This window comes from Nocardia sp. JCM 34519.1 (assembly GCF_020361265.1).
GTDB classification, from domain to species: domain Bacteria; phylum Actinomycetota; class Actinomycetes; order Mycobacteriales; family Mycobacteriaceae; genus Nocardia; species Nocardia arthritidis_A.
In genome coordinates this window covers 632,190-689,465 of the sequence record NZ_JAIRBR010000002.1, presented here as the reverse complement: position 1 = coordinate 689,465, position 57,276 = coordinate 632,190, and the positions used below count along the sequence as shown (strand labels likewise).

Annotated in this window: 58 protein-coding genes (2 of these 58 running past the window's edge); 19 read left to right on the top strand and 39 right to left on the bottom strand. The window is 66.5% G+C overall.

Annotated elements, in window-relative coordinates:
* The 3 genes from LGY53_RS09490 to LGY53_RS09480 form a co-directional block, all read left to right on the top strand.
* Window positions 1-471: the 3' portion of an AarF/ABC1/UbiB kinase family protein gene (locus LGY53_RS09490; RefSeq protein WP_225726247.1), read on the top strand. Its footprint begins 975 nt before the window's first position; the window shows 471 of its 1,446 coding nt (coding positions 976-1,446); its start codon lies off the left edge, out of view; it ends in the stop codon at window positions 469-471.
* Window positions 472-504: 33 nt separating this feature from the next.
* A complete protein-coding gene (locus LGY53_RS09485; RefSeq protein WP_225726246.1) occupies window positions 505-1,755 on the top strand; it encodes a trans-acting enoyl reductase family protein in 1,251 nt (416 codons plus the stop codon).
* A gap of 67 nt (window positions 1,756-1,822) precedes the next feature.
* A complete protein-coding gene (locus LGY53_RS09480) occupies window positions 1,823-2,455 on the top strand; it encodes a class I SAM-dependent methyltransferase (protein ID WP_225726245.1) in 633 nt (210 codons plus the stop codon).
* 54 nt (window positions 2,456-2,509) lie between these two features.
* Here the strand turns inward: LGY53_RS09480 and LGY53_RS09475 are convergent, their stop codons facing one another.
* The 6 genes from LGY53_RS09475 to LGY53_RS09450 all read right to left on the bottom strand — a co-directional run bounded on the left by LGY53_RS09475 (window position 2,510) and on the right by LGY53_RS09450 (window position 6,723).
* Entirely contained in the window at window positions 2,510-3,076 is a 567-nt protein-coding gene (locus LGY53_RS09475) for a vitamin K epoxide reductase family protein (RefSeq protein ID WP_225726244.1), read from the bottom strand.
* Between the two features lie 7 nt (window positions 3,077-3,083).
* Entirely contained in the window at window positions 3,084-3,857 is a 774-nt protein-coding gene (locus tag LGY53_RS09470) for a thioredoxin domain-containing protein (RefSeq protein ID WP_225726243.1), read from the bottom strand.
* 148 nt (window positions 3,858-4,005) lie between these two features.
* Window positions 4,006-4,851: a polyphosphate kinase 2 family protein gene (locus LGY53_RS09465; protein WP_225726287.1), complete on the bottom strand. Its 846-nt coding sequence runs from the start codon at window positions 4,849-4,851 to the stop codon at window positions 4,006-4,008.
* Window positions 4,852-4,892: 41 nt separating this feature from the next.
* Window positions 4,893-5,624, bottom strand: a complete 732-nt coding sequence (locus LGY53_RS09460; RefSeq protein WP_225726242.1) for an ESX secretion-associated protein EspG — start codon at window positions 5,622-5,624, stop codon at window positions 4,893-4,895.
* Window positions 5,621-6,295 carry a hypothetical protein gene (locus LGY53_RS09455; RefSeq protein WP_225726241.1) on the bottom strand — a complete coding sequence of 225 codons (675 nt, stop codon included), beginning with the start codon at window positions 6,293-6,295 and terminating at the stop codon, window positions 5,621-5,623. Before LGY53_RS09455 ends, LGY53_RS09460 begins: the two co-directional genes overlap by 4 nt.
* Window positions 6,296-6,336: 41 nt before the next feature.
* Complete coding sequence (locus tag LGY53_RS09450) at window positions 6,337-6,723, bottom strand: hypothetical protein (protein WP_225726240.1); 387 nt, start codon at window positions 6,721-6,723, stop codon at window positions 6,337-6,339.
* A gap of 143 nt (window positions 6,724-6,866) precedes the next feature.
* Here LGY53_RS09450 and LGY53_RS09445 point away from each other — a divergent pair, with 143 nt between their 5' ends.
* Entirely contained in the window at window positions 6,867-7,607 is a 741-nt protein-coding gene (locus LGY53_RS09445) for a GntR family transcriptional regulator (RefSeq protein ID WP_225726239.1), read from the top strand.
* Between the two features lie 175 nt (window positions 7,608-7,782).
* Here LGY53_RS09445 and LGY53_RS09440 read toward each other — a convergent pair whose 3' ends face one another.
* Window positions 7,783-8,913, bottom strand: a complete 1,131-nt coding sequence (locus LGY53_RS09440) for a S1C family serine protease (protein ID WP_225726238.1) — start codon at window positions 8,911-8,913, stop codon at window positions 7,783-7,785.
* Window positions 8,914-9,110: 197 nt separating this feature from the next.
* Here LGY53_RS09440 and LGY53_RS09435 point away from each other — a divergent pair, with 197 nt between their 5' ends.
* Window positions 9,111-10,163, top strand: a complete 1,053-nt coding sequence (locus LGY53_RS09435) for an NAD(P)-dependent alcohol dehydrogenase (protein WP_225726237.1) — start codon at window positions 9,111-9,113, stop codon at window positions 10,161-10,163.
* Between the two features lie 45 nt (window positions 10,164-10,208).
* Here LGY53_RS09435 and LGY53_RS09430 read toward each other — a convergent pair whose 3' ends face one another.
* Entirely contained in the window at window positions 10,209-11,516 is a 1,308-nt protein-coding gene (locus LGY53_RS09430; protein WP_225726236.1) for a hypothetical protein, read from the bottom strand.
* A gap of 126 nt (window positions 11,517-11,642) precedes the next feature.
* Here LGY53_RS09430 and LGY53_RS09425 point away from each other — a divergent pair, with 126 nt between their 5' ends.
* The gene (locus LGY53_RS09425; protein WP_225726235.1) at window positions 11,643-12,200 is read left to right on the top strand and encodes a TetR/AcrR family transcriptional regulator; all 558 of its coding nucleotides are present in this window, start codon (window positions 11,643-11,645) and stop codon (window positions 12,198-12,200) included.
* 3 nt (window positions 12,201-12,203) lie between these two features.
* Here the strand turns inward: LGY53_RS09425 and LGY53_RS09420 are convergent, their stop codons facing one another.
* The 5 genes from LGY53_RS09420 to aceA all read right to left on the bottom strand — a co-directional run bounded on the left by LGY53_RS09420 (window position 12,204) and on the right by aceA (window position 18,272).
* Complete coding sequence (locus tag LGY53_RS09420; RefSeq protein WP_225726234.1) at window positions 12,204-12,935, bottom strand: ZIP family metal transporter; 732 nt, start codon at window positions 12,933-12,935, stop codon at window positions 12,204-12,206.
* A 67-nt stretch (window positions 12,936-13,002) separates the two neighbouring features.
* Entirely contained in the window at window positions 13,003-13,434 is a 432-nt protein-coding gene (locus LGY53_RS09415; RefSeq protein ID WP_225726233.1) for a VOC family protein, read from the bottom strand.
* 90 nt (window positions 13,435-13,524) lie between these two features.
* On the bottom strand, window positions 13,525-15,825 hold the full coding sequence (gene metE, locus LGY53_RS09410) for a 5-methyltetrahydropteroyltriglutamate--homocysteine S-methyltransferase (protein ID WP_225726232.1): 2,301 nt from the start codon (window positions 15,823-15,825) through the stop codon (window positions 13,525-13,527).
* 75 nt (window positions 15,826-15,900) lie between these two features.
* The gene (locus tag LGY53_RS09405) at window positions 15,901-16,773 is read right to left on the bottom strand and encodes a 3-hydroxybutyryl-CoA dehydrogenase (RefSeq protein ID WP_167478269.1); all 873 of its coding nucleotides are present in this window, start codon (window positions 16,771-16,773) and stop codon (window positions 15,901-15,903) included.
* A gap of 212 nt (window positions 16,774-16,985) precedes the next feature.
* Window positions 16,986-18,272, bottom strand: coding sequence for an isocitrate lyase (gene aceA, locus LGY53_RS09400; RefSeq protein WP_167478270.1), 1,287 nt, complete (start codon window positions 18,270-18,272; stop codon window positions 16,986-16,988).
* A gap of 493 nt (window positions 18,273-18,765) precedes the next feature.
* Here aceA and LGY53_RS09395 point away from each other — a divergent pair, with 493 nt between their 5' ends.
* Window positions 18,766-19,911, top strand: coding sequence for a lipase family protein (locus LGY53_RS09395; protein ID WP_225726231.1), 1,146 nt, complete (start codon window positions 18,766-18,768; stop codon window positions 19,909-19,911).
* 9 nt (window positions 19,912-19,920) lie between these two features.
* On the opposite strand, the gene puuE is transcribed toward LGY53_RS09395, so the two are convergent.
* The 8 genes from puuE to uraH form a co-directional block, all read right to left on the bottom strand.
* Entirely contained in the window at window positions 19,921-20,844 is a 924-nt protein-coding gene (puuE, locus tag LGY53_RS09390) for an allantoinase PuuE (RefSeq protein ID WP_225726230.1), read from the bottom strand.
* Window positions 20,841-21,806, bottom strand: a complete 966-nt coding sequence (gene alc / locus LGY53_RS09385; RefSeq protein ID WP_225726229.1) for an allantoicase — start codon at window positions 21,804-21,806, stop codon at window positions 20,841-20,843. The genes puuE and alc overlap by 4 nt, the downstream gene beginning before the upstream one ends.
* Window positions 21,799-22,992, bottom strand: coding sequence for an aldolase/citrate lyase family protein (locus LGY53_RS09380; protein ID WP_255663742.1), 1,194 nt, complete (start codon window positions 22,990-22,992; stop codon window positions 21,799-21,801). Before LGY53_RS09380 ends, alc begins: the two co-directional genes overlap by 8 nt.
* Window positions 22,993-23,036: 44 nt before the next feature.
* Window positions 23,037-25,832: a molybdopterin cofactor-binding domain-containing protein gene (locus tag LGY53_RS09375; protein ID WP_225726227.1), complete on the bottom strand. Its 2,796-nt coding sequence runs from the start codon at window positions 25,830-25,832 to the stop codon at window positions 23,037-23,039.
* Window positions 25,829-26,686, bottom strand: coding sequence for a xanthine dehydrogenase family protein subunit M (locus LGY53_RS09370; protein ID WP_225726226.1), 858 nt, complete (start codon window positions 26,684-26,686; stop codon window positions 25,829-25,831). The genes LGY53_RS09375 and LGY53_RS09370 overlap by 4 nt, the downstream gene beginning before the upstream one ends.
* Before the next feature lie 312 nt (window positions 26,687-26,998).
* Window positions 26,999-28,369 (bottom strand): 8-oxoguanine deaminase, encoded by a 1,371-nt coding sequence (locus tag LGY53_RS09365; RefSeq protein ID WP_374111152.1) that lies wholly within the window; start codon window positions 28,367-28,369, stop codon window positions 26,999-27,001.
* Window positions 28,357-29,265 (bottom strand): factor-independent urate hydroxylase, encoded by a 909-nt coding sequence (pucL, locus tag LGY53_RS09360; RefSeq protein WP_225726224.1) that lies wholly within the window; start codon window positions 29,263-29,265, stop codon window positions 28,357-28,359. The genes LGY53_RS09365 and pucL overlap by 13 nt, the downstream gene beginning before the upstream one ends.
* Window position 29,266: 1 nt before the next feature.
* A complete protein-coding gene (uraH, locus tag LGY53_RS09355) occupies window positions 29,267-29,584 on the bottom strand; it encodes a hydroxyisourate hydrolase (protein WP_225726223.1) in 318 nt (105 codons plus the stop codon).
* 314 nt (window positions 29,585-29,898) lie between these two features.
* On the opposite strand from uraH, the gene LGY53_RS09350 reads away from it, so the two are divergent.
* Window positions 29,899-30,498, top strand: coding sequence for an NTP transferase domain-containing protein (locus LGY53_RS09350; protein ID WP_225726222.1), 600 nt, complete (start codon window positions 29,899-29,901; stop codon window positions 30,496-30,498).
* A gap of 15 nt (window positions 30,499-30,513) precedes the next feature.
* Entirely contained in the window at window positions 30,514-31,551 is a 1,038-nt protein-coding gene (locus LGY53_RS09345; protein WP_225726221.1) for an XdhC family protein, read from the top strand.
* Between the two features lie 12 nt (window positions 31,552-31,563).
* Here LGY53_RS09345 and LGY53_RS09340 read toward each other — a convergent pair whose 3' ends face one another.
* The 4 genes from LGY53_RS09340 to LGY53_RS09325 form a co-directional block, all read right to left on the bottom strand.
* Entirely contained in the window at window positions 31,564-32,652 is a 1,089-nt protein-coding gene (locus tag LGY53_RS09340) for an ABC transporter substrate-binding protein (RefSeq protein ID WP_225726220.1), read from the bottom strand.
* 95 nt (window positions 32,653-32,747) lie between these two features.
* Window positions 32,748-33,545 carry an ABC transporter permease gene (locus LGY53_RS09335; RefSeq protein WP_225726219.1) on the bottom strand — a complete coding sequence of 266 codons (798 nt, stop codon included), beginning with the start codon at window positions 33,543-33,545 and terminating at the stop codon, window positions 32,748-32,750.
* Entirely contained in the window at window positions 33,542-34,288 is a 747-nt protein-coding gene (locus tag LGY53_RS09330) for an ABC transporter permease (protein ID WP_225726218.1), read from the bottom strand. The genes LGY53_RS09335 and LGY53_RS09330 overlap by 4 nt, the downstream gene beginning before the upstream one ends.
* On the bottom strand, window positions 34,285-35,130 hold the full coding sequence (locus tag LGY53_RS09325; protein ID WP_225726217.1) for an ABC transporter ATP-binding protein: 846 nt from the start codon (window positions 35,128-35,130) through the stop codon (window positions 34,285-34,287). The genes LGY53_RS09330 and LGY53_RS09325 overlap by 4 nt, the downstream gene beginning before the upstream one ends.
* Window positions 35,131-35,269: 139 nt before the next feature.
* Here LGY53_RS09325 and pnuC point away from each other — a divergent pair, with 139 nt between their 5' ends.
* Complete coding sequence (gene pnuC / locus LGY53_RS09320; protein ID WP_167479876.1) at window positions 35,270-35,971, top strand: nicotinamide riboside transporter PnuC; 702 nt, start codon at window positions 35,270-35,272, stop codon at window positions 35,969-35,971.
* Between the two features lie 115 nt (window positions 35,972-36,086).
* Complete coding sequence (locus LGY53_RS09315) at window positions 36,087-36,653, top strand: hypothetical protein (RefSeq protein WP_225726216.1); 567 nt, start codon at window positions 36,087-36,089, stop codon at window positions 36,651-36,653.
* 33 nt (window positions 36,654-36,686) lie between these two features.
* Here the strand turns inward: LGY53_RS09315 and LGY53_RS09310 are convergent, their stop codons facing one another.
* From LGY53_RS09310 to LGY53_RS09275, 8 genes are all read right to left on the bottom strand, one after another.
* Window positions 36,687-37,451, bottom strand: a complete 765-nt coding sequence (locus LGY53_RS09310) for a TetR/AcrR family transcriptional regulator (protein WP_225726215.1) — start codon at window positions 37,449-37,451, stop codon at window positions 36,687-36,689.
* An 8-nt stretch (window positions 37,452-37,459) separates the two neighbouring features.
* Window positions 37,460-38,962 (bottom strand): cytochrome P450, encoded by a 1,503-nt coding sequence (locus LGY53_RS09305; protein WP_225726214.1) that lies wholly within the window; start codon window positions 38,960-38,962, stop codon window positions 37,460-37,462.
* Window positions 38,963-39,080: 118 nt separating this feature from the next.
* Complete coding sequence (locus tag LGY53_RS09300) at window positions 39,081-39,872, bottom strand: DeoR/GlpR family DNA-binding transcription regulator (RefSeq protein ID WP_167478286.1); 792 nt, start codon at window positions 39,870-39,872, stop codon at window positions 39,081-39,083.
* Between the two features lie 149 nt (window positions 39,873-40,021).
* Entirely contained in the window at window positions 40,022-41,644 is a 1,623-nt protein-coding gene (locus LGY53_RS09295) for an AMP-binding protein (protein WP_305082706.1), read from the bottom strand.
* A 144-nt stretch (window positions 41,645-41,788) separates the two neighbouring features.
* Window positions 41,789-42,442 (bottom strand): TetR/AcrR family transcriptional regulator, encoded by a 654-nt coding sequence (locus tag LGY53_RS09290; RefSeq protein WP_225726213.1) that lies wholly within the window; start codon window positions 42,440-42,442, stop codon window positions 41,789-41,791.
* Between the two features lie 353 nt (window positions 42,443-42,795).
* Window positions 42,796-43,701 (bottom strand): carbohydrate ABC transporter permease, encoded by a 906-nt coding sequence (locus LGY53_RS09285; protein ID WP_225726212.1) that lies wholly within the window; start codon window positions 43,699-43,701, stop codon window positions 42,796-42,798.
* Complete coding sequence (locus tag LGY53_RS09280; protein ID WP_225726211.1) at window positions 43,698-44,597, bottom strand: carbohydrate ABC transporter permease; 900 nt, start codon at window positions 44,595-44,597, stop codon at window positions 43,698-43,700. The genes LGY53_RS09285 and LGY53_RS09280 overlap by 4 nt, the downstream gene beginning before the upstream one ends.
* Window positions 44,584-45,834, bottom strand: a complete 1,251-nt coding sequence (locus LGY53_RS09275) for an extracellular solute-binding protein (RefSeq protein ID WP_225726210.1) — start codon at window positions 45,832-45,834, stop codon at window positions 44,584-44,586. Before LGY53_RS09275 ends, LGY53_RS09280 begins: the two co-directional genes overlap by 14 nt.
* A gap of 156 nt (window positions 45,835-45,990) precedes the next feature.
* Here LGY53_RS09275 and LGY53_RS09270 point away from each other — a divergent pair, with 156 nt between their 5' ends.
* The 5 genes from LGY53_RS09270 to LGY53_RS09250 all read left to right on the top strand — a co-directional run bounded on the left by LGY53_RS09270 (window position 45,991) and on the right by LGY53_RS09250 (window position 51,084).
* Entirely contained in the window at window positions 45,991-46,905 is a 915-nt protein-coding gene (locus LGY53_RS09270; protein WP_225726209.1) for an SIS domain-containing protein, read from the top strand.
* 74 nt (window positions 46,906-46,979) lie between these two features.
* On the top strand, window positions 46,980-47,924 hold the full coding sequence (locus LGY53_RS09265) for an ROK family protein (RefSeq protein ID WP_225726208.1): 945 nt from the start codon (window positions 46,980-46,982) through the stop codon (window positions 47,922-47,924).
* Between the two features lie 199 nt (window positions 47,925-48,123).
* Window positions 48,124-49,284 (top strand): N-acetylglucosamine-6-phosphate deacetylase, encoded by a 1,161-nt coding sequence (locus LGY53_RS09260; RefSeq protein ID WP_225726207.1) that lies wholly within the window; start codon window positions 48,124-48,126, stop codon window positions 49,282-49,284.
* Window positions 49,281-50,228 (top strand): 1-phosphofructokinase family hexose kinase, encoded by a 948-nt coding sequence (locus tag LGY53_RS09255; protein WP_225726206.1) that lies wholly within the window; start codon window positions 49,281-49,283, stop codon window positions 50,226-50,228. The genes LGY53_RS09260 and LGY53_RS09255 overlap by 4 nt, the downstream gene beginning before the upstream one ends.
* Before the next feature lie 28 nt (window positions 50,229-50,256).
* Window positions 50,257-51,084: a class II fructose-bisphosphate aldolase gene (locus LGY53_RS09250; protein ID WP_225726205.1), complete on the top strand. Its 828-nt coding sequence runs from the start codon at window positions 50,257-50,259 to the stop codon at window positions 51,082-51,084.
* A 341-nt stretch (window positions 51,085-51,425) separates the two neighbouring features.
* Here the strand turns inward: LGY53_RS09250 and LGY53_RS09245 are convergent, their stop codons facing one another.
* Window positions 51,426-52,244, bottom strand: coding sequence for a Scr1 family TA system antitoxin-like transcriptional regulator (locus LGY53_RS09245; protein ID WP_225726204.1), 819 nt, complete (start codon window positions 52,242-52,244; stop codon window positions 51,426-51,428).
* 235 nt (window positions 52,245-52,479) lie between these two features.
* Between LGY53_RS09245 and LGY53_RS09240 the strand changes: the two genes are divergently transcribed.
* From LGY53_RS09240 to LGY53_RS09230, 3 genes are all read left to right on the top strand, one after another.
* On the top strand, window positions 52,480-52,782 hold the full coding sequence (locus LGY53_RS09240) for a hypothetical protein (RefSeq protein WP_167478295.1): 303 nt from the start codon (window positions 52,480-52,482) through the stop codon (window positions 52,780-52,782).
* Window positions 52,783-53,051: 269 nt separating this feature from the next.
* Complete coding sequence (locus LGY53_RS09235; RefSeq protein ID WP_225726203.1) at window positions 53,052-53,483, top strand: DUF4254 domain-containing protein; 432 nt, start codon at window positions 53,052-53,054, stop codon at window positions 53,481-53,483.
* 185 nt (window positions 53,484-53,668) lie between these two features.
* A complete protein-coding gene (locus tag LGY53_RS09230; RefSeq protein ID WP_225726202.1) occupies window positions 53,669-54,418 on the top strand; it encodes a hypothetical protein in 750 nt (249 codons plus the stop codon).
* Here the strand turns inward: LGY53_RS09230 and LGY53_RS09225 are convergent.
* The 5 genes from LGY53_RS09225 to LGY53_RS09205 all read right to left on the bottom strand — a co-directional run.
* The gene (locus LGY53_RS09225; protein ID WP_225726201.1) at window positions 54,408-54,692 is read right to left on the bottom strand and encodes a DUF3349 domain-containing protein; all 285 of its coding nucleotides are present in this window, start codon (window positions 54,690-54,692) and stop codon (window positions 54,408-54,410) included. The genes LGY53_RS09230 and LGY53_RS09225 overlap by 11 nt on opposite strands.
* Window positions 54,693-54,705: 13 nt before the next feature.
* Window positions 54,706-55,041, bottom strand: coding sequence for a DUF3349 domain-containing protein (locus tag LGY53_RS09220; protein WP_225726200.1), 336 nt, complete (start codon window positions 55,039-55,041; stop codon window positions 54,706-54,708).
* Between the two features lie 4 nt (window positions 55,042-55,045).
* Window positions 55,046-55,321 carry a hypothetical protein gene (locus tag LGY53_RS09215; RefSeq protein ID WP_225726199.1) on the bottom strand — a complete coding sequence of 92 codons (276 nt, stop codon included), beginning with the start codon at window positions 55,319-55,321 and terminating at the stop codon, window positions 55,046-55,048.
* Between the two features lie 8 nt (window positions 55,322-55,329).
* Window positions 55,330-56,505: an inorganic phosphate transporter gene (locus LGY53_RS09210; protein WP_225726198.1), complete on the bottom strand. Its 1,176-nt coding sequence runs from the start codon at window positions 56,503-56,505 to the stop codon at window positions 55,330-55,332.
* Between the two features lie 89 nt (window positions 56,506-56,594).
* A protein-coding gene (locus tag LGY53_RS09205) for a lipase family protein (RefSeq protein ID WP_225726197.1) crosses the window boundary here: on the bottom strand, window positions 56,595-57,276 show its 3' portion. The gene runs 599 nt beyond the window's last position; the window shows 682 of its 1,281 coding nt (coding positions 600-1,281); its start codon lies off the right edge, out of view; its stop codon occupies window positions 56,595-56,597.

Sequence of the window (57,276 nt, the reverse complement as noted above, 5' to 3'; positions counted from 1 at the left end):
GCGGAGGACCGCGCGGAAGACCTACGCGAGTTGATGATTCAACGCGGCGTCATCGATTCGCCGGAGGAGATCGGCGCCGAGGAATGCCTCGAATACGTGCTCGCCGCCTCCGAATGGTGTTTGATCGACGAGGAATTGAAGATCACCCCGGAGCTGGCCAGCGGCGCGTTCCTGCTCGCGGTCGATCCGCGGGCCAGTGAATTCGCCGGTATGAAACAGCAGAATCTGCCGCCGGAGCATCTGTTCTCGCGGCGCGCCGACTTCCTGACCTTCGGCATGCTCGGTCAGCTGGACGCCACCGCGAACTGGCATGCGATCGCCCGCGAATGGCTGTACGGTGAGCCGCCGGTCACCGAGCTGGGCCGGATCCACCACGAATGGCTGGCACAGAACCCGCCGCCCGCGCCGAAGCCGGCGCGTGGCAGGCAGAACTCCAAGTCCAGGGCCAAATCAACGGCGCGCAAGGCCTGATCGCAGATACCAAATCGGAAGTAGATGAACGATATGGCGGATAGCCGCGAATTCGACATAATCCTTTTCGGCGCAACGGGTTTCGTTGGCAAGCTCACCGCGCGCTACCTGCTCGGCGCGGCGCCGGGCACCGCGCGAATCGGGCTGGCGGGTCGGTCGCTGGACAAATTGACCGCTGTCCGAACCGAATTGGGGCCGAAGGCCGCGAATTGGGGCCTGGTCGTTGCCGATTCGACCGATCAGGCGGCGTTGGACGCGCTCGCGGCGCGAACCAAGGTGGTGATCACCACGGTCGGGCCGTACCTGCGTTACGGGATGCCGCTGGTCGCCGCCTGCGCCAAGGCGGGCACCCATTACGCGGACCTCACCGGTGAGCCGCTGTTCATCCGGGACGCCATCGATCAGTACCACGATCAGGCCGTCGCGACCGGTGCGAAGATCGTGAATTCCTGTGGCTTCGACTCGATTCCGTCGGATCTGAGCGTGTACGAGCTGTATCGGCGCACGGTCGCCGACAACACCGGCGAGTTGGAGGACACCACGCTCATCGCATCCATGCGGGGCGGTGTCAGCGGCGGCACCATCGATTCGGGCCGGGCCATGATGGAGGCCATCGCGGCCGATCCGGCCAAGGGATCCATTCTCTCCCACCCTTATTCACTCAGCCCGGACCGCTCGATGGATCCGGATGTCGGCCGCCAGTCCGATCAGGCGCTGATGCGCGCGAGCACCATCGACCCCAGCCTGGACGGCTGGGTCGGCACCTTCATCATGGCCTCGCACAACACCAAGATCGTGCGCCGCACCAACGGGCTGCTCGGTTGGGTGTACGGCAAGAACTTCCGCTACCGCGAGGTGATGAGCGCCGGTAAATCGCCGGTCGCGCCGCTGGTGGCGGCGGGTGTCGCCGGCGGAATCGTGGCCACCATGGCGGCGGGCGCGGTGCTCTCCCGGGCGGCGGCCGGGCGCAAGCTGCTCGACCGAGTGCTGCCGAAGCCGGGCACCGGACCCGGCGAAAAGACCAGGGACAGCGGCTGGTTCAGCATGAAGACCTACGCGTACACCTCATCCGGCGCGAAATACGTTGCCACCTTTGCCGGTAAGGGCGATCCCGGCTACAAGGCGACCTCGGTGATGCTCGGCGAGAGCGGTCTGTGTCTGGCCTTCGACACCGACAAACAGCCGGAGCTCGCCGGAATCCTCACCCCGGCGGCGGCGATGGGCGACGTGCTCACCGAACGGCTGCGCGCGGCCGGGATGACCATCGAGGTGGAACGCGCCTGAATCATGCTGCGGCGGGCGATATTCCGGTATCGCCCGCTCTTTCGCATCCAGTAGCAAGGAGCCGACGTTGAACCTCGCCCGGCGCACCATGAACGAACCCGCTCTCGCCGCCGTCTACGAGCGGGCATGGCGCCCCGCGCTGTTCTATCTCGCCAGCGGGCGCACCACCTCGGCGGATCGCCGCGACGCGGTGCGCACGCTGCGACTCGGCGGCGATCAGAAGGTTCTCGACATCGCCTGCGGCCCAGGAAATTTCACCCGATACCTGAGCAATGCGCTCACCGGCGGCGGCTACGCCGTCGGCCTCGACTACTCCGAGCCGATGCTGGCCCGCGCCCGCATCGACAATTCCGGCCCCCGCGTCGGCTATCTCCGCGGCGACGCCCGGCGACTTCCCTTCCAGGACGCCGCCTTCGACGCGGTGTGCTGCTTCGGCGCGCTATATCTGATTCCGGATCCGCTCACCGCCACCCGCGAGATGATCCGCGTCCTCGCGCCCGGCGGCCGCATCGCCATCAGCACCAGTCACCGCTGGAATCCGCCGTTCAGCCAGGCGAGCAAGATCGCGGGCGGCTGGATCGGCCTGCGCGTCTTCGATACCGAAACCTTTCCGGCACTCTTCGCCGAGCACGGTCTCGTCGATATCGAGCAGCGGATCCACCGCTCCCTCCAGTACGTCAGCGCGACTCGACCGCGATGAATACGCAAGGGCCGCAGCGCATCCGATAACGCTGCGGCCCTTCGTATCACCGAATTACACCAGCGAGAGCCAGTAGTCCTGGAAGCGCAGGAAGACCAGCAGCAGCACCACCGCGTAGAACAGCGCGACGAACGTCCACCGCCACTCCGCGACAATCCGCAGCGGCCCTCTGGATCCGCCCCACAGCTGCTGGGTGCTCACCGTGAGCAGCGGGGTGATGATCGCCCACACCACCATGCAGTAGGGGCACAGCGCGTTGATCCGGTACAGGCTCTGGAAGATCAGCCAGCAGATGAAGCCGACACCGAGCACATTGCCCAACCACAGCCCGCCCCAGATCCAGCGCGGCATCGCGACACCCGCGACGGACAGCACGGCGAGCGTGACGACCACGGAGAATCCGACGACGCCGATGAGCGGATTCGGGAATCCGAACACCGCGGCCTGCTTGGTCACCATCACCGACCCGCAGGACAGGATCGGGTTGATGCTGCACGACGGGGTGTAGCCGGGATCGGTGAACAGTTTGAACCGTTCGATGGTCAGCGCGACCGCGGCCAGCCAACCCGCCAGCCCGCCGATCAGCAACAACCAGGAGGCCCGGACCGAGGTAGTACCCACTATCGGCTCACTTGGCCGCGTCGGCGATGACCGGCGCGAGTCCACCCTGCGCGAAGAGCACCTGGCTGGAATCGATCTGCTTGCCGTTGACGTACACCGTCGGCGTCGACTGGATACCGCTCTTCAGCACGTCGTTGGTGCGCGCCTGCACGTACTTGTTGTACTTGCGATCGGTAATGCACTGTGCCACCGAAGGATCGGTGTAACCGGCGTCCTTGGCGATCTGGATGATCTTGTCGTCGGTCAGGCCCGTACCGTTTTCCGGCGGCTGCTGGGCGTACATGGCCGCCACCCAGGCCTGGAATTTGGTCGGATCCGAACCGGCGACGCAGTATGCCGCGTTGGCGGACCGCGAGGAGTATTCGGTGCCGCCGGACATCCGGTCGAGGAATGCGATGATGTTGTATTCCACGGCGGCGGTGCCGTTCTTCACGGCGTCCTCCAACACCTGGGAGTTGGCCGCCTCGAAGCCCTTGCAGGCCGGGCACTGCAGGTCGGCGATGACCCGGACGGTCACCTTGGCGTCCGGCTTGCCGATCCGGATCGCGCCCTTATCGGTGATCGATGCGGCGAAGTTCGCGGTGTTCTGGGTGGCGGCGATGGTCGGCGTCGGACCCGGATCGTCTTTGCGCGCCTTCTTGATCGCGATCCCGACTCCGATGGCGGCCACCAGGCCGATCAGCACGACGGCCACCGCGACCTGAATGAAAATGGTGCGGTTGCGATCGGCGTTCTGCACCTTGGACAGCGCATTCGTCTTCCGACCCGGATTCTTGCTCACCGTGCGTTCACCACGCCTTTCGCTCTGCCGGCTGCCTGCCGTCACGATCGTAGTTCCGGAGCCCACCCCGGGCGCTACCGGCCACGAGGCACATCATGCTGGCCGAACCTGAGAGAACCCGAAATTTCCGGCATCACGGTATCTGGGGTCAGGCCCGCTCCAATAGTCGCAACTGTTCCGTCACGTCGAATTGGGCAGGCGGCCAATCCAATTTCAGCCGCTCCAGCGCGTCGATCAACAATTCGGTGACCGCGAGCCGGGAGTACCACTTGTGGTCGGCGGGCAGCACATACCAGGGCGCGTGCTCTGTCGAGGTCCGCTCCAGCATCACCTGGTAGGCCTCCTGATAGGCGGGCCAGTAGGCGCGCTCCTCGATATCGTTCGGATTGAACTTCCAGTACTTGTCCGAGCGTTCCAGGCGTTCGCGCAGCCGCCGTTTCTGCTCGTCCAGCGAGACGAACATGGCCACCTTCACCAGCGTGGTGCCCTCGTCGACCAATTCCCGCTCGAAGGCGTTGATTTCGTCGTAGCGCGGCTCCCACACCTTCGGCGGCACCAGGTTGTGCACCCGGACCACCAGCACGTCCTCGTAGTGCGAGCGATCGAAGACGCCGAGCTGTCCGCCGCGCGGCAGCTGTTTACGGATGCGCCACAGATAGTGGTGCCGCTTCTCCTCCAGCGTCGGAACGCCGAACGCGGCATGGTCGACACCCTGCGGATCCACCGATCCGATGACGTGCCGGACGATACCGCCCTTACCCGCGGTGTCCATACCCTGCAGCACCAGCAGCACGCTGCGACCGTCGCCGGAGCGACCGTTGGCGTACAGCTTCTCCTGCAGATCCGACAGCACCTGCGTGCGTTCGGCCAGCAGCTCCCGGCCGGCCTTCTTATCACCCTTGAAGCCGGGTGTGCCGGAGGTATCCAGATCCGCGATGCGCAGACCGGCGGCCCGCAACGCATCGGTCGCGGGACGCGCCCATTGTTTGGCCATCATTCAGAACTACCACGTGCGTGCGCACAAATCGCGCAGCATCAGCAGATATGCGCCATCCGAAGCAGTTCGGCGGCGAATTCCGGATCCGAGACCGGGGTGAGCACCATGTCCTGCGCCGTGGTCAGCAGGTACCGCCCGTCGCCGGTGAAATCCAGCCAGGTGCGGTGCCTGGTCGGCGGGGACATCGGATTCTCCGGTTCCACCGTCACCGTGATGAAGCCGCGGCCGTCCACCGGCTTGCACAGCATCTGCCGGAACCTGGCCGCACCGCGAGTTCCGTTGGCCGACGGCGGCTCCTGCGCGCCGAGCGGGGTGAGCACCGCGTCCTGCGGTTCGCGCAGCGGCCCCACCCGCCCGGCCCGCGCCGGCCCGATGATCTGCACCAGCAGCTGGCCGAGCGCGTTGATGTGACACATCCGCACGGTCACCCGCTCCGGCGTCGCGACCAGGATGCCCGCGTGTTTGTGCACCGCGGCGGCGAAGGCGAGAATCCGCTCGTCCTCGGGTCCGGAACCGTTGCGGGGCGGCCGGGTTCGGACACCGGAGACGGTGACGGTGGTGGCATCGGCTCTGGCACAGAGGGTGAGCGCCGCGGCCAGGTCCGCATCGGCCTGTTTGCCGAAGCGCTGCGCCAAACGCAGTGCGGCATATTCCTTTTCGGTGCGCACCGTATTGGCTCGAGCCAGGTTTATCGGGTAGGGGCGGCGATCGAGATTCGTTTCGTTCTCCCAGACGTGGGTGAATTCGTCCGGGGTGAGCACCCACTTCACGGCAAGGCGCTCCCGCTTCCGGAGGAGGGCACGGCGGGTGGGCCCGCGGCCGCGGTCCGGCCGTCGGGCGGGTCGGTGAAGCGGGGTACGCGATCGCCGGAGGCGGGCATGGTCGGCGTATATACGTAGGTCATCGTGTCCTGCGCATCGGCCTGGGCCGCGGCGGCCGCGATGTCGTATTCCATCCTGCGCCGACCGCCGAGTGCCGCCTCGGCGGCCGGGTCGGCGAGCGGTAGGTATGGCTGCGGGGCCGGTATCGCGGCCCGGATGGTTTGTGCGGCATCGCAATTCAGTTCCATCAGCTGCTGTATCGCGCGAGCGGTCTCGTGCGCGTCGATACCCGCCATGACGAATTCGCGGGTTGCCTGCCCGGCCGCGGCGGCGGTGCGCCCGGACCAATTCGCGAATTCGCGGTTGACGGTGTCGGAAAAGGCTTGGAACGCTTCGGCAACGGCGTCGGCGCCGGCCTGCCAGGCCTCGGCGACCCGGCCGAGGGCGGCCGGGTCGAGCGCCTCGTGGACCAGATCCCAGATCTCCTGGTGGGTGTAGCCGCCGAAGTGTTCCCGTTCCGGTGCGTACGCGGGATCCGTTCCACCGCTGTGGGATTCGGGCCTCGCCGCGAGGCGAGCCCGGATCCGGTCGGCGGCGGCGCGTGCCGTGGAGTCTGCCATCGGTCCCCCTCAGCGCCGCCGAGTGCGGCGGGCGGGGGCGGTCACGGTAGCTCCAGTTGATCGGCTGCCAGCTCCAACGCCACCCGGTTCGCCGCGTCCGCGGCGCAGAGCTGGTGCGCCGCCGCCAGATACGCGGCCTTGTAGAGCAGCGCGGTCTCCTGGAAGGCGGTCAGCAGCTCGAGGAACTGCCTGCCCTTGGCATTGAACCCGGCCGACAACCCATGTCCCGTCGGCAGATTCGCGAAGCCGCGCACATCGGTGACGAGATGCGCTGTGGCCTTTGCCCTTTGCAGATCACTGACCAGTTTGTCGCAGGCCGCCGCCAATTTCTCGGCGACGTCACCCGCCAACTCGAGGGGTTCGTTCCCGGTCGAATCGACGGCGGCGGCGTACAACTCGCGTGCCCTGCGCTGCCCGGTATCCGGCACCGCCAGCCACCCCCTTCCGTTCGGTCCACACCGTTTTCGGCGTGCACTCTACCGTCCGGTAAGGCCGCGCGTTACCCGCTTGACGCAGCCGTTGTTACACTGCCCGGAGGTTATCCGGCGATGTCGGCGGCGGAAGGCGTCCTGTGCCCGAATTCGATGCGGTGGTACCGAAATATCTCCAGATCGCCCAGGACATCCGGAACCGGATCGAGCGCGGCGAGCTCGCGCCGGGCGACGAGGTCGAGTCCGAGCGGGAATTGGCGGTGCGCTGGAAGGTCGCCAGGCCGACCGCGGCCAAGGCGCTGAACACCCTGCGGCAGCAGGGCATCGTGGAATCACGCCGCGGCTCGGGAACCTATGTGGCCGACCGCGGAATGCCGGCCGTCGATCGCGAACAGTACGGGCATACAAGGAGTTTCGGCGCACCCTATGCGGAGCACGCATCGGTGCGCATACTCCGGGTGGCGGCCGTCGACCCGCCGGAACACGTCGCGGAGGTATTGCGCCTGCCCGACGGACATGCCGCGATCATGCGGAAACGGTTGGCTACCAATGATTCCGGGCCAACAGAGCTGGCAACGTCATGGTACCCGGCAGCGTTCGCCGCCACCGCACCGAAACTGCTTGCCGCCGAACGGCTCTCCGGTGGCACGCTGGCCTATCTGGAGTCCGCCGGCGGCCGCCGGGCCGCACACGGCCGAGACCGGGTCAGCGCCCGGCTGGCCAGCGGCGAGGAGCGGGAACTGCTCGGACTACCCCGCCCCGCCGCGGTCCTGGTCTACGAGCTCACCCTGTACGCGACCGACAACACCGTCATCCAGTTCGACGAAGTGGTCTTCCCACCCGGCCGCCGATTACTCCAGCAGGAGTATTCCGCCAGGTAGCAGCCGGACTACCTCAACTTCATCTTCGAAAGCGGCGGCAACGAATTCGAATTCGCTTTAGCCCCAGAGGTCTTACGTCGAATGGTCGCGCTCAGCACCGCCCCGCCGCCCGGCGAGCACCCATCCGGCGACGCCGAGGTTTGATAGCCCATTCGTAATCCCCATGCGGCGCAACCTAATTGGGGGTGCCGAGGGCGAGGACGATCGGTACGGTGCGTTGGGAACCGTCGGGGGTGATGATTCCGACCTGGATGGTCTCGTCGGGTTTGCGGACGTTGATGGCCGCCCGCAACGCGCTCGCGGTGGTGATCGGGCGGCCGTCGATGGCGGTGATCACCTCGCCCTCGGTGAGTCCGGCGGACTGGGCGGGGAGTCCGTAGATGGCCACGTCGATGTGGGCGCCCGCCGTGGATTTGGCGTCGGAGACGACAACGCCGAGGGTCGCGGTCGGCCCGATGTGCACGGTGTCGGTCGGTGTGCCGGAACGGATTTGGCGCACGATGCGCATGGCCGTATCGATCGGGACGGCGTAACCGTTCGGCGGATGACCCACCGCCTTGCCGGAATCGCCCGATGCCGCGGCCACGACGCCGACCACCGCGCCGAGGCGGTCCGCGAGCGCACCCCCGGACTGTCCGGAGGTGACCGGCGCCGCCACCTCGAACATGCCGCTGAGCGACTTCTTGGTGAGATCGGCGGCATTGACCGCGACGATGGCGCTGTTCAGATCGGTGATCCGGCCGCCGACCGCGGTCGGTGTGCCGCCGACGCCGCCCGCATTGCCGATGGCCATCACCTCGTCGCGCAGGCGCACGTCGGCGGAACTGCCGATGCGGGCGGGCACCAGATCGTGTGCGCCGGCGAGCGCGAGCAGCGCGATATCGGCGGCCGCGTCGTAGCCGAGCACGGTGGCGTTGTAGACGACGCCGTTGCCGACATCGGTGACGGTGACGGTGTCGGCACCCTTCACCACGTGCTGGCTGGTGAGCACCTGGCCGTCGGTGGTGAGCACGATGCCGGAGCCGGCGGCGCCGAGCCCGAACGGTTTGGTTGACGCGCTGATGTTCACCAGCGCCGGATCGACGACCGATTTGACGTAATCCGGATCCAACGGCGGTACGGCGGCCAACGTGACCGGCGCGGTTTCGCCGTCGGACGGCGGCCATCCCGGCAATTCGCCACGAAAGCCGAGAAATGCGGTGACGGCCAGGACCGCCACGACAATGGTCGCCAGTACGCGGCCGCCACCCGCGCCGCGGCGCCGTGCCGCATCGTCCGGCGGTATTCGCGGGCCCTGCGTGGTCACGCTGCGCTACCTCCTCCGGGCCTGACGCTCATACCGCGGTCCATGGCTCTCCGCTTTCTGTCGACCAATTCCATTGTGGCCGCATATGCCCGTCCCGGATCGGAAAAACACCGTCCGCCCGGTCCATGCGGCCGGGTGAGCTGGCAAATTTCGTTAGCGAGTGGCAATTACATCCATGCGGCGGTAGGCATAGAAGCATGACCACAGCTGCCGCTTACGCCATCTCCGCACCCGACGGCGCATTCGAGAAGGTGACGATCGAGCGCCGTGAACTGGGTCCGCACGATGTGCTCATCGACATCAAATACGCGGGCATCTGCCATTCGGATATCCACACCGCCCGCAACGAATGGAAGGGCACCGCCTACCCGTGCGTGCCGGGGCACGAGATCGCCGGACTCGTCGCGGGCGTCGGCTCCGCCGTCACCAAATACCGGGTGGGCGACCGGGTCGGCGTCGGCTGCATGGTCGGCTCCTGTGGCCGGTGCGCGCCCTGTCTGGCCGACGAGGAGCAGTACTGCGCAAACGGCACCGTCTGGACCTACAACACCCCGGTCGACGCGTCGCAGCAGGCCGAGGGCTACACCATGGGCGGGTACTCGACCCAGATCGTGGTCACCGAGAGTTTCGTCGTCGGCATTCCGGAGGGCATCGGGCTCGATGTGGCCGCGCCGCTGCTGTGCGCGGGCGTCACCCTCTACTCGCCGCTGCGGCACTGGCAGGCGGGCCCCGGCAAGCGGGTCGCCATCATCGGCATGGGTGGGCTCGGGCACGTCGGGGTGAAGATCGCCGCCGCGATGGGCGCCGAGGTCACGGTGCTCAGCCAGTCGCTGCGCAAGCGCGAGGACGGCCTGCGCCTCGGCGCGACCGACTACTACGCGACCAGCGAGCGGGAGACCTTCCGCGAACTGCGCGGCCGCTTCGACCTGATTCTCAACACGGTCTCGAGCGACCTGCCGATCGACCAGTACCTGAAGCTGCTCACCCTCGACGGCACCATGGTGCTGCTCGGCCTGCCCGAAACCCCGATGACGGTGACGGCGCGCAACCTCACCGGCCTGCGCCGATCACTGGCCGGTTCGATGATCGGCGGTATCGCGCAGACCCAGGAAATGCTGAATTTCTGTGCGGCGCACGGCATCGGCGCGGAAATCGAACTCATCTCCGCCGACGAGATCGATTCCGCGTACGACCGCGTCGTCGCCAGCGATGTGCAATACCGGTTCGTCATCGACATTTCCACGCTGTGAGCCGAAAGGCCGCTCCGAAACGCTTGCCGGAGCGACCTTTTCGGATTACTCCACACCGACCACGCCGCGGGTGACGAGGCGAATCTGTTCGGCCGTCGCCCGGGTGAGCCTGCCCATCTGCGCGTGCGTGTGCTCGGCGGTGTCGTATTCGACCTGGATGATCAGGCGGGCGCCGACGGTGAAGACGGTCATCTTCGGCGGCATACCCGGCATCATGGCGAAGACGTCGTCGCGGATGACATGGATACCGGCGGGCAGCGAATGCGCGGGCAGCCGACCGACATTCGACAGTGCGAGCGTCGGCCCGGATGCGAAGGCGGCCGCGGTCAACTCGTCCAGTTCGCGATGGGTGGCCCGCATGAGCAGGGCGGCGAAGCGGGTGTCCAGCGCCAGCCGCATCCCGTCGGCGACCGCCCGCGCCAGCGCGATCGGGTCCGCGTCCTCGTCGGCGACGACCGGCGTCCCGACGCCGGAGGCACAGTTGAGCATGGTCGATGCGGACAGGCGCGGGACCAGTTCGTAGCGCAGGTCCACCGCGTGACCACACAGCAGCGGCAGCGGACCGGTGCCCGGCTCCAGCTGGGCGCGGACCGCGGCCATGGCGGCGCCGGACAGCAGGCTGTTCACCGAAAGACCATGTGCCCGGGCGGTATTCACCAAGGCTCCGGTCTCCTCCTCGGTCAGTTCGATCCGCTGAAGCGCCAGCCTGCCGCGCGGATCACCAATGCCGTCACCGTCTTTGGGCAGCCTGCGCGGCGCGTCCGCCGGATCCGCGGCGAGTACGGCGGCCCGGATCTCCGCCAGGAATTCGTCCACCTCGGCCTCGACGGTGACGGCGGCGAGCAGATTGTCGACGCCATCGAGCAGCACCGTCGAATTCACCTGCGGCAGTGGCGATCCGACAATATGGCCGGTGTAACGCTGCCACATCTCGTCCAGCAGGGCGAAGGCGGAGCGGCCGTCGGCGATGCCGTGATGGATGATCAGCACGATCCGGGTCAGGTCGCCGTCGCGCAGCAGCCGCGCCCGGAACAGCCCGGCACGCCAATCCTGTTGGGAATTCACTAATTCCAAGTATTCGGCCGCGCCGCCGTCGGCGATCTCCAGCACGGGCCGGTGGGTGTCGACGCACCGGAAGCTGAGCACCCCATCGGTTTCCACGACCGAGCTGCGCAAGAGCGAATGTCCGGCGGCGAGTTCGGCCAGCACGCGACGCAGGATTTCGGCGTCGATCCGGCCGCGGACGGTACTGCCGATGTAGAGCGGCATGCCGCCGATCGGCACGCTGCCGAGGCGGGTATCGGTGCTGAAGTAGTCGGTTTCGAAGGGGGAGAGCAGACGCTGAGCGGTCATATCCGTGAACTTTCGTGCGGTTGAGCCAACAGTTACGACCATACACACGTTTCAAACAATTGTCACAAACATTCGTTTGAAACAGCTGTCACAAACGCTCGTATGCCCCGCTGCTACCCTGGGTGGGTGGGAACCCGAGAAGATCTCCTCGCCGCGGCCAAACAGTGCCTGGCCGAGCGCGGCTACGCCCGCACCACCGTGCGCGATATCGTCGCCGCATCCGGCACCAATCTGGCCGCGATCAACTATCACTTCGGCACCCGCGACAAACTGCTCAACCAGGCCATGCTCGAATCGACCGCCGCGGCAGTGACGCAGCTGCTCGAATCGCTGCCCGACGCGCGGACCGGCGATCCGGCCGTGCGGCTGAATGCCTTCTGGCACAAGCTGGTCGACTCGTTCACCGCGGATCGCGCGCTCTGGTCTGCCAATGTCGAGAGCACCGCACAGGCACTGCATCTGCCCGAGGTACGCGCGGAAACCGCTGCGGCCCAACAGGCCGCCCGCGCCGGACTGTCCGAACAGCTCGGGCAATCCGATCAGCGGATCGGTGTCGCGCTGCAGACGCTGATCGGCGGCATGCTGATCCAATGGATGGTCGATCCGGAACACGCACCGTCGGCCGATGACCTCATCGACAGTATCCGGGCGCTGGCCGAACTGATGGATACCAAGACCGACTGACGGTCAATTATTAAGCGCCGCAACGAGAAACATCAGCGCGGCACCGGCGAGCGTATAAAACAGGACGGCACGCGACGGCCGCCCGGCATGTGCCTCGGGCAGGATATCGGCGGTCGCCAGGTACAGCAGGAATCCGGCGAAGTAGCCGAGGTACAGCCCGGCGAATTCCGCGGGCACGGTGAGCACGGTGCCGAGTACCGCACCGGCGACCGGCGCGAGCGCGTCGAGCAGCAGTATCAGCAGCGCCCGCCGCCGCGCGTTGCCGTACAGCGTCGGAATGGTGAAAGCGTTGAAACCATCGGCGAAGTCGTGACAGATCACGGCGATGGCGACCGCGATGCCCACCGAGGCGCCCGCCTGGAAGCCGATCCCGATGCCGAAACCGTCGAGCATGCTGTGGAATACCAGGCCTGCCGCGGCGAGCAGCCCCACCGATTCCAAATCATGTGTGTGCGAACCATATTCGCCCTCGTGCCCGCGATGGATCGCCATCTCGCGCTCGATGATGTGAATGGTGAAGAAGCCGACCACCGCGGCCAGCAGCGCGACCGGGACGCCGTGCACCGGCGCCCGGGTCTCGATAAGCGCCTCCGGCAGCAGGTCGAAGAACACCACCCCGAGCATTACGCCCGCGGCCAGACCGAGCACCAACCGCCTGCGCTCGCCGACGCGCATCGCGATCAGCCCGCCGAGCAGGGTCGAGCACATCGACACCAACGCCAGCACAATGGCCATCGGACCAGCATCGGACACCCACGCGGCGAATCGCGGTATCCGGTCCGGTATGTCGCCCGGCCCGGTACTACGCGGACCGGAACACCGGCTGCGGCAGCAGCAACACCTGCCAGCCGTCCGGATCCGCGAAGGCGAGCGCGCCGTGTTCGGGCCAGTACGAATTCTCCGGCGTCACCTCCGGTGCGCCGAATTCGCGCAGTCGCGCCGCGACCCGCTGCTGCTCCGCCGCGCCGTCGAAGTAGAGCACCAGTAGATGTTCCGCGCTCGGCGCATCGCCGGGACTGCCGTCGACATGCGAGGTGAATTCCAAATGGTATGTGGTGCCGGGTAGTCCGAGCATCACACCGCTGTAGCCCGCATGATTCTCGAAGCGGAACAGCTCGCGCAACCCCAAACCATCAACGTAGAACCGCACGATCTCGGCGAGCCGGTCGGTGGGCCGAGCGATGCGAACCTGAGCGACCGGCAACGGTTCCGGCCAGTTGTTCTCGATAGTCATGCCTCGATAGAACGCTCCCCGGCCGCGGTGAAATTCCGGCCGGTCGGGAAATTGGCCGCCTTCCCATGAAATGGCAAGGCGGCCAACGCTCTACCCCTGTTCGACGCGGCGGCGCAGTCGGCGCGCGGCCGCGACCATATTCCGCAGCGACGGCTCCAACTGCCAGTAGTGCCTGGTCTTCAGTCCGCCGTCCGGATTGGCCCACAGCCGCTCCGGCGTCACGGCTTCCGCTGCGGCGGTGAGCAATTCGTCCAGCTCGTCGATATCCGGGATACGCGCCGATCGACTCTCGTACACGCCGGGCCCGACGCCGTGGCTCAGCCCGTGCCCGGACGCGCTGTCGGTCTTCAACGCCTTGAGCACCCATTCGATCGAACGGGTCGCCACGATCGCGGTGACGTCGGCATCGAGTTCCTCGATCGCCTCGACCACCTCGGCGCGGCCGGAATACCCGATATGCGTGTGGATTTGGGTTTCCGGCGCGACCCCGGAGGTGGCCAGCCGGAACGCGCCGACCGCCCAGCGCAGGTACTCCGCCCTACCCTCGGGACGCAGCGGCAGCATCTCCCGGATGGCGGGCTCGTCCACCTGGATGATGGCGATACCGGCCCGTTCCAGATCGGCCAGCTCGTCCCGGATCGCCAGCGCGACCTGATCGGCGGTCTCGTGCAGCGGCTGATCCTGCCGGACGAACGAGCGCGCGATCATCGTCACCGGACCGGTCACCATACCCTTCACCGGCTTGTCGGTGAGCGACTGCGCGTAGCTGATCCACTCCACCGACATCGGCGCCGGGCGCGCCACGTCACCGTAGAGGATCGGCGGTCGCACACAACGGGATCCGTACACCTGCACCCAGCCGAAGTGGGTGGTCGCGAAGCCGTCGAGCAGTTCGGCGAAGTACTGGATCATATCGTTGCGCTCGTGCTCACCGTGCACGAGCACATCCAGGCCGATGTCCTCCTGCAACCGGATCGTCGACTCGATCTCGGCCTCGATCCGCTTGCGGTACTCCTCGTAGGACAGCCGCCCCTGCCCGAGGTCGTAGCGCGCCTGGCGAATTCGGTTCGTCTGCGGGAAGGAGCCGAGCGTCGTCGTCGGCACCGGCGGCAGATTCAGCTTGCGCTGCTGCGCCTCTCGGCGCACCTCGTACGGTTCGCGCGAGCGCATATCCGAGGTGATCGCGTAAACCCGTTGGCGCACCGCGTGTTTCTGTTTGAAGTGCACCTCGGTCGGCCGTTTGCGCCACTTGTCCGACGGGCCCTCGGTGAGCGCCTTCGCCAGCGAAACCACCTCGCCCACCTTCTGTTTCGCGAAGGCGAGCCGGTCGGCGACATTGCCGTCGATCTCGTACTCGACGAGCAGGTCGTACGGCACGTGCAGCAGCGTGGTTCCGGTGGAGACCACCAGATCCGGGCACACCTGCGCGAGCTCGTTGAGGTACTCCAGCGTCACGTAGCGGTCGGCCCGCCACACATTGCGGCCGCTGATCACACCCGCGTACAGGCGCTTGCGTCGAATGCCCGGCACCTGCGCCAGATCCTCCGGACGCATCCGGTGGCTGGCCAGGTCGAGCCCGATCGCCTCGACGCCGGTGCGCGCCAGAATCGTCAGCGCCGCACCGAAATCGCCGTACTGCCCGGTGACCAGCATGCGCGGCCGCAGCGGCGCCGTCGAAAGCTGTTGGTAGGCCCGCTCGAACGCGGCCAGTTCGGCCTCGGTGCGCTCGCTGGTGAACGCGGGCTCATCCAGCTGCACACAGGTGGAACCGCGCTTGGCCAGGATCTCGAACAGCTGCTCGTACACCGGAAGCAGCTTGTCCAGCAGGCTCAGCGTGTCGAATTCGGCCTCGCCCGGCACCGGACCGGCCTTCGAGAGCAGCAGCAGCGAAACCGGGCCGAGCACCACCGGCCGCAGCTCGATATCCCGCGCCTTCGCCCGATCCCACTCGTCGAGCAGGGCCTCCGGATGCAGCGAGAATTCGGTGTCGGCATCCAGTTCCGGCTGCCGGTAGTGGTAGTTGGTGCTGAAGTAGCGCACCAGCTCGAGCGGCGGCAGATCCGGACGGCCACGGGCCATCAGGAAGTAGAAGTCGAGCGGATCCAGCCCATCCCGGTACGGTTCGAACCGCTTGGGCACCGCGCCGAACAGCAGCGCGTTGTCGAGGACGTGGTCGTAGAAGGAGAAGGTATTGCCGGGGACCTGGGTCAACCCGGTCGCCGCCAGCTCGTTGAACTGGCGCTCCTGAATATCGCGGCCGACGGCGAGCAGCTCCGCGCGGGACAGGCTGCCGTGCCAGTAGGACTCCAGCGCCCGCTTGAGTTCCCGATGCGGTCCGATTCTGGGGTAGCCGAGGATGCTGGATCCGAATCCTTCGGTGAGGTTGACCATGGCGCTGAAACTCCCTCTTAGCAGCTTAGGCCGGAAACGGCGCGGGCCCGGTGGATTACCGGGCCCGCGGCTGTATCAAGCGCGGTTGTACTGGTAGAAACCGGCACCGGATTTCTTACCCAGCAGCCCGGCCTCGACCATTCGCATCAACAGCGGCGGGGCCGAATACAGCGGCTCCTTGAATTCGGCGTACATCGAATCCGCGATCGACTTCACGGTGTCCAGCCCGACGAGATCGGTCAGCGCGAGCGGGCCCATCGGGTGGGCACAGCCGAGCACCATCGCCTTGTCGACGTCTTCCTTTGTGGCGAAACCGGATTCGACCATCCGGATGGCCGAGAGCAGGTACGGCACCAGCAGCGCGTTCACCACGAAACCGGAGCGGTCGGCGGAGCGCACCACCTGCTTGTCGAGCACATCGCTCGCGAAGGCCTCGGCGCGCTGCGACACCGACTCGCTCGTCTTGAGCGTGGTGACCAGCTCGACCAGCGGGAGCACGGGCACCGGGTTGAAGAAGTGCATGCCGACAACCCGCTCCGGGTTGGCGGTGGCCACCGCGATCTTCATGATCGGGATGGATGAGGTGTTGGAGGCCAGCACGGCGTCCGGGTCGGTGACGACCTTGTCCAGCTCGGCGAAGATCGAGGTCTTCACGTCCTCGTTCTCCAGCACGGCCTCGACCACCAGCTGGCGGTCGGCGAAATCGCCGAGGTCGGAGGTGAAGCGCAGCCGCCACGCGGCCTGCTCACGCTCGCGCTCGGTGATCTTGCCGCTGCTCACGCCGCGGTCGAGGGAGCGCAGGATGCGGGCGCGTCCGGCGGCAGCTAGTTCCCGGGTCTGCTCGTACACCAGCACGTCGACGTGCGCCCTGGCACACACCTCCGCGATACCCGCGCCCATCTGTCCGGCGCCGATCACGCCGACGCGTTGAATCTTGTCGCTGCTCACGTCCCGCTCCTGCTGTTTGTCTTGGCTGTCGGTGGCTCTGTACGAAGGTGAGCTCCGGAGTGTGAGCGCCTTCGATGGACCAAGGTATAGGGATGCCCTCCCCGCTGGGGCTGTTCAGCGGGAAGGGCTGATGAGCCGGTGCCGGGAGCGCCGCTCCGCTCCCGGCATCGACTCATGGATCAGATGCGTGAACATCCGAAAGTTGTTCCGGCTCAGTGGAACTGACCCTCTTCGGTGGAGCCCTTCAGCGCCGCGGTCGAGGTGTTCGGGTCAACCGTGGTGGCGATGGTGTCGAAGTAGCCGGCACCGACCTCACGCTGGTGCTTGGTGGCGGTGTAGCCGCGGGCCTCGGCCGCGAACTCGCGCTCCTGCAGGTCGACGTAGGCGGTCATACCCTCGCGGGCGTAGCCGTAGGCCAGGTCGAACATGGAGTAGTTCAGCGCGTGGAAGCCGGCCAGGGTGATGAACTGGAACTTGAAGCCCATCGCGCCCAGCTCGCGCTGGAACTTCGCGATGGTGGCGTCGTCCAGGTGCGCCTTCCAGTTGAAGGACGGCGAGCAGTTGTAGGCCAGCAGCTGGTCCGGGAACTCGGACTTGACCGACTCGGCGAACTTGCGGGCCAGCTCCAGGTCCGGGGTGCCGGTCTCCATCCAGATCAGGTCGGCGTACGGGGCGTAGGCCTTGGCACGCGCGATGCAGGGCTCGATGCCCTTCTTCACGTGGAAGAAGCCCTCGGAGGTGCGCTCGCCGGTGATGAACGGCTGGTCGCGCTCGTCCACATCGGTGGTGATGAGGGTGGCGGCCTCGGCGTCGGTGCGGGCGATGACCACGGTCGGGACGTCGGCGACGTCGGCGGCCAGACGCGCGGAGGTCAGGGTGCGGATGTGCTGCGAGGTCGGGATGAGGACCTTGCCGCCCAGGTGGCCACACTTCTTCTCGGAGGCCAGCTGGTCCTCCCAGTGGGTGCCCGCGGCGCCGGCCGCGATCATGGCCTTCTGCAGCTCGTAGACGTTCAGCGCGCCACCGAAGCCGGCCTCACCGTCGGCGACGATCGGGACCAGCCAGTTGTCGACCGAGGTGTCGCCCTCGACCTTGGCGATCTCGTCGGCGCGCAGCAGCGCGTTGTTGATGCGGCGCACCACGGCCGGAACCGAGTTGGCCGGGTACAGCGACTGGTCGGGGTAGGTGTGGCCGGAGAGGTTCGCATCACCGGCGACCTGCCAACCGGAGAGGTAGATGGCCTTCAGGCCGGCGCGGACCTGCTGGACCGCCATATTGCCGGTGAGCGCGCCGAGCGCGTTGATGTAGCCGTCGCCGTTCACGCCCTCCCAGAGGATCTCGGCGCCACGGCGGGCGAGGGTGTTCTCCTCGACAACGGTGCCCTGGAGCTTGGTGACCTGCTCCGGGGTGTAGTTACGGGTGATGCCCTTCCAACGCGGGTTGGTGTCCCAATCCTTCTGGATTTCCGCAGCGGTCTTCGGGGTGCCGGTGGTCGACATCTCTGACTCCACTTCTCTGGTCGGTCGGTGCCCCACGGTCGAGTTCGACTCGAACTGCTGGAGCGGCAATTTGCAGGCTTGCTAGGCCCATGGGGTGTACTTCCACACGATTGCACACGGTGAAATGGCCGTCTACCTGTTGCTAATGTGAATGTTCGCTAGGTTTCCACCTGGGTTTGCTAATTTTGCGAAATTAGCGGGTGAATTGCACGAGTGAAACCTACCCGCGAGTAGGCCTGACGTGCGGTTTTAGCGTAACGCTCGTACTGTTTGTGATCGACAACAGGATGTGACCTAACACCGGACATACCCCACGGTTGTGAGTACATTCACAGGCCCGGCGACCACCTATGTGTGGGCTGGGCCACCACTTTCAGGGGCGGGGATCGGCATCGGGCACACTTGGGGCTTCCCGAGATCCTGGACGCACGTCCGGTCAACGCCCGTCGCGCGTCGGCAGGAGCCGGTACGCCGTGAACCGGACAGGAGCATCATGCCGAAACCGCGTATGACCTCGACCTTCGCCGCCGCCATCGGCATTGCCGCCGCGAGCTTGCTCGGTGGACCCACCGCGAGTGCGGCCCCGGCCGCAGGCACGGTGTTATCGCTGGCGCCGCTGCCGCCGGTGGCCACCCTGCCGGGATCGGTCGGCTCCACCCGGATCCTCTACGGCTCCACCACCGCGAACGACCGATCGACAACAACGAGCGCCGCCGTTTACTTCCCGCCCGGCGAGCCCCCGGCGGGCGGCTGGCCGGTGATCGCCTGGGCGCACGGAACGGTCGGGCTCGCCGACAAATGCGCCAACAGCATCGGCGGGCCCGCGCTGCCCGACCGCGACTGGGCCTACCTCGGCGCCTGGCTACGGCAGGGTTATGCGATCGTCGCCGCCGACTACGCCGGACTCGGCACGTCCGGCGAACATCCGTATTTGAACGGTGTGACGACGGCGCACAATGTCGTCGACGCGGTGCGGGCGGCGACCCGCGAATTCCCTTCGCTGTCAAAGAAATGGGTGGTGGTCGGGCAATCGCAGGGCGCGGGCGCCGCGGTATTCACCGCGCGATACGCCACCGAATTCGGCGGGCCGGAGTTGGATTACCGCGGCGGTGTCGCCACCGGAATTCCGGCCTATGTGGAAGACGGCATGGCGCCGCTGGGCCCACACCTACCGCCCGTCGAACTACCCCCGCACACAACGGCCTACCTGCTCTACATCCTCAACGGCCTGCGCGTCACCTACCCCGACCTGAGTATCGAATCCTTCCTCACCGATGCGGGCCGCACCTGGCTCGCCCGCGCCCAACAGGACTGCATCGAGCCGTTCGGCGACGAGATCGCCGCACAGCACATCGTCTTCGGCGATTTGCTCGCCCGCCCACTCAGCGACATCCCCGATGTGCACAACTTCCTGCACCGCTATCTGGGCCTGCCCGAATCCGGTTACGACAGACCACTTTTCCTCGGCCAGGGCCTACTCGACACCGACGTCATCATGCCGGAAACCCTCCGCTACGCGGCCGTCCTCGAAGCCAACGGCGAACCCGTAACGTTCCACACCTATCCCCAAGACCACAGCGGCACCGTCAACGCCTCCCTCCCCGATTCGATCCCATTCGTCCGAAACCTGTTCGGTTAGTTGGGACTATCAGGCCGGGTGGGTTTTCTGCCAGTGGGTGGCTATGTCCAGGCGGCGGGTGATCCAGGTCTTGTCGTGGGATTGGATGTGGTCGAGGAAGCGTTCGAGGGCGGCGGTGCGGGCGGGGCGGCCGACGAGGCGGCAGTGTAGGCCGATCGAGAGCATTTTCGGATTGCCCTCCGCGCCTTCGCGGTACAGGACGTCGAAGGCATCGCGCAGGTGGGTGAAGAACTGCTCGCCGCTGGGGAAGCCGGCCGGGGAGGCGAAACGCATATCGTTGGTGTCGAGGGTGTACGGCACCACGAGATGATCGCGGCCCTGCACGGTGACCCAGTAGGGCAGGTCGTCGGCGTAGGAATCCGAGTCGTAGACGAAACCGCCGTGCTCGACCACCAATTCGCGGGTGTGCGGCGAATCGCGCCCGGTGTACCAGCCGAGCGGGGCGGCGCCGGTCAGGTCGGTGAGGATGCGAACGGCCTCGGCCATATGGGCGCGTTCGGTCTCCCGATCTACGAGCTGGTAGGACTTCCAACGCAGTCCGTGGCAGGCGATCTCGTGCCCCAGTTCCCGAAAAGCCGCCACCGCCTCCGGATTTCGCTGCATCGCCCGCGCCACCGCGAAGATGGTGAGCGGCAGCCCACGCCGCTCGAACACCCGAAGCACCCGCCACAGCCCGGCCCGCGAACCGTACTCGTACAGCGATTCCATACTCATGTGGCGATTCGGAAATGCCTCGGCCGGAGTCATTTCCGAAAGAAACGTCTCCGAATGCGCGTCGCCGTCGAGCACATTGTGCTCCGCGCCCTCCTCGTAGTTGAGCACGAACTGCACCGCGATGCGTGCCCCACCGGGCCACCGCGGATCGGGCGGATTCGGCCCGTATCCGATGAAGTCGCGCATCGGCGCACCGGAATCGCCTGCCGCCGTGGTCATTTCACCAACTCCCCGTACAACCGCAGCCGGGCGAGGCCGCCGTCCGGATAAATGTCGAGCCGGGCCTCGTACACCGCATCGGACGCCGTGACCGGAAACCGATGCCTGGTGTCGGGCAGCAGATCGACGCGCGGCAGCAGCTCCACCTCGGCGCCGTCGGCGGTGCGGCCGGTGAGCCGGGCCGCGCCAGGACTGTTGCCGAGAAAATAGGAGGTATCGATCTCGGCCAAATTGATTCGGCCCCAACCGGCGAGCCGGATTCGCACCCAATCGTTGCCGTCGTCGCGGCGGCGCGCGGTCTCCCAGCCGTCGCCCATCTTCCGGGCCAGCCCCGGATACAGCAGCTGGTTCGGTTCGCTGTAGAAGCGGTTGGAGCAGTCGAGCACCAACGCGCCGTTCTCGATCGCGGCCAGGTCGAGCGGACCGAGCCCGAGCAGCCGCGGGTCGGGGCGCCCCTCGCCGTGCACCCGCAGCCGAGCCACGCCGCCATCCGGGTGCATGGTGAGTTTCACGTGGGTCCACCGCTTTTCGCTGTCTACCGGGAATGAGTTGCGGCTGTCACCGGAGACCGGCGCCCGATCCACCAGCGTGACCCAATCGGTACGCGCGGCAATGGTTTCCGCGTCGGGATAACCGTCGATGGCCAGCGCGGACACCGAAACCGCCGGCGGGAAATTGCCTTTGAACCAGGCGGTGTCGACCACAACGCCGCGGATCACACCGGGCGCCCCGAGCCGGACGATAGCCGCATCGTCACCCGGTTTGCCGCGATGCCTGCGGGTTTCCCAACCGTCGTATACCTGCCCCTTGTGGCCGAATGTCGACGGGCGATAGTCCGCGGGCCCGGGATTGATCAAATTCTCCTTCTCGGCGAAGAATTCGTCATTCGCCCAGATCACCGAGCCGCCGAGCGACCGGACCGCCAGATCGGGCAGCAGCGTGAAATCCGGATCGCTACTCATTGTCGGCCTCCGCCGCGACGGCCTCGCGCGCGGCCAGCGCCCGCAGCACCTCGGGTGTCAGCCGCGGCGCCATGGCGGCCAGTTCGTCGGCCGTGCGCGCACCACAGTTCAGGCCGCGTAATACGGTGGCGGCCAACGCCTCCGCGGTCGCGGGCTCGTCCAGCACACCGCCCGAGCGCCGGGCCAGATACGCCTGCAGGCGCGGCACCGCGACATCGATGGCCTTGCGGAAGAAGTCGTAGGTGGCCAGCCACCGGGTGATCAGATGTCCGGGGTGCATATCCCAACCCTGGTAGTACCCGCGTTGCAGCGCCCGGGTCACCAGCCGGTGGTGATTGCGCAGCGCGGTTTGCGGATCGGCGTCCGGCACGATCTGTGTCGATCCGTCGCACACCCAGACGCCGGTCTGGGCGGCGGCCACCTGCATGACCGCCTTGGCGAAATCGGCGGCCGGATGATCCAGCGCCTGATCGGGTGCGGCGACACCGCAGGCCGCCGTGTAATCGTAGGTGCCGAAATGCAATCCGCTGCAGCGCCCACCGGCGGCGCCGATCATCCTGGCGATCGGAACCGTGCCGTCGGCGGCCAGCACCGCCTGCGGACTCTCGATCTGCAGTTCGAAGCGTAACGCGCCGTCGGCGATGCCGGACCCGCGCTCCAAACCCTCGCACAGCGCGGCGAACGCCGAAACCTGTTCTACCGCGCGGATTTTCGGCACCGTAATAACGAATCCGTCGAGCACGCCACCGGCGGCGTCGAGCACCAACTCCAAGGTCCGCAGCGCGCGGCGACGCTCGTTGCCCGCCAGACCCTTCAGCCGGATGCCGTATGTCGTCGGACCACTCGGATCCTTCGCCCATGCGGCGAGGACCGCGCCCGCGGCGGTGGCCGCCGCATCCTCCTGCGCGTCGGCGCGAAAGCCGTAGCCGTCCTCGAAGTCGATCCGCATATCCTGAATCGGATGCTGGCCCAGGCGTTTCCACACCGCCGGCAGCGACTCCGTACTGTCGAGCCCGGCAAGCAGCTCGTGCTGGGTATCGAGCAGTTCGGTTGCCGCCCTTCCCCATTCGCGCGGGGTGTCCACCGTGACGCGATCCGCGGCGACATACGCCGTATGGATCGGCTGGGCTCTGCCATCCGGCCCTGGATACCGGGTGCGCAGCTCGGCGTCGACCGCATCGAGCATCGCATCGATGCGGGCGCGGACGTTTTCGGGGAGCCGTGTCACGGTCACCCTTGTGCTCCTTCCTGGATGGCCCGCCAGATCCGGTCCGCCGTCATCGGCAGCCGGTACGGGCGGACGCCGACAGCGTCGCGAATCGCGTTGGCCAAGGCCGGCGCTACCGGGTTGTACGGGGATTCGCTCATCGATTTGGCTCCGAGCGGGCCGAGTTCGTCGGCGGTTTCGGCGAAATAGACCTCGGTACTGGGCAAGTCGGCCAATTGCGGGATGTGGTAGTGCCGCAGGATATCGGTGGTCACCTTACCGTCCACCGACCGCATATCCTCGTACAGCGCGGTGCCGATCGCCTGGGCCACCCCGCCTTCCACCTGTCCGCGGCACTGCACCTCATTGAGTACCGTCCCCGCGTCGGCGGATTGGACGGATTGCAGGATCCGCACGGTACCGGTCGCGAGTCGCACCGCGACGCGAAAGGCGTGCACGTTGAAACTGACCGAGCGGGTACTGCCGTCGTGGCTGCCGCGGGCCGAAAGCTCCTCGGCGGCAAGCAGTTCGGCGGGTCCGAAGAGCCGGTCACCGCACCTGACACCGTCCGGTGTCAGGTGGCATTCGGCGAGGTCGACATCGGTCAGCCGAGCCGCGTGCTTCAGCAGCAGATCGTGCAGTGCGAGCGCCGCCGCGTGGACGGCCTTGCCCGCCACGGTGATTCCGGTGGATCCGAACGCCCCGGTGTCGTGACCCACCAGATCGGTATCGGATTGCCGGATCACGATCCGGCTCGGGTCGGTGTGCAGCGCGGCTGCCGCGAGTTGGGTGTGCACGGTGGTGGTGCCGTTGCCGAATTCCGCGGTGCCGACCCTGACTTCGTAGCGGCCGTCGGGCAGCAGCGCCACGGTGGCGTCGGCGCGGTGGCCACGCGGCGGAATGGTGGCGATCATGGCGACCGCCATGCCGACGCCCACCTGCCAGTCCGGGCCCGGCGCGGCAATTCCGTTGCCGCGCAGCAGGGCCCGTTCCGCGAGATCGAGACACTGATCCAAACCGTAGCTGCCGAAATTCAGATCCTCCTCCACCGAGGCCCCGACGAATCGATCGCCGGGCACCACCACATTGCGCCGACGGAATTCGAACGGATCGACACCGACCTGCCTGGCCAGTTCGTCGAACGCCGATTCGATGCCGAAAATGATCTGGCCGAGACCGTAGCCGCGAAACGCACCCGACGGAATGTTATTGGTGTACACCGCCTTCGCATCCACCCGCTTATTCGGGCAGCGGTAAACGCCGATCGATTCGCCGACGCCGTGGAACATCACGCCCGCGCTGTGGTTGCCGTACGCGCCCGCGTCGGCGAGTACCTCGACCGCCAGCGCGGTGAGCACGCCGTCGCGGTCCGCGCCCGCGCGCACCGTCACCCGCATCGGATGTCTGCTTGTGGCGGAGGTGAATTCGTCGGATCGAGTGAATTCGTACTGCACCGGGCGCCCGGTACGCAGTACCGCTAGGGCGATCAGGTCCTCGGCCAGCATCTCCTGCTTCGCCCCGAAGCCGCCGCCGACCCTGGCCGCGAAAACGCGCACCCGATCGCGGGTCAGCCCGAAGATCCGGGCCAGCTCGTCGCGCACCAGGAACGGCACCTGGGTGCTGCACCGGATGACGAGCCTGCCGTCACCATCCAACCAACCGATGCCACCGTGGGTTTCGAGGTGGACGTGCTGGGCGCGCGGCGAATACCAGACACCGCTGACCGTGTGGGCCGCAGCCGCCAGACCCGCCTCGACATCACCGGTTCCGCCCTGTGCCTCGGCGACCAGATTCCGATCGCCGTCCGCGATCCGGGCCGAATCCGGTTTGTCGCCGTGCAGTTTCGGCGCGCCGGGCGCGAGAGCCGCTTCAGGCTCGAAAACCGCTGGCAATAGCTCATATTCGACCCGCAGCGCCCGGCAACCGGCCCGCGCGGTGTCGAGATTGTCCGCGACGACGGCCGCAACCCGCTGACCGATGAATCGAACGGTGCGATCGAGTACGTAGGTGTCGTCCGGATCGTCCTCGCGGAGTTCGTGGCGCGCGGTGGAGAACGCGAAATCGGGTGCGTCCCGATAGGTCAGCACCGCATGGACGCCGGGCAGCGCCTCGGCCGCCGAGGTGTCGATGGATACGATGCGCGCGTGCGGATGTGGGCTGGGCAGCACCGCGATATGCAGCGGCGCGGTGGGCGGCGCGACCGACGGGTCGGCTCCGGCGGGCAGCACATCGAAGGTGAAAGGCTCCGTTCCGGTGCTGATTCGCGGTCCGGCGGGCGCACCCGGCCCATTCCGGGCGGGCCGCGCAGCGCACGCCGTGTGGCCGGGATCGGACCCACCTTGACCCATGCTCAATACGTTTGTGTCTGTTGATAATTCAGCGGGTTGGCCGGTGAGCGCATCGGTGATCGCGCGATAGCCCGTGCAGCGGCACAGATTTCCCTTCATCAGCTCGGGCAGATCCGCCGGATCCGGCCGACCCGCGTGGCAGCCGAGTCCCGCAGCGGTCACCACCATGCCCGCGGTGCAGAAACCACACTGGAAGGCGGCGTTGTCGACGAAGCGGCGCTGGATCGGATGCGGGTGTTCGGGCGTGCCGAGCCCGGCGGCGGTGGTGATCGACCGTCCGGCGGCGCGGTAGGCGGGAAATATGCAGGAGTGCACGGTCATTCCGTCGACCTGCACCGAGCAGGCGCCGCAATCGCCCGCGTCGCAGCCCTTTTTTACGGCGAAATAGCCCTGTTCGCGCAGGAGGGTGCGCAGGCATTGCCCCGGGCGCGGCTCGGCGTCCACCGCACCGCCGTCGACCTCGAACCTCATAGTTGCTCCCCCGGCGTATCGCGCAGTTCGTCGGCCACCTCGCGGGCCAGCAGCCCGGTGACGTGCCGACGCCAATCCGGCGCGCCGTGTGGATCGTCGAACCACAACGCCGGATCCATTGCGGCAACGGCACTTTCGGCCTCGGCCGCGGACGGGACGGCGGTGAATTCCAGCACCACCGGGCGAACGGTCGCCGCGGTAATCGTCAACGCGCAACCGCCGTCCGGTGTCCGCCGCCCCATCACAACGGATCCGGACCGGCCGAGCGGTGCGAGCGCGATCTTCCGGAATGCGGTGCGCACCTGCAGCATTCGCAGCGGAATACTGATCGAACGCAATACCTCACCGGGGTCGAGCACATTTCTCCCTGGACCGATCACGAACTCGCGCAGCGGAATCCGACGGTCGGTCCCGTCCGGCGCCCACACCAGCGCCACACCGTCCAACGCGGTGAGCGCGGCCAGCACCGCACCGGCCGGCAGCGAAAGACAAATATTGCCGCCGACGGTCGCGGTCCGCCAGATCTTGTGTGAGGCCAGCAGCGCACGGCAGGCCTCGGCGAACAGCGCGGTACCCGGCCAGTCGTCGCGCAGCACCGGGCGGCCCAACTCCCGCCCGGGCTCGGATCCGGCGAATTCGGCCAGCGTGCAGGTGGCGGCGATCTCCAGCCCCTCGGCGGTTTCCCGGAGCGCGGGCCAGCCCAGCGCGGTGATATCGACCAGCCGGTCGAGGTGATCCTGCGGTTCGGAGAAAAGGAAGGTGCCCCCGGCCAGCACCGCACTCGTCGGCCCGAGGATCGAGAGGTCGGCCCGCTCGCGCGCCACCCGTACCTCCCGGATCGTATCCAGGTCCACTGCTCACCTCACTCACTAGCTTCGCCGCAACACTAGGAGCCTCGAGTTGCCGCGATGTTGCGCGGCAACCGGCCGACATTGTGTCGCGGTTACCTCGGCGACCAGCGCCGATGCGCCAGGACGGCCCGGTGTCGTGCCCAGCCGACATCACCGCCCCGGTGAACCGACCGTAGCGTGCGCGGCCCCAGCGTTGCGACCCGGCTCACATCCGGGGACGTGTACCACCGGGCTCCCACCCCACGATCGCCGCGTTGCCCATCGTGCGCTGGAAAACCGAGCCGGTCGAGATTCGAGTACGACCGTGCCAGGCCGCTAGCCCGCCTTCGCCACCAACTCCGCCTGTGCCCGCGCCACCTGTCCGCCGACGAACTCCTCGTCGACCGTGCGGACGACGCCGTCGGAAACCACCTCACACCCGTTGACGAGCAGCAGTGCCACCGGTGGCGGCGCGCCGAGCAGCAGCGCGATGACCGGGTCGTCGATGCCCGCGTACGCGGGTCCGTCGAGCCGCCAGAGCGCCAGATCCGCCAGTTTGCCGACCTCGATCGAGCCGATCTCGGCACCCCGCCCGAGCGCGCGGGCGCCACCGATCGTGGCCATTTCCAATGCTTTTCGAACGCTCAACGCCTGCGGCCCGCCGTGTGCCCTGGCATAGAGCAACGCGGTGCGCGGCTCCTCGATCATCGAGCAGTATTCGTTGCTGGCCGCACCGTCGACACCGAGCCCGACCGTCACCCCGGCGGCGACCAGGTCGGCGGTGCGGGCCAGCCCGGCCCCGATCCGGCCGTTCGAGGTGGGGCAGTGCGCGATCGCGGTGTGCGAGGCGGCAATCGAGGCGATGGCCGCATCGTCGAGGTGAATACCGTGCGCGTACCAGACATCTGGGCCCAGCCAGTCGAGTCCGGCCATATATTCGGCGGGCTTGCAGCCGAATACCTCGAGGCAGAACCGTTCCTCGTCCTGCGTTTCAGCCAGGTGGGTATGCAGCCGAACCCCGTATTCCCGGGCCAGCCTTGCGGATTCGCGTAGCAGATCGGTGCTGACCGAGAACGGCGAGCACGGCCCGAGGGAGATGCGCAGCATCGAATCGAAGGAGGTGTCGTGCCAGCGATCGATCGCCGCGGCACACGCCGCGAGCACGGTATCCAGCGATTCGACCACCTCGTCCGGCGGCAGACCGCCCGTACCCTGCCCGAGATCCATTGACCCGCGGCAGGGTTGGAAGCGCAGACCCACCTCGGCGGCCGCCGATATCTCGGCGCCGAGCAGATCGCCGCCGTCGCGCGGGAACAGGTAGTGGTGATCGGTGGTCGTGGTGCAGCCGGTGCGTGCGAGCGTGGCCAGCGCACCGATCGCGGCGATCCGCACCGCGTCCTCGTCGATACCGGCCCAAATGGGATAAAGCGTGGTCAGCCAACCGAATAGCGAATCGTCGGCGGCCAGGCCCCTGGTAATCCATTGGTAGAGATGATGATGCGTATTCACCAGGCCGGGCGTCAGCAGGCAGCCCGTCCCATCGACGCGGCGCACCCCGCGGAATTCCGGCGCGGGGCCCGCGCCGACCGCGCCAATCCTGTTGCCGTGCACCACGACGTGGCCGTTGCGGTATTCGGTGCCCGCCGCGTCGACGGTGGCGACGGCACAGCCGTCGATGACGAGCGTCGGTTCGTTCACTGCTCCCATGCGGGCCCCGCTTCCGGTGCGTCGGCCCGCTGCACGGTGGCATGGATGAGCCCATAGGGCCGGTCGTCGGCATGGTAGACCTCGCCGTGGTTCTCGATACCGAATCTGGCCAGGTCGTAGTCGAAATGGTGTTTATTGGGCGCGGCGAGCCGGATCTCGGCGAGCACCGGGTGCGCCGTCAGCGCGGCCTTACCCATCTCGAACAGCGTCTGCTGCAGCGCCTTCGAATGGTGGGTCGCGAACGTTTCGGTCAGCCGGGTGAGCACGCCGGTGTGGACGGCATCCCAGTCGACCCCGTCGGTGTCGGCGAAACGCCATTGCGCGACAAGGGAGGTGGCCAGCATCCGGTCGTCGGTCGGTGCGAGCACGGTGAATTCGTCGGTCAGGAACCCGGCGAATTCGGAGCCGGTCGATTTCAGGATGGTCAGATCTTTCACTCCGCCGATCACCCACGCGCGCCGCTCGGATCCCTTGCCCGCCACGGTGACCGCCGCCGTACGCACCTCGGGACCGCGTCGCACCCAGGTGTGATCGTGTTCGGCGCCACCGACCGTCACCCGCTGCCACGCGTATTCGTCCACCTCGACCCGGGCACTGGCGACCGGTTCGATATCGGCGACGAAATGTCCGGCCAGCGCCAGCGCGTAATCCTCGATCGGTTGTGCGCCGGGCTTTTTCGCGTACGCGTACGCGGTCTGCTTCTGTGTGTCGGTCGGCAGCACCTTGGCCTGATCACCGGTGACGTACGCGTCGGCGAAATCCCCGCGCAGCACCGTCGAGACGTTGAGGTCGCGGATCTCGTGCCGGGGCGTATCGCGATAGATCCGCACGATCCGGTTCTCGGCCTTGCCGTATCGGTTGTCGGCCAACACGATCGGTCCGGTCAGTTCCCGCACATCAACTCCCTCGATAGGTGGAGAACGCGAAGGGCGAAAGCAGCAGCGGCACGTGATAATGCCGCTCGTCGCCGACGGTGAACGAAATCGAGACCTCGGGATAGAAGGTCTCGATACCGTGTTCCGCGAAATATCCGCCGGTGTCGAACACCAGCCGGTAGACGCCCGGCGGCAGCTCGACGGCCAGCGCGCCGATCCGGCCGTCCGCGTCGGTGACGGCCGAACTCAATTGCCGCACATCGCGATACACCGAAACCGAGATTCCGGCCGCGGGCGTGCCGCGCATGGCGTCCAGCACGTGCGTGCTCAATGTGCTCATCCGAGCGGTCGAATTCGCTCGGTCGTCGCCGATTCCCTACGCATGAACCGCCTTTCGGTCGGTGGATCGTCAGCACCCGGATTCCCGGTCGCGGCCGATCCGGATGCCTGCGTAGACCGAGTTTCCCGCGGCGCGCGCAGCAAACACGTCGGCATCGGCGCGTCGATCCGATGCCACGGATCCAGCATCGAGTACCGCATGCACGCTCGCCACCCGAACGAGCAAGATCACGTTCGGCGTGTCGCGATCGACCGGAGGAGTTCCTAACATATTTCGGACACCCACCGGCAACCCGGACCGGCTACCGTCTACGCATGGCTGCACTCGACAGCACACCAACCCCTCCCAGCTGCGCGGGCATCGTGCTCGCCGCGGGCGCGGGCACCCGCTACGGCATGCCGAAGGCACTCGCCGAAAACGGCGACTGGCTGCGCGCCGCGGTGGCCGCGCTGCGCGACGGCGGCTGCGACCCGGTGATCGTGGTGCTCGGCGCGACGGGGCCGTCACCGGACGCGGTCGCACTGCCCTCCGGCGCCCGCGCGGTGTGGGCCGCCGACTGGGCCACCGGGATGGGCGCCTCGCTGCGCGCCGGTTTGCGCGCGGCGGCCGAGGCCGGCGTGCGCTACGTCGCGATCATGCCGGTGGATACCCCGGACGTCGGCGCGGACGTGGTCGCCAGGGTGCGCGCCGCCGCCTTCGCTTCGCCAACGGGCCTGGCGCGCGCTGTGTTCCACGACACACCTGGGCACCCCGTCGTTATCGAGCAAAACCATTGGAACGCGGTTTTCTCGGCGGCGGAAGGAGATTCCGGCGCGCGCACCTATTTGTCCGGTAACAACGATATGGTGTGCGTCACGTGCGACGACTTGGCGACAGGCAGCGATCGTGACTACCCGGCCGGCGCCGCACGCTGATCGGAGCGAAAACTGATGCGGGACATCGTCGACGACCTACTCCGGCTGTGGCATTCCGGCCGGACCGGTGGCCTGGCCACCATTGTGCGGACCGTAGGAACCGACACGTTCCCGGTGGGCTCGGCCATGCTCGTCGGGCCGGAGGGCCAGGCATACGGCACCATCGGCGGCGGCCCACTGGAGGAAACCGTCTACGAGGCCGCCTTCCAGGCCGCCCGCATCGGCCATCGCGGATTGCAGCGGTACGCGGTGGCCACCGGCCGGGAGACGAGTTCGCTCGGCGACGGCACGGTCGATATTTTCACCGAGCCGTTCTCCCGCCGCGACTTTCCCGAATTCCCGACGGTGGCCGCGGAAATCGCGGCGCACCGACGAATCACCGTATTCACCGTCGTGTGGAATGCCGATCCGGATGTGATCGGCCAGCACCTGATCACCGACAAGCGGCACGGCACCGAACTCATCGCGCTGCCCGAATCGGATATCTTCGTCGCCTCGTTCGCACCGCCGCCGCGGCTGATCATCTTCGGCGCCAACGCATTCGCCGCCGCGCTGACCACCCAGGCACGGCTCATCGGCTACCGGGTCACCATCTGCGACGCCCGGCCCGACTTCGCGTCGTCGAGCGCGTTTCCGGGTGCGGAGGTGGTGACCGACTGGCCGCACCGCTATCTGAACTCCCTATCCGCTGCCGGTGAAATCGATTCCGACACGGCCATTGTCGTGCTCGCACACGATCCCAAGTTCGAGATCCCGCTGCTGACCATCGCGCTCCGACTACCCGAGCTGGGTTATCTTGCCGCACAGGGCGATTCGATAACCCACAGCCGAAGGATGGAAGATCTGCGGGCGGGCGGCTTCGACGAGGCGACGCTGGCCCGCCTGCACTCCCCCGCCGGACTCGATCTCGGCGCGCGCACCCCGGCCGAGGTCGCGGTCTCGATCATCGGCGAACTGCTCGCCGCCCGCTCCGGACGCACCGGACGCACCAGATCCGCCCCACCGCCCCCGCCCGCCACAATCGCGAAAGCCCCAGCGCGAATGGGGCTTTGACGAATCCGTCGGCTACTTCAATTCCGGATGCTCGGCGAACAGCTCGCGCAGGACCGATAGATCGAAGAGCTTGTCGGCCTTGATATCGATCTTGGCGCTCTTCAGGGCGGCGACATTCTGCTCGATCAGCTGATCGGTCATGGTGAACAGCCCGTTCGCCTTGGTCTCCGCCGAGGCGACCAGACCGTTCTGCGCCGCGGCCTCCTTCGTCTGCTCGGCCAGATCCAGCTTCTGATCCTTGCCGTACACCTCGACCGCGAGCCGGGCGGCCTCGGTCGAATCGGCCACCGCATCCTTCCAGCCCTTGATCTCCGCGATCAGGAATGCCTTGAGCTTGTCACGCTCCTTGTCGATGGTGGACTGCTTCACCGTCAGCGTCTCCGCGACCAGCGGCAGGTTGTAATCCGCGAACAGGAAGTTGGTGTTCTCGAATCCCTTGGCCGTCAACGTAATCGGTTCATTGGTCACATAACTGACCCAGCCGTCGACCTCGCCGTTGGCCAGCGGGCTCGGATCGAATTGCGCGGGCACGATGGTGACATCGCCCGGTTTCATCCCGTTGGCGGTGAGCAGCGCGTTGAAGATCAGCTGGTTGCTGTCCTGCACACCGATCTTGCGGCCCTTCATATCCTGCGGGTTCTTGATCGGTTTGGCGGCGGAACTGACGATGCAGAAGGGGTTCTTCTGATAGGTGGTGCCGATGATCTTGGCGGGCAGGCCCTCCAGCACCGCGGGCGCGGTGGTCTGCGGGGCGGACATGCCGATCCAGATCTTGCCGGTATCCAGGCCCGCCTCCACCGAGGTGCTCGCAGCACCGCCCGCGATGAGATTCACCGAACCGAATCCGGCGTCCTTGTAGTAGCCCTTGGAGTCGGCGAAATATTCACCGGCGAATTCGATGTTCTTCAGCCAGGACAGCTGCACCGCGACGGTGCCGTATTTGGATCCGTCCGCGGACGAGCCGCTCGACGAACCGCCGGAACCGCCGCATGCGGCGAGCAGTCCGCTGCCGCCGAGCGCGGCGCCGGTCAGCGCGGAATAACGAAGAAAGGCTCGGCGGTCCAGGTTCGGCCCGAACGAAGAGCGTTGCACGGGTGTCATGGGCCGAATCTAGGGGGATTTCGTTTCAAATTCTTTGCTTTCGAGTTCCGGATGTAAATTCGCGCGAATCGGCCCGGAGTTATCGGATCATCCCATCAGCGCCCGGCGTCCGGGCCGAAACGGGCCAGGACCAGGTTTTCCACCACGCCGACGATCGCGTACAGCACCACCGAGACCAGCGTCACGATGACGATCGATGCCCACAGCCGGTTGTACTGGAAGGTGGGGATGGCCCGGATCAGGGTCGAACCCAAACCCGTTCCACTGCCGAGCCATTCGCCGAGCAGGGCACCGATCAGCGCACCCGGCACCGAGATTCGCGCTGCGGCGAATACCGAGGGCAGCGCGGCGGGCACCGCCACCATCCGCAACCCGGTCCAGCGCGAACCACCGTATGCCGCAACGAGATCCAATGCCTGCCTCGGCGCATTACGCAAACCCGCCATGATCATCACCAGTGCCGGGAAGAATACGACGATGGCGGCGAGCACGGTGACGCCGACCAGCCCGCGCCCGAAGACGAGCACGATGATCGGCGAGAGCGCGACCAGCGGCACCGAACGCAGCAGCATGGCCACCGGCATGAAGGTCTGTTCGACCGCCGCGACCGATACAAACAGCGCCGCGACGACCAGCGCCGCGAGCATGCCGATGCCGAAGCCGATCGCCGCGTCCCGCAAGGTGATCTGCAGATCGTCCAGGATCGCCTGCCGCACCGTCGGGGCGCTGTCCGAACTCACCAGATACCGCCAGATATCGGCGGGTGTCTTGCCGACCCGCGGACCGACCTGCGGAAATGCCTTCAGGAAGACAATCCAGATGATCAGCATCAGCACCAGCGAGGTGAGCAGCGGAAACAGGAACAACCCGATCCGCCGTAGCACATTCTTCATCGTGTCTCCTGTGCCGTCCACGGCGCGACGAGCCGGGCGGCCAACGCGACGATCACGTAACCGAGCCCGGCCAGCGCGGCCGCCGCCAAGGCCATTCCCCAGGTGCGCGGCACGTTGTACGCCGTCTGCGCCGCCGTCAGCGCGACGCCGATACCGCTGTCGACACCGCCGAGATATTCACCGATGATCGCGCCGAGCACCGCCGATGGCGCGGCAATCTTCAAGGCCGCGAAGGTATTCGGCAGCGCGGCGATCAACTGCACCCGGTACAGCCGCTGCCAGCGGCCACCGCCGTACGCGCGCACCAGGTCCAGGCTGGTCGCATCGGCCGAGCGCAGACCGGTAACCGTGCCGACCATGGTGGTGAAGAAGCAGTACATCGCCGCCAGGAATACCGTCGGGGTGCGCCCGCCGAAGACCACCAGGATGATCGGCCCCAGCGCGAGCAGCGGCGTGCAGTAGCTCAGAATGGCCAGCTGAGTGGCCAGCGATTCGATCGGCGGGATCAGCACCACCAGGATCGCCAGCCCGATGGCCAGCGCATTGCCCCACACGAAACCCTTCAGCGCGCCGAGCGCGGTGATCCGGAAATTCGGTCCGTACAGGCCCCAGCCGTCGGTGTACATGGTGTGCAACACCTGCCACGGAGTCGGGATGGTGCCGCCCGCGACGCCGAGTGCCGCGACGATCCACCAGATGGCGACCAAGCCGGCGATGCCGAGCGCCCCGCCGAGTCGCTTCATGACCGGCCGTCCTGATCCGTTGTGGCGCTGGGCGTTTCGGTGACCACGCCGCCCGTGCCCGACTTGCCGAACAGCAGCTCGGATAAATAATCGTGCAGCTTGTGGAATTCCGGGGTCCGCATCATCTCCGGTAGTCGCGGACGCGGCAGATCGATCTCCACCAACTCCAGCACCCGGCCCGGCCGCGGGCTCATCACCGCGACCACGTCGGAGAGGAATACCGCCTCGGCGATGCCGTGCGTGACCATCAGTGTGGTAGCGGGCTTTTCGGTCCAGATGCGCAGCAGTTCCAGGTTCAGCCGCTGGCGGGTCATATCGTCCAGCGCGCCGAACGGCTCGTCGAGCAGCAGCACCGTCGGCTTCATCACCAATGCCCGCGCGATCGAAACCCGTTGGCGCATACCGCCGGACAGTTGCGCGGGCTTGGCCTTCTCGAAACCCTCCAACCCGACCAACCGGATCAGGTCGGCGATCAACCCGGCATCCGTGCCCATCCCCGCCACCTGCAGCGGCAGCTTGATATTGGATTCGACTGTGCGCCAAGGCAATAGCGCCGAATCCTGGAATGCGATACCGAGGTCGTGGTGTCCGCGCAGCTCGGCCGGGGTCTCGCCGTTGATCAACGCCTTACCCGAGGTCGGCGTCTCCAGACCGGCCAGGATGCGCAGCACGGTCGATTTACCACAGCCGGACGGGCCGAGCAGCGAGAGGAACGCACCCTGCTCGGTATGCAGGTCGACCGAGTCCAGCGCCTGCACCGTGCGCCTGCCGACCTTGAAGATTTTGGTCAGCCCGCTGATGTGAATACCTGTCCCCCCGGCAGGGCTGCTTTCCGTACTCATGCACGCAACCCTAGAAGGGGTCGGTTGCGCAGATATTGCAAATCGCCATCCAAGATTGCGCGGTCGTTACGTCGACGCCGATTTCCGCAGGCCGCGCCCCGGCTGGATGAAACCGCCGCCGACTCCGGTTACACAACAGGTGAATCCTCTGGTCGCGCTGCTGGACGCCAAACTGCACATCGCGGGCTCGGAGATCCTCTGGCGCGAGATTATCGGCAATGCCTTCGGGGTGGCCTCGGCGGTCGGCGGGATGCGCAGGCGGGTGTGGGCGTGGCCGGTCGGCATCGCCGGAAACGCGCTGCTGTTCACCGTATTCCTCGGCGGCGTCTTCGATACGCCACAGCATCTGAATATGGCCGGGCAGGCCGGGCGGCAGCTGATGTTCATCGCGGTCAGCGTGTACGGCTGGTGGCAGTGGTACCGGCACGCGCGCATCGATACGGGACTGGAGCATCGCGGCGTCGACCCGCGCTGGGCCTCCATGCGCGAGCGATTGTTCCTCGTTGTCGCGATGCTCGCCGGGACCGCGCTATTCGCTCAGCTATTCCAAGCACTCGGATCTTATGGGCCTTGGGCCGAAGCCTGGATCTTCACCGGATCGGTTCTCGCCACCTACGGTATGGCGCGCGGCTGGGCCGAATTCTGGTTGGTGTGGATCGCCGTCGATATCGTCGGAATTCCATTGTTGCTGAAAGCGGGTTATTACCCTTCCGCAACACTGTATTTCGTGTACGCGGGGTTCGTGCTGTGGGGATTTGTCGTGTGGGCCAGGAACCTTCGTTTCCGGAACGTTCCAGGGCGGAACCCCAGCAACGTTCCAGAAACGGTGGCGGACAGGTGAATCGGCGCGGTTGAGGGCGGTCGTCAACGGCTCGGCGTGTTGCTTTTTGGCGTGTTGGCAAACCCACGTGTAGCTTCCCTCATCGAAATATTGTTCGAATGAGTTAGGGGGAAGTATGTTCAATCAGGATCTAGCAGAACGTGTCGGTGCGCTGGAGAGCCGCGTAGAGAAGATGGGAGAGAAGTTGGAGTGCACAGCCGATATCTCCCGCGAGGCGCATAATGAAGCGATGGCCGCCAAGGACGCCCATCATCAGAACATTGTGCTGCTCAATGCGCTCCGGGAAACCCAAACCGAGCAGGGCTCGGTTCTGGCGGGACACACGAAAATGCTTGAACAGCACCAAAAAACCCTCGACGAGCACACCGCGATCCTCGGCAAGCTCACGGTAGGCATGCACGAGATCGAAGCATTACTACACCGCCAAGAAGAGCTGTTCGAGAAACAGGATGCGCGGCTCGACCGGCAAGAGGAGTTGTCGCGGACGACAAGCGAAAGACTCGACACGATCGATACCAGGTTCGAGGCAATCGATACCAGGTTCGACACGATCGATACCAGGTTCGAGGCAATCGATACCAGGTTCGAGGCAATCGATAGCCGATTCGAGTCCATGGACTCCAGGTTCGACGTCATCGAAACGCTGATTCGCAAACACTTCAACGATCCGGTAGAGAACTGATCAGCGGAGTAGGGCGCGGGATCATCCCGCGCCCTACTCTGTTGGTTCAGCCTCGACCGGTTGATCGGCGGCAGTGGAGAGCAGCTTGCTGAGCACCGTGCCCACCTGAGCGGTCCGGTCGAAGTGATACCCGAGGTCGGCGGCATGCCCCGCGTAGAGGTGCCACACCGATGAAGTCAGCAGGCGGGCAATGGATTCCTGGTCGGGACGCGCGGAATCGTCGGGGGTGCTGAGGTATTGGGTGACGACGCCCTCGACCAGCCCCGCGACGCCGTACACCAGCGGGCGGTACCGAGTGACATCGATGGCAAGCATCGACGTCCACGAGGAGAAGGTGTTCCACAGTGTTTCCGCGACATGCTGGCGTCCGATCAGCGGGCTGGTTTCGTCGGCGGCGTGCCCGTGTACCAGTCCGGTCTGGCCGAACCGGTACAGCCGAGGATGGTCAGCGGCCCAGCGCACCACCGTGCGCATCACCGCGAGGATGATCTCCTCGGAATTCTTGGCCGGATCGAGTACCAGCACCTCCTCGATCGCGGCCGTATACCGATCCAGAATGAACTCGCGGATTCGCGAATCCAGATCCTCCCGGTTCTCGAACTGCCGGTAAACCACCGAGCGGGCCAGTCCCGCCCGCTCGGCGATCTGTTGAATCGAAACCTCGACGCCCGGATCGTTTTCCTCGAGCAGCTCCACCGCCGCCTCGAGGATGCGGGTCTGCCGCTCGGAATTGTGTTCCCGCCAGCGTTGACCGCCCCCGCGTCTGCGATGGGTACGCATATGGACGGGCGGCTTCACGGTCCCGACTATACGGCGGTGTCGGCGCGCTCCTGCTGCGGCAGGAATCGCGGACGCATCGGCAGCGGCCCGTCCGGACCGCCGGTGAACGAGATCTGCCTGCGCACCCTGGTATCGGAGACGGCATCGAACTCGAGGTGCTGCGCGAAGGTGGCCACCACCATGGTCGCCTCCAAACTGGCGAAACCCGATGCGACACACATCCTTTTGCCCGCGCCGAACGGCATGGTCGCCCGCTTGTGCGCGCGCTCCACCCGCTCCGGCAGATAGCGGCTGGGATCGAATTCCTCCGGCCGGTCCCACACTCCCGGGTGATGGTGCACGCCGTGGATGACGATCGCGATCGTATCGCCCGGTTTTATCGGGTAGCCGCCGATCACATCGTGATCCTTTGCGGTCCTTGCCAATCCGATCACCGGCGGCAGCAGCCGCATGGTCTCCATGATCACGGCCTGGGTCCACGGCAGCCGGTCCAGATCCTCGGCGGTGGCCCGCCGCGAGCCGAGTGCGGTGCGCACCTCGTCGCGCAACCGGTCACGGGCCTGCGGATGTTCCGCGAGCAGCTGCCACACCCAGCTCAAAGCCGTTGCGGTGGTTTCCATTCCGGCGCCGATGAAGGTCATCAGCTCGTCGTGGATCTCCTGATCGCTGTAGCGGTAACCGGTTTCGGGATCCTCGGCATCCATCAGCAGGCTGAGCAGATTGTCCTTGCGCGCGATCCGGCCGTTGCGGGCGTCGGCGATCAGACCGTCCACCACCCGCTCGGCATGGCGCAGATCGCGCATGCTCCGCGGTTCGGTCACCCAGCCCGCCGCCCGCATGACCCGCATCGGCAGCCTGCTGTTCGGATCGCGCCGCTGCAACCAGGTCGCGATGTGGTGGATCGGATGACTGAGGTTGGTCATGAATCCGCGACCGAAGAAGCGCAGCAGTCGCCACAGCACCACATCGGACATGGGCCCGGTGATATCGGTGCCGAACATGGTGCGGGCGGTGACATCCAAAGTGAGCCGGTTCATTTCGGCGCCGACATCTACGATCCCGTCTGCGGCGGCGAGTTCCCGGATCCGCGCCACCGCGTCCTCGGCGGCCTCGACCATCACCGGCGCGAACCCATCCACATTGCGCTTACCGAAGATCGGCTGCACCAGGCGCCGATTGCGTTGCCACAGTTCGTCGTTCAGGTCGGTGACGAGTCCGCGCCCGAAGGCGACGGCGAGCATGTCGTACTCGGGGCTCTTCATGTAGTTGTTCTGATTGGTGACGAGCACGTGCCGCGCCAGCTCCGGGCTGCGCAGGATGATGAATTTCTTGAACGGCACCCGCGCGACCAGCACATCGTCCTGCCCGGGCAGCGCGGCGACGTAGTCGACCACGGTGTGGTCGCGCACCCGCGGCAGCACCTTCAACGCCAGCAGCCAGGAACGCCACCAGCCGATCTCGGTGCGGTGCCAGCGGATGAAGGTGGGCGCCCAGCGCGGTGGGTGCAGGGTGGTATCGACATCGGACATGGCTCGGTCCCCTTGCCGTGAGGTTTATATGGGACGACGCGTCCCACTAAGGCTAGTGAGACACGGTGACCCAGTCAACAAGCGCTTCGAGCCCGGCCCGCTAGGCCCACCCGTCACGCTAGACGACGTCGACCCGTACCCCCGTCGACCGAATCGCGGCCAGCGCGACCGGATCCGCCGCCGCATCGGTGATCAGCAGGTCGACCTCCTCGATCGGACAGATCCTGGCCAACGCCGTCTTCTCCAATTTGTCCGCGGTGGCGACCACGATGACGTGGTGCGACCGCCGCACCATCTCGGTATTCACCCCCGCCTCATCGATATGTCTGCACTGCGCGCCGCCCGCCGCGGAGATGGCGTTCACGCCGAGGATCAGCTCGTCCAGATGCAACTCCGCCAGCGCCCGCTCGGCCAGCGGGCCGTGCAACTCATAGGATTCGCGGCGGGCCACCCCGCCCAAACAGATGGTCCGCAGATGCGGGCGCAGCACCATCTCGCCCGCGATATTGAGCGCGTTGGTCACGATGGTCAGTTGATCGTCCGCCGACTTGCCGAGATCGGGCCGCCCGGCCAGCGCCCGCGCGACCGCCGAGGTGGTGGTGCCGCCGTTGAACCCGACCACCGCGCTCGGATCCACCAGTGCCGCAGCATATTCCGCGATCCGCTGTTTCGCCTCGCCGCCGGTCTGCCGATAGCGGGCCGGCAGGTCGTACGCCACCGAGGTGGCGACGACGCCGCCATGCGTGCGGGTGGCCAGCTGCTGTTCGGCCAGCGCGGTGAAATCGCGCCGCACCGTGGCCGGTGAGACCCCCAGCCGCTCCGCAGCGTCCTCCACCGAGAGCCTGCCCGATTCGGCGAGCAGTTCCAGCAACCGATTCCATCGCTGCGGCCGATCCGTCGACCCGGTCATTTCCCGCCGCTCCGCTCGCCGCGACCTGCCATTTCTGTACGCACGCGAACAATATGACCACAGCGCGCCGCGCGACCGCGCGAAATCGCCTCAGCGGCGCATGTCCAAGGCGGCCCAACGACGAAGGTCGCAGGAACCGCCGAGCCAACTCAGCCCGCGGACAGCTCCCCGCGCATCAGCTTCCCGGTACTCGTCCTCGGCAGTTCGTCGACGAATACGACCTCTCTCGGCACCTTGAACCGGGCCAGATTCGCCTTCACATGGGCGCGCACCGCGTCGGCATCCAGCGCGGCGCCGGGCCGCCGGACCACGAAAGCCGCGAGCAGCTGGCCGAATTCGTCGTCGGGAACCGCGACGACGGCCGCGTCCGCGATATCCGGGTGCCCGTAGAGCAGTTCCTCCACCTCACCGGGAAAGACGTTTTCGCCGCCGGAGACGATCATGTCGTCATCGCGGCCGTCGATGAACAGCCTGCCGCCCGAATCCCAGTGCCCCACATCGCCGGAGGACAGCAAACCGTCGATGCTGTCTTTGGTGCCGCCACCCGAGTAGCCGCCGAACGAGAGCATGCTGCGCACATAGATGGTGCCACGGCGGTCGGGTTCGGTTATCACGCAACCATTTTCGTCATAGAGTCGTACGGTGCACACGGTCGGCGGCCTGCCGACGGTACCCGGCGCGGCGCGCCAGTCCTCGGGGGTCGCGACGGCGGCGACGCCGACCTCGGTGGAGCCGTAGAAGTTGTAGAGCACCTCACCGAACATCCGGACGGCGGCATCGCCCAGCGCGGCGGGCAGCGCCGATCCGGCACTGAAAATCACTTGTAGGCTTGATGTTTCATACTTGGCAAGCACCGTCGGCCCCAGCTCGAGTATGCGGCGCAACATGGTGGGCACCAGTACCAGCACCTCGGCGCGGTGCGTATCGACCGCGTCCAGCGTCGCCTCGGCGTCGAATCGCCTGCGCAACACCACCGTCGAGCCCAGGGACAGCGCCAGCATGAACTGATTCAGGGCCGTACCGTGGAATAGCGGCGCGGCCAACACCGCGGTCTGGTTGCGGCGCAGTGGAATTCGTTCCAGCAGAGCCGCGGCAGCCAGCGGCGAGCGCACCTCGCGCGGGACACCCTTGGGCAGGCCGGTGGTGCCGCCGGTCAACAGCACGAAACCGCCCTGCCGGATGGGCGGCGGCAATTCGTCCGCCGCATGGTCCGAGATCAGCTCATCGACCGATGGAATCCGGCCGACCCCGGCGTCGTCATGCGCCGCGACCACCCGCCGGATCTCAGCGGGCAACTCCGCCAGCAAGCCGTGGAATTCCTGGTCGTACACAACGGCGTGTACACCCTCGCGCACCGCGACATCGGCCAACTGTGGGCCGGCGAAGCCGGTGTTGAGCAGCACCAATCGCGCCCCGATCCGCGCGGCGGCGAGCATGGTGTCGACCAATTCGCGACGGTCGCGGATCAGCGTGGCGACCGTACTGCCCGGCCCGAGACCGAGATCGAGCAGACCGCGGGCCAACGCGTTGGCACGCGCCTCCAATTCACGGTAGGTCAGCGGGCCGAGCTCATCGATCACCGCGACCCGGTCCGGCTCCCGCCGCGCCGAGATGCGCACCGGCCCGGCGATCGCGCCGTACCGCCGCACCGCCCGCGCCGCGCGTGAAATATCCAGTGGCGCAAGCAGATTGATCATCCCGGCGCGCTGCAGCACGCCCACCGCATGCGCGTTGACGGCCGCCGCGCGCACCACGCTGCCGATGGCAGACATACCCGCTCCCTCCGGTGAATCGTCGCCCGCCGCGTACCGGTGCGGGTCATACCGACTCTAGAGAATTCCGAGCCAATTCGGCAAGACATCTTTTCAGATAGTTTGCACAGAACCGCCCGACCCCCTCTGGGACGAATTCGAAAATCAGGCCATGCCGAGTCCGGAATTGACGAAATGCGCGATCTCATCGCATATTTCGTCGACTGAGACAGTGGTGTCGGGCAGCGTGGTCTGCACCAATTCCTGGGCCAGCGAGTTCACCGCGCCGATCACCGCGAGCGTGAAAAGGTCGAAACGCCGCGCCTTGATCTCCCCGCGCTCCACCGCCCGCTCGGCCTCGCTGGTCATCAGCATGGACAACAACCTGCGCTGCTGGCGCCGCCAATTCTCCACGGCGGGACTGACTCCGACCACTTCGACATAACACACCCGGGCCGAGCGGTGATCGGCGCAGGTCACCTCCAGGTACGCCCGGAATCCGTGCACCACCCGATCGGCCAGCGGCTCGCCCTCGGATTTCTCCAGGGCCGCCAATGCCCGCTCGACGGCGTGCGAGGTCGTACGATTCACCAGCGCGATGAGCAGCGCCTCGCGGCTGCCCATATCCTCGTAGAAGCTGCGCGTGGAGACATTGGCCTCCGCACACAACTTTTCGATCGATGTCGCGGCATAACCCTGGGTACCGAATAACTCCAACGCCGCATCGATCAATCGCGTCTGCCGCTGTGCTACCCGCTGCTCCTTGGACAGTCCGCCGTAGCTGCGACCGTCTTTGGTTTCGTCATCCCGCCGTGCCACCGTTCGATGCTACCGCGCAATGCGGCCCGGCTCCGGCATCCGCGCCGCTACCTCTGCGCACCGAACGTCCGCGGCCACCGAGTCAACGAAATCGCCTGTGCGAGTTGTTATTAGGCCATCTCGCGCACCGATTCCCGACCCACTACAGCCGATCGATCCTTCATCAATCAGGGGACACTCGAAAATCGATCCGAAATTCGGGCGCCCCCGCCAACGAATCCCCGACAGACCGCCGGAATCGACCGGATTCACCGACATAAGCGCCCGAACATACCGCGGGCAACCGACGGGCGGCACACGGTTCCGGCAAACCGAGAGCGGACTCTCCATGGTGTGCCGCGCGCCGGTCGGCTCTACTTCACACTTCCCGCGGTCAGACCCGCCACCAGGCGCTTCTCGATCAGCGCGAACAGGATGACGACCGGAACAATGCCGACGGTGGAAATGGCGAAAACGTATTGCCACGAGGTGTCGTATTGCCCGATGAACTTGGTCAGCGCCACCGAGAGCGGCTGATTCTCCGGCGTGGTCAGCACCACCAGGCTGGCGGCGAATTCGTTCCAGCACGACACCGCGACGAAGATCGTCGCCGTCACGATGCCCGGCCAGACCAGCGGCAGGCTGACCCTGGTCAGGATCTGGAAGCGGTTGAGGCCGTCGAGTTGGGCCGCCTCCTCGATCTCCACCGGAACACCGGCGAAGAAACTGTGCATGATCCAGACCGCGAACGACAGGTTGAACGCCGCGTTGACCAGGATCATGGCCAGCCAGGTGTCGTTGATGCCGAGGGTGAAGAATTCCCGGATCAGGCCGGTGACCAATACGGTCGGCTGCAACATCTGGGTGACGAGCACCAGCCCGAGGAAGATCGCCTTACCCGGAAACCGGTGGCGCGCGGTGTGATACGCGGCCGGAATGGCCACCAGCAGCACCAGCACGGTGGCGCACACCGAAATGATGACGGTGCTCGCCAGATTGAACGGCAGCGGCGTCTCCGGCGTATTCCACATGGTGGAGTAGTTATCCGGATGCCACTTCTCCGGCAGATAAGTCGGTGGGATGCGCAGGATTTCGGCGCGGCTCTTCAGCGAGCCGAGCAGCATCACCAGATAGGGCGCGAGGAAGATCAGTGCGATCACCGCACCGACCGCGCTGAGCTCCCAGCGCCTGCGCCTGGTTCGGCCACCGCGCCGTTCCAGCGTGTGTTCCGGTGGGACGGTTACGGTTTCGATCCGCGCCAAATCGGTCTGGGTAGTCATGCGTCAACCTGCTGCGTCGGTTTGATGAGCTTCACGTATATCGCGATGATCACGATGATCAGCACGAAGTTGAACACGCTCATCGCGGCGGCGGTGTCGACGTGCTGGTTCTGCCGAATCAGCTTGAACGTCAACGTCGTCGTGGTGTCGGCCTGGAATCCGGCGATGCTGCCGGTGATCACCTGCAGGATCGGCAGCGAGTTGAAACAGTTGATGATGTTGATGATGGTGGCCACCGCGAGGGCCGAACGCAGTTGCGGCAGCGTCAGATACCGGTAGCGCTGCCACGCGCCCGCGCCGTCGATCCGGCCCGCCTCCTCGATCTCGGCCGGAATCGATTGCAGCCCAGCCAGAATCGTGTAGGTGGTGAACGGAATGGAGACGAAGACGGCCACCACGATCGCGACGATGAACGCCTGGGTCGGCTGTTTGGTGAACCCGTAACCGCGATCCAGCAACCCGATATCGACCAACAGCCGGTTGAAGATGCCGTAATCCGGATCGAGCAGGTAGTAGAAGACCGTCGTCGTCATCACCACCGAGGCCGCCCACGGAATCAGGACCGCCATCCGGACCGCGGTGCGGCCCGGAAAGTCCTTGTTCAGGAACTGGGCGAGCCCGGCCGAGATGAGCAGGGTGATCCCGACGACCGCGACCACCCAGACCACCGTGTGCAGCAGCACCGTGCCCAGCTCCGAAATACCGAACAGGGCACGGTAATTCGCCAAACCGGCGGCCCCGCGGTCCTGTCCGTACGCACTGAGCTTGCGGGTGCTGGTCCACACCATGTAGAGCGCGGGGAAGGCGACGATGGCCGCGATCAGGACCAGCGAGGGTCCGATCCACGGCATCGCCGCCAGCGTGCCCTTACCGCGTCGCACGTTACTTAGCGGCATCCGAAACCCGCTGTAGGACCTGCGCCGGGTCCTGTCCCTGCCCGATGGTCCCCATCTGCTGCCGGATCGCGCCCTGCGCCTTGGCCCAGTTCGGGTTGTTGCTCGGGTAGAACTTGGCCACCGGGAGCGTCGCGGCGAATGCCTTGGTCACCGGGTCGTCGGCGAGTTTGGCCGCGGCCGACTTGGTGATCGGGATGAAGCCCTCGTGCTGCACGAAGTTGGCGTAGGTATTGGCCTGATAGAAGAAGGTCAGGAACTTCTTGATGCTGTCGGTCTTCTTGCCGTCCTTCTTGAACGCCATCAGATGGTCGGCGACGCCGAGGGTGACCGGGGTGCCGCTCTTGGTGGGCGACGGCGCGGTCGCGTACTGCAGACTCGGGTTCTTGTCCTTGATCTGGCCGATGGTCGGCGGCAGACCCTCGATCATGCCGATCTTGCCCTGGATGAAGGCGTTGATCACGTCCTTGCGGTCGGTCGCGCCCGGATTCGGTTCCGTCGCACCGGAATCGATCATCGCCCGCATCGCCTGCACACCCTCGAGGTTCTGCGGGGTGTTGATGGTGAGCTTGTCACCGTCGGACCAGCTGCCGCCCGCGCCGAAGGTCCAGATGGAGGTCTCGCCCTGCGCCTCCTCGCTGCCGAGCGGCAGGCCGTAGCCGGAAACGCCGCCGCCGAGCGCCTGGATCTTCTTGGCGTCATCGGTCAGCTCGGCCCAGGTCTTGGGCGGCGCGGCGATATTCGCCTTGGCGAACAGATCTTTGTTGTAGAACAACGTCCGGGTGGAGGCGAACAGGGGCAGCGCCCACTGGGTGCCGTTGATCGAAGCGTTCTGTTTGAAGGCCGGCTCGATATCGGCGAGCACCTGATCGGAGACGATATCCGAGGCCGGGTACAGCTGGCCGTCGGCGGCGAAGGTGGAGTACGCGTCGATATTCAGGATGTCCGGGGTTGTCGACTTGGACTGCAGTTTGGTCCGCACCACGTCGTTGATCGAGTTCCAGGACTCCATCTGCAAATTGACGTCGATGCCCGGATTCGCCTTCTTGAAGTCCGCGATGATGCCGTCCCACAGCGCTTTGGTGCCGGTCGGACCGTCGCTGTAGACGGGGGCGAGGAAGTTGATCGTCGTGTCGGAGTCGTCGGAACTCTTCGACCCGAACCCACACGACGACGTCGCCAGCACAACGCTTGCGGCTATCGCGACCCCGGCCACTATGCCGTGGAGTGGTCTTTTCACGAGCAGAACCTTTCAAAAAGTGCGCACCCACACCATCGGACCGATGATGATGGAACGAACGATCGTTTGACCAACAATCTAGACCCAATAGTGATCGAGTGTGACTGTTTCGCTCAGATATTTGACATGAACGATCACCGGGCGGATTCTGTTCGTGTGCCGATCTCCGCTCATTCCACCCCCGTGACCCACCTCGCCACCGAGGTCGCCACCCAGCCCGAAGACTGGGTCCGCGCCGCGACGATCGCCGCCGACCACAAGGCCGTGCTGCCCCAAGAGGGCGAGCGCGTCGCCGTAATCGGCTGTGGCACTTCCCTGTTCATGTCCCGCGCGATCTCCGCGCTGCGCGAGGAGGCGGGCCACGGCCTGACCGACGCGTGGCCGGCCAGCCAGGTGCGCTTCGGTCGCGAATACGACCGCTACCTGGTGATCTGCCGTTCCGGCACGACCACCGAGGTGGTCAATGCCATGCGACAGATTCCGGCGGATATTCCGCGCACCGTCGTCTGCAGCAGCCCCGGCACCCCGGTGCTCGGCCTGGGCGATCCCATCCTCATCGATGAGGTCGATGAAAAGTCGGTGGTACAAACGCGTTTCGCCACCACCGCGCTGGCCATCCTGCGCTGGCACCTCGGCGAGGACCTGAACCCGGTGGTCGCCCAGGCGCGCGCCGTACTCGCCGAGGATCCGGCCGAATCGCTCGCCGCGGTGCGCAAGGCCGAGCAGATCAGCTTCGTCGGAATGGGTTTCGCCGCCGCCATCGCCGATGAGGCCGGGCTCAAACTGCGCGAATCCTGCCAGTCCTGGACCGAGAGCTATCCGGCCACCGAATGGCGGCACGGCCCGATCAGCATCGCGACGCCCGGTCGCGCGGTGTGGGCATTCGGGCCGCTGGAGCCGAATTTCGAGGCCGATGTCGCGGCCACCGGGGCCCATCTGGAATACCGCGAAATCGATCCGATGGCCGATCTCGTTCGAGTGCAACAGCTCTGCATCCTGCGGGCGGCCGATCTCGGCCTCGACCCCGATCACCCGCGCAGCCTGGCCCGCTCGATCATCCTGGACCAGTGAGACAGGGGCACACGGTGACCGGCGCGACTTCGAAGCCGACGACATCAGCGCGGCCGGGAACTACTGTGCCCGAAATGGGAGCTGCGGAATTCACTGGGGATCTTTCCCCAGACGCGTTGGTGCTCGGCATCGACGTCGGCGGAACGACGATGAAGGGCGAGGTCACCGATGCGGCGGGCCTCGTCTACGCGGCGGGCGTGCTCGAAACACCCAAGGGCGAGGCCGCTTTCGACACCATGGTGGCGCTCGGTGACCAGTTGCTCGCCGAATTGACCGACGCGCAGCGCGATCTCGTCGCCCGCGGCGCGGTGATCGTGCCCGGCATCGTCGATATCGCGCGCGATATGGCGGTGTTCAGCAGCAATATCGGCTGGCGCGACGTGGTGATCGGCGACCGGTTCAGCGAGCCATGGGGTATGCCGGTGCTGTTCGAGCACGACGTCACCGTCGCGGGTTGGGCCGAATGGCGTTTCGGCGCGGGCCAGGGCGTCGACGATGTGTGCGTGCTGATGCTCGGCACCGGGATCAGCGGCACCCTCTCCGTCGGCGGACGGTTGGTGCGCAGCGGATACGGACAGGTCGGCGAGTACGGGCACATTCCGGTGCGCTACCCGAACGGATTGCGTTGCGCCTGCGGCAATATCGGCTGCGTGGAAACCGTGGCGTCCGGCGCGTCGGTCGCGCGGGCCTACGCCGCCCGGACGGGTCACGAAACCCGGGGCGCCGCAGAGGTTTTCGCCCTGCTGGACACCGACCCCGATGCCAAGGCGGTGATCGCCGACGCGGTCGATGCGCTGGCCGACGGGCTGATCGGGGTGGTGCACGCGGTCTGCCCGCGGCTGGTGGTGCTCGGCGGCGGCCTCGCGGGCGCGGGCGCCGCGCTGACCGAACCACTGCACCAAGCGATTTCCGAACGCCTGCGCCTGGTACCGGCACCCGAAGTGGTCGTCGGCCGATTCGGTGCGCGCGCAGGACTCATCGGTGCCGCCCGTTTCGCCCGCTATGGAGATCTCCTATGAGCCACCGTGGATCTCGGTTCCATCAGCCCCACCCGCACCGCGGGAAGACACTCTCCCGCGCGGTCCCGCACCGGCTGGCCATTGCCGGCCTGCGCCCGCACGATAACGAAGAGCGCTCAGACGAATTCGAGCTGACGCAGAAAGGTGAGCTGTCGGGCGAGTGCCTGCGGTGCGGCCGGTCCGGCGTTTGGTGGTGCCCGTGGGCGCGCTGAATCAGCGCGCGGTCCGCGGCCGGATCGTCGCGGCAGGCGCCGAGATGTACGACGGCGTGGTCTCCATACTCGGCGACCGGATCGCCGACGTCACACCGTTCGCGGAATGGGTTGCGACCCATCCTGATTCACCGACTCCCGAATTCCAGGGCACGATACTGCCCGGACTGGTCGACATCCACAACCACGGCGGCTACGGCCACCGGTTCGACACCGTCGACGCCGACGAGGCGCGCCGCGCCGCCGAATTCCATCACGGGCGCGGCACGACGACCTTGCTGGCCAGCGTGGTCACCGCACCGGGAGACGAGATGGTCGCGCAGGTCGCGATGCTGCGCGGTTTGGCCGAGGACGGGACCATAGGCGGGATACACGCCGAAGGGCCGTTTCTGGCCGAGGCCCGGTGCGGCGCACAGGATCCGCGTTATCTGTGCGATCCCGATCCCGAGCTCACCGAACGGCTGCTCACCGCCGCGGGCGGACAGCTGCGGGTGATGACGCTCGCACCCGAGCGGGTCGGATATGACAAAGTGGCACAACGGCTTTCGGACTGCGGCGTGGTGGTTTCGCTCGGCCACAGCGATACCGAATTCCCGCTGTTCCGCGCCGCGTTGCGGCCGAACGGATTCGGCAGCCTCGTCACCCATCTGGCCAACGGGATGCCGCCCCTGCACCATCGCAGGCCGGGGCCGGTCGCGGCCGGATTGGTCGCCGCGGGCGACGGCGACGCGATCGTCGAACTGATCGGCGACGGCGTTCACATCGACTCCGGCTTCGGCGAACTGGTCTTCGCGACCGCGCCGGGACGGGTCGCGCTGATCACCGACGCCATGCAGGCGGCGGGCATGCCGGACGGGGAATACGTGCTCGGACCGCAGCAGGTGACGGTGACCGACGGCGTCGCCCGCATCGCCAACGGTTCGATCGCGGGCGGCACCAGCACCCTGCTCGATTGCGTGCGCTGGGCCGCCCTGGAATGCGGTGTGCCGCTGCGGGATGCGGTGTGCGCGGCCAGTTCCGTTCCGGCACAGGCGATCGGGCTCACCGGCGTCGGCGACCTGCGGACCGGTCTGTTTGCCGATCTTATTGTCGTAGATCGCGATCTCCGCTTGCGCCGGGTGCTCAGGCGAGGAGAGTGGTTGTCGTGATCCTCACCGTGACAATGAATCCCGCTTACGATATGACCTACCGAGTCGAACGATTCGAGCGCGGGCAGGCGCACCGGGTCAGATCGGTGGAGCAGCGCATCGGCGGCAAAGGCATCAACGTCACCAGGGTGCTGAATCAACTCGGAAAATACGCGCGCGCAACCGGTTTCAGCGATCATGCGTTCGCCGCGGCGGCCGAGCTGGAAATGCCGGTGGATTTCGTGCACGCGCTGCCCTGGGTGCGCCGCACGGTGGTGATCAGCGAATCGGTGGACGGTACCGCGACCGCGCTGTGGGAGCCGGGCGCCAGGATCACCAATCCCCATGCCGCCGAGCAGCTCGCGGTCCGGGTGACCGGAATGCTGCCCGATATCAACGGATTGGTGATCTCCGGATCGTTGCCCGGGGGCATCGATCCCGGGCTGCCCGCGCAGATCGCGCGCTCGGCGCTCGCCGCGGATATCCCGACCATCTGCGATGTCGACGGTGAGGCGCTGCGGCTCGCCGCCAGGGTGCCCGGCATCGTCCTCATGCCGAATACCGATGAGCTGCAACGGCTCACGGGCGGCTCGCCGCGCACCGCCGACGAGGTGGCCGCCGCGGCGCAGCCGCTCATCGAGCGCGGCGTGCGCGCGGTGATCGCCACCAGGGGCGCCGAGGGCATGGTCGCGGTCACCGCCGAGGGCGCGTGGACCGCGGCGCTGCCCGAGCCGATTTCCGGAAATCCCACCGGTGCGGGCGATTCCGCGACCGCAGCGGTGATGGCGCTGCTCTCGGAGACCGCGATACCGGATTGGCCCGCCATTCTGACCGACGCGGTCGCGACCTCCGCCTCGGCCGTCGTGGTCCCGGTGGCGGGCGAGATCGATCGCTGTCTGCGCGACCGCCTGCTCCCGACCGTCGTGGTGGCGGAACTGGCCTGCGCCAAGGAGACCGCCCGATGACACCCGTTCGCCCCGAGGAGAACACCCTATGCCGTTGACGCCCGTGCCCGAACTGATCGCCGCCGCCCGCCCCGGCGGCCTCGGCGCCTTCAACGTGATAACGCTGGAGCACGCCGAGGCCATCGCCACCGCCGCCGAGGATGCGAAAAGGCCGGTGGTGCTTCAGCTTTCGGAAAACACGGTGCGCTACCACGGCGGCATCGCGCCACTGGCCCTCGCCTGCCTGCGCATTGCGGCCGACTCCCCCGCGGCCGTCGCGGTACACCTCGACCACGCCACCGACCCCGAATTGGTGCGCGCCGCGGTCGATCTCGGCATTCACTCGGTGATGTTCGACGGTTCGACCCTCGACTACACCGCCAATGTCGCCGCTACCGCCGAGATCACCCGCTGGTGCCACGATCGCGGCGTCTTCGTCGAGGCCGAGCTCGGCGAGGTCGGCGGCAAGGACGGTGCGCATGCCCCCGGCGTCCGCACCGACCCCGACGAGGCCGTCGAATTCGTCGCGAGCACCGGGGTCGACGCCCTCGCCGTCGCCGTCGGCTCATCGCATGCCATGCACACCCGCACCGCCGAACTCGACAACGAACTCATCGCCCGGCTCGCGGCCAAGGTCCCCGTCCCGCTGGTGCTGCACGGTTCGTCCGGCGTCCCGGACCCCGGCCTGCGCGCCGCCGTCGAACACGGCATGACCAAAGTCAACATAGCCACCGCGTTGAATGTCCGCTGGACTCGGGCGATCCGCGAGGTCCTGGACAGTTCGCCCGAGCTCTCCGACCCCCGCAAATACCTGAACCCCGCCCGTGCCGCCATCCATTCGGAGGTGACGCACTTTCTCGCGCTACTCGCGCTGTAGTTGCGATTTCAAGCAAATATGGGTCCGACCGGCGGCGCTGGTTGCAGGGGATGGCGCCGCCGGTCGGCTGGGGAGGGATGGCTGGGAGCATCCACTCGTTTGTCGTCGAGCGGGAGGGCTGGCCGGCGGCGCTGGCTAGGTGACGCCGCCGGTCGGCAGGGAAGGATGGACGCGGGCAGTGCGTTCACCCCGACTCGATCTCGACAGTTTCTATGCTGCGCCCGCGAACTCGAGGATGCAGCGAATCGAGCTGTGAGTCAGCTGGGAGTATTGCTCGGTCGCGTAACGATCGGACGATTCGGGCAACCCCCCGGCGAATACGACGACCCGAGTCGGCGCGTCTACCGCCCGCTCAGTCTGCGTTCGATCAGCGTGAGCGAATCCGCGGGCGACAGCGCGTGGTCCGCGAGTGCGATCGCGAACATGGTGTCGACGTTGTGCACCGGCTCCGCATCCTCGACCACACCGAGATGCAGCAACGTCTCGGTCCAGGCGATATCGGGCAGCAGGGCGCTGTCGAATCCGAGCAGATGAAATGTCGCACCGCCCAGTAGCGCACCACCGGGCGCCTCGAACGGGATCACCCGGATATCGACGGCCGGATGCCGTTCGACCACCGAAAGCAGATGGCGCAGCTGACCTTCCATCACCTCGGCGCCACCGGTTTGCTGAGCCAGCGCCGCCTCGCCGATGATCGCGGTCAGTCGCAGCGGATCGGCGCCGGACAGCCGATGCTGTCTGTGCATTCGCACCTGGACCCAACTATCGATTTCGACCTTGCGGACGCGAGCGATGTCGTTGTCTATCACCGCTCGGGCATAGTCCGCGGTCTGCAGCAGCCCGGGCACCAGCACGCTCGAATAGGTTCGGATGCTGTCCGCGCCGTATTCCAGGCCGTACAGCCGGGCGATCTCGACCGGAAGCAGCCCACCGTAGGCCGACCACCAACCGCGCTGCTTGGCGGCCTCCCGCAGCCGCAGCATCTCCGCTTGTTCGGCGGGGTCGAACTCGAGCAGTTCCATCAGCCGCTTGAGTTTGTCCGCGGCGAGGATCCGTTCCTTCTCCACTTTGGACCAATAGGACAGGGTGAATCCGAGCTCCTTGGCGATTACGCCGGGACTGACGTCGAACTCGTTGCGGCGACGCCTGATTCGCAGCATAAGCTCCCAACGAGCGACCGTTGGCGAGAGTGGTGCCATCGTCCGATGGATCCTTCCAGCTCTGGCAGTGCGTGGGATGAAACTACTACGCGGCACGTCGATCCCGGATTCCACCTTTTCGATACGTCAACTTGACGTATCTATCGACCGGACTCTAATCTTCGCGTGTCACACATCACAGGCGGGAGCTCTCTTGCCGGGCCCGCACGGCGGCGGGATGTCCAAGGGGGTTCTCATGTCTGTGCATGTCATCGATCGAGTGTGGATGGTGGGCGACCACACGGCCCATCAGGCACGCCGGGTCGCCGATGATCGCTGGGTGGTGTCGTACCTGCGGGGCCGGATGCTATCCACCGAGCAGGCAACTGCCGCGATTCAGGCGGCCGATGCGGCGGCGTGGGTGGAAGACCTGGCTCGCCACATGGGCCTCACCGCACTGGAGGCAATCGGTCTCGCGGTAACCGAAAGCCCATGGGAGATAGGGCCACACCGACGCCGCAAGCGGTTCACCCGTCCACCCGGACGGCATCGCCGCTGACGGCGGCGCGCTCATCGGCGCCGCCTCGAGAGCAAAACCTTTGTGCGATAGAGCAATCCGATCACCTGGATGCAGGGAGGCATCTACAACACATCACCGTGCGGAACCGGGCTGCCCCCGATGCCCGGTCACAAGAAACCCCTCGACAAGCGGATAGCGCGATGGCGGGCGAAGCGAACCGTCATCGACCCACGCAGGCGATCGATATCCACCGGTCACACACAGAACTGCTTGTCCAGCAAGGTAATTCGCTTCAGGGGGTTATTCCGATGGAACCATTGCCAGCCAAGGAACAACTGCTCGCCGCATGCCGGGCGGCACCGGTGAATGGACATCCCGTGCTCGAATCCGCTTATTTTCTGGCGGGATTACATCGACGCCGCATGGAGGCTCGGCCGGGCGCAGCCGCGGCGATCGATGAACACCGCACCAGGCTGGTGCACGCCATCGACCGCTGGGTCGCCAGCGAACTGCCACTACCGTACGGCGGTGCGCATATGCACACCGAAAGCGTTGGCGCCGTGGTGGATCGGCTCGCCCAGTACTCGGTGACCGCACACCGGATCATTGCCGAAGCGCCGGAGTGGGTAGTACACGCGGCGTGGGAGCGCCTCGCCGAACTGGCACTCGGCTACGAGGATCTGGCCTACGAGGTGTCGGCAGGGCTGCGCAGGCTCCCCAGCCATGATCACTACGACTGATCTCGACACTCGCGGGAAACGCCGCGCCGGGCACGCGCGATCGCTCTGCGCGTGTCCGGCCGCGGCGGATTCCCGAAACCCGTTATCTACCAGCATATTTCCGATCCAGTGGCGCGGCTGGCCCCGACACGCGGACCGTAGGCGCCTCCGCCGCATTTCATGCCGTATCGCTATAATTCGAACGCATGCGAAGCGCGCGGATCGGATGGGCGGTTGCGGTCGCGGCACTGTGCACGCTGCCATCGATACCGCCGAAAGCGAACGCGGACATAGGCTTTTGCGATGGTGAGGCGCGCACGACCGCGCTGCGCCAAGACGAGGCGCGGGTACTCGCCCGGCTCGGAAACCTGACAACGCTGCGCGGTCCGGTGGATCTGGCCGGTTTGGCCGCCGTGGGCTATCCGGTGCCGCCGAATATGCTCACCAGCTTCGTGAATCTCGGCGTCACGATCGCCCGCGCGGATTCGTTCATCGGTCAGCAGGTGCGTTCCGGGTATCCGGCGGCGCTGTTCTACCGGCCGAATCCGCAGGTTCCGTATGTGAAAGACCCGTACCGGCCCGCATTCCCGTATCAGCTCATCGGCTGGGAGCACGACACCGCGTACACCCCCGCCGCGCTGCCGACCTCACCCGATCTCTGTGTGAGCCAACTGGATTGGTTCGTACACGAGCAGGGCGTGCACGCACTGGCCGACTGGACCTTCACCCCGCAGCCGCCGCCGGAGCACTACCGCGGCGCATCCAGCGGCGACCTGGTACCGCTCCCGACCTCGGCCTTCGGTCCGACAACCGGTCGATACTGGACCATCCACGTGTGGCGCGATCCGGCCGGTGGCCCGCCGACCATCTCGGTGCAGCGCCCATACGACTACATCCCGGGCGTCTCGATCCGGCCGAACGCCACCTTCTTCTATCCGGAGCACCTCAGTCGTTGAGCGGCCAAGCCCTGGCCTCCAGCCGGGCCCGCACCCGCGCGACATCCGGCTCGGACGGCATCTCGTTGGTGACCTTGGTGATCAGCACCTGGATATCGGTCTTATCGATCGGATGCTCGCCGGTGGACCACAGTTCCTCGGCGATCTGGCGCACCTCGTCGTCGGACAGCCGCCTGCGCAGCAGCGCGAGCAGCGGGACGTAGTCGGATTCCGGGACGCCCTCCGGATAGCCGGCCCGCAGCCAATCGATGATCGCGTTGAGGAAAGGTGGCATAGGCGAACGCTTTTCAGTCGGTTTCGGATAGTGGTGTCGCCAGCGGCCAGCCACCGGCGGCCAGATGCGATGCGACGCGCGCGACATCGGCCTCGCCGGGTTGTTCCTTGGCGAAACGGGCGATGGCCTGTTCGATCTCGTCGCGGCCTATCGCGCCCTCCTCGCGTCCGTCGGCCAATTCCTCGGCGATCGCGACCACCTCGTAGTCGGTGAGGTGCCGGTGCAGCACGGCGAACAGCGCGACATAGTCCGATTGCGGAATGCCCTGCGGATATCCGGCCCGCAGCCAGCCGATCACCCGGCTGAGCACGCGCGGCCGCAGCTGCCCGAACTTCGACTGCTCAGTCACGGCATCACCCCTGTCCGAACATGTGGATACCGAATCGCGCGGCGATGAAGGCCTTCGCGGTGTAGAGGATTCCGGTGACGATAGCCGCGATCACCACGGCGAAACAGGCGAACGCACCGGCCAGCGCCGGGTAATTGCGCTGCGCCGCACCGCCTCCGGGGACCGCGACCGTCCACAGCCGTACCCCGAATGCGAAGATGATCGGCAGTCCGGCGCCGAGCACCAGCCCGGCGAGCAGCACCTTCCACAGCGCGTTCAGATTCGTGATCAGCGTGTGCACAGCGCCTCCTATACCTGCGCCGAATGCTTCGGCTCGGCGACGGTTTCGGTGTCGGCCGGCCATTCGTTGACATTGTCACCGCTTACCGGATCCCGCCGCGAGCGCAGATAGATCGCCGCCGAAAGCACGACCAGCAGCGCGAACACCACCAGCACCCCGGGCAGCCCGCCGATGAAATGCGCCAGCGCCCAGCAGATCGCGCCCGCGATACCGGCCAGCGGCAGGGTGAGCAGCCAGGCGACGGTCATCCGGCCCATCACGCCCCAGCGCACCTCGGCGCCCTTGCCGAGGCCGGTGCCGAGGATGGATCCGGTGGCGGTCTGTGTGGTCGACAGCGGCAGGCCGAAGTGCGCCGAGCTGAGAATGATTGCCGCCGAAGCGGTCTCGGCCGCCAGGCCCTGCGGTGAGTCGATCTCGACCAGACCCTTGCCGAGCGTGCGGATGATGCGCCAGCCGCCGAGGTAGGTGCCGAGCGCGATGGCGAGGGCACAGGCGGCCATCACCCAGAGCGGCATCTCGTCGTTCTTGGTGAGGGTGCCGTGCGCGACCAGCGCCAGGAAGATGACGCCCATGGTCTTCTGCGCGTCGTTGGTGCCGTGCGCGAGCGAGACCAGCGCGGCCGAACCGATCTGACCCCAGCGGAATCCCGCACTCACCTCGTCCGGATCGGAGCGCCGGGTGATCCGGTAGACCGCCCAGGTGCCGATGGCCGAGACCAGCGCGGCGACGATCGGCGCGAGCACGGCAGGCAGAATGATCTTGGTCACCACCCCGTCCGCGCCCTTCGCCCAAATCACCCCGCCCCAGCCGAGCGCGGCGATGGTCGCGCCGATCAACCCGCCGAACAGCGCGTGCGATGAACTCGACGGCAGGCCGAACAGCCAGGTGAGCAGGTTCCACAGAATGCCGCCGACCAGACCGGCGAACACGATGATCAACAGATCGTGTCCGTGGACCGCGTCCAGCCGGACGATGCCCTTGGCAACGGTCGCGGCGACCGCGACGGAGAGGAAGGCGCCCAACAGATTGAGCACCGCGGACAACGCGACAGCCACCTTGGGCGGCAGCGCACCGGTGGCGATGGAGGTCGCCATCGCATTGGCGGTGTCGTGAAAACCGTTGGTGAAATCGAATGCGAGTGCCGTGATGATGACGATCAATAGAACAAGTAGTTCACCGGTCACACCTACAGTGTGCGGTACCGCGTTCATTGATTGCCAAACGGTTGCCCAATGCCGGGCAGCCATCGGCATGCTCTAACATGAACGTCTTCTTACAGACCGAAGCTCGAACAGCCCGTCGGCGCGGGTTTTCCGGTGAAGCGATCCTCGATCCAGCCGGTGGCCCCGGGAATGCCGCTGAGGCCGACCACCGAGTGTTCGCCGAGGTAGACCTCCAAGCGCACCTGGGCGCCCTGCCCACACCAGTCGTGATAGAGGTTGGTCGCGCTGGCCAGCGGGATCCAGAATTCGTTCGCGCCGTGATACAGGAATACCGGCACCGTCGGCGCGCTCGCGCCCAACCGGTTCTCGGCCAGGATCCGCTTGACCATCGGCAGCTCGGTGGGCGCCTTCTGGTCGGTGAATGTCTGCACCGTCAGCGGCGCGACCGCGCCGAGCACGCCCTCCGCGTTGACACACATATCGCGTCCGAGCCGGGCCAGCCGCCAGCCGTTGTCGTTCATCAGCTCGAGCATCTCGGGATATTCCCTGGCCAGGCCGAGGGTCGCGGCCAGGAAGACACCCGATGCGGCGTTCTTGCCGTTCATCGTGGCGAGCAGCAGGCCGAAATCGGCGGGCACACCGCCGAACGCCGCGCCGACCAGGTGCACGTCGGGCGCGTACTCGGGGGCGAGCTGGGCGGCCCAACCGCTTGCGATGGCGCCGCCCGAATATCCGGTGACCACGACGGGCGCGTCCGGACGCAATCCGAGTTCCGGTGTGCTGATCGCGGCG

Bases quoted from the DNA above. Each gene is read 5' to 3' on its own strand.
- LGY53_RS09485 (WP_225726246.1), top strand. From the start codon at position 505: ATGGCGGATAGCCGCGAATTCGACATAATCCTTTTCGGCGCAACGGGT.
- LGY53_RS09465 (WP_225726287.1), bottom strand. From the start codon at position 4,851: ATGGCCAAACAATGGGCGCGTCCCGCGACCGATGCGTTGCGGGCCGCC.
- LGY53_RS09455 (WP_225726241.1), bottom strand. From the start codon at position 6,295: ATGGCAGACTCCACGGCACGCGCCGCCGCCGACCGGATCCGGGCTCGC.
- LGY53_RS09435 (WP_225726237.1), top strand. From the start codon at position 9,111: ATGACCACAGCTGCCGCTTACGCCATCTCCGCACCCGACGGCGCATTC.
- LGY53_RS09430 (WP_225726236.1), bottom strand. From the start codon at position 11,516: ATGACCGCTCAGCGTCTGCTCTCCCCCTTCGAAACCGACTACTTCAGC.
- LGY53_RS09420 (WP_225726234.1), bottom strand. From the start codon at position 12,935: ATGGCCATTGTGCTGGCGTTGGTGTCGATGTGCTCGACCCTGCTCGGC.
- LGY53_RS09415 (WP_225726233.1), bottom strand. From the start codon at position 13,434: ATGACTATCGAGAACAACTGGCCGGAACCGTTGCCGGTCGCTCAGGTT.
- metE (WP_225726232.1), bottom strand. From the start codon at position 15,825: ATGGTCAACCTCACCGAAGGATTCGGATCCAGCATCCTCGGCTACCCC.
- aceA (WP_167478270.1), bottom strand. From the start codon at position 18,272: ATGTCGACCACCGGCACCCCGAAGACCGCTGCGGAAATCCAGAAGGAT.
- LGY53_RS09395 (WP_225726231.1), top strand. From the start codon at position 18,766: ATGCCGAAACCGCGTATGACCTCGACCTTCGCCGCCGCCATCGGCATT.
- puuE (WP_225726230.1), bottom strand. From the start codon at position 20,844: ATGACCACGGCGGCAGGCGATTCCGGTGCGCCGATGCGCGACTTCATC.
- alc (WP_225726229.1), bottom strand. From the start codon at position 21,806: ATGAGTAGCGATCCGGATTTCACGCTGCTGCCCGATCTGGCGGTCCGG.
- LGY53_RS09380 (WP_255663742.1), bottom strand. From the start codon at position 22,992: ATGCTCGATGCGGTCGACGCCGAGCTGCGCACCCGGTATCCAGGGCCG.
- LGY53_RS09375 (WP_225726227.1), bottom strand. From the start codon at position 25,832: ATGAGGTTCGAGGTCGACGGCGGTGCGGTGGACGCCGAGCCGCGCCCG.
- LGY53_RS09365 (WP_374111152.1), bottom strand. From the start codon at position 28,369: ATGGGAGCAGTGAACGAACCGACGCTCGTCATCGACGGCTGTGCCGTC.
- uraH (WP_225726223.1), bottom strand. From the start codon at position 29,584: ATGAGCACATTGAGCACGCACGTGCTGGACGCCATGCGCGGCACGCCC.
- LGY53_RS09350 (WP_225726222.1), top strand. From the start codon at position 29,899: ATGGCTGCACTCGACAGCACACCAACCCCTCCCAGCTGCGCGGGCATC.
- LGY53_RS09345 (WP_225726221.1), top strand. From the start codon at position 30,514: ATGCGGGACATCGTCGACGACCTACTCCGGCTGTGGCATTCCGGCCGG.
- LGY53_RS09340 (WP_225726220.1), bottom strand. From the start codon at position 32,652: ATGACACCCGTGCAACGCTCTTCGTTCGGGCCGAACCTGGACCGCCGA.
- LGY53_RS09335 (WP_225726219.1), bottom strand. From the start codon at position 33,545: ATGAAGAATGTGCTACGGCGGATCGGGTTGTTCCTGTTTCCGCTGCTC.
- LGY53_RS09330 (WP_225726218.1), bottom strand. From the start codon at position 34,288: ATGAAGCGACTCGGCGGGGCGCTCGGCATCGCCGGCTTGGTCGCCATC.
- LGY53_RS09325 (WP_225726217.1), bottom strand. From the start codon at position 35,130: ATGAGTACGGAAAGCAGCCCTGCCGGGGGGACAGGTATTCACATCAGC.
- LGY53_RS09315 (WP_225726216.1), top strand. From the start codon at position 36,087: ATGTTCAATCAGGATCTAGCAGAACGTGTCGGTGCGCTGGAGAGCCGC.
- LGY53_RS09305 (WP_225726214.1), bottom strand. From the start codon at position 38,962: ATGTCCGATGTCGATACCACCCTGCACCCACCGCGCTGGGCGCCCACC.
- LGY53_RS09300 (WP_167478286.1), bottom strand. From the start codon at position 39,872: ATGACCGGGTCGACGGATCGGCCGCAGCGATGGAATCGGTTGCTGGAA.
- LGY53_RS09295 (WP_305082706.1), bottom strand. From the start codon at position 41,644: ATGTCTGCCATCGGCAGCGTGGTGCGCGCGGCGGCCGTCAACGCGCAT.
- LGY53_RS09285 (WP_225726212.1), bottom strand. From the start codon at position 43,701: ATGACTACCCAGACCGATTTGGCGCGGATCGAAACCGTAACCGTCCCA.
- LGY53_RS09280 (WP_225726211.1), bottom strand. From the start codon at position 44,597: ATGCCGCTAAGTAACGTGCGACGCGGTAAGGGCACGCTGGCGGCGATG.
- LGY53_RS09265 (WP_225726208.1), top strand. From the start codon at position 46,980: ATGGGAGCTGCGGAATTCACTGGGGATCTTTCCCCAGACGCGTTGGTG.
- LGY53_RS09250 (WP_225726205.1), top strand. From the start codon at position 50,257: ATGCCGTTGACGCCCGTGCCCGAACTGATCGCCGCCGCCCGCCCCGGC.
- LGY53_RS09245 (WP_225726204.1), bottom strand. From the start codon at position 52,244: ATGCTGCGAATCAGGCGTCGCCGCAACGAGTTCGACGTCAGTCCCGGC.
- LGY53_RS09240 (WP_167478295.1), top strand. From the start codon at position 52,480: ATGTCTGTGCATGTCATCGATCGAGTGTGGATGGTGGGCGACCACACG.
- LGY53_RS09235 (WP_225726203.1), top strand. From the start codon at position 53,052: ATGGAACCATTGCCAGCCAAGGAACAACTGCTCGCCGCATGCCGGGCG.
- LGY53_RS09230 (WP_225726202.1), top strand. From the start codon at position 53,669: ATGCGAAGCGCGCGGATCGGATGGGCGGTTGCGGTCGCGGCACTGTGC.
- LGY53_RS09225 (WP_225726201.1), bottom strand. From the start codon at position 54,692: ATGCCACCTTTCCTCAACGCGATCATCGATTGGCTGCGGGCCGGCTAT.